The following is a 44,908-nucleotide window of genomic DNA, read 5'->3' as shown; positions in this document are numbered from 1 at the left end:
GTCGTGCGTCTTGGCGCAGCCCATCCGGCAAGCGCTTCCGGCGCCAGCCACAGTGTTAGACGGCCGCGACGGCGAAGGCCTGCTTCATACTCCCGCCAGTTCGTCACCTTGAACTTCATCTTGCTGATGCGATGACGGCGGGCGGCGTTATGCTTATGCGGCATGGTGTGCGGATCAATCACGCTGGTTGCGATCGCAGACCCATAGGCGGAAATCGTTGAAATTCGATCCCTGCACCAATGCTATTCACTCCCGATCCCTAGGAACGGCGAGCACACGCTCGCGACTTTGACGCCGGTTCCGGAATGGTGGCCCGGTTCTAGAAAATTTTCCATAGCTAGACTCGAACAATGTTATGTAAATATTTTCCTTGACATTATGATATATTTCTACCACGTTTGCCAGGCCGGAAAAGGGAACGCCGGTCCAAAGAGAAAAAAGGGTTATGATCATGACATCGCTCAGAAGACGGATGATGAGCACGGGGTTGGCCGCCTCGAGCATAGTGGCTCTCACCATGGCGACTGGTGTCGTGGCGAAAGCGGAAACTCCGGCCGATACTCTGGTGCAAGCATTGCAAATTGACGACATTATTACGCTCGATCCGGCAGAGCTGTTTGAGTTCAGCACCGCTGAGATTGCTGGCAACACTTACGAAAGACTGATTTCTTACGATTATCAGGATGCGTCAAAGATTGCTGGTGAGGTCGCTGAATCGTGGGACGTATCGACAGACGGCAAGACGATTTCGTTCAAGATCCGCCAAGGCAAGAAATTCGCCTCTGGCAATCCTCTCACCGCCGAGGACGTCGTGTTTTCGCTGCAGCGTGCGGTCACTTTGGACAAGTCGCCGGCATTTATCATTGACCAGCTAGGCTTCGATAAATCTAACGTCAAAGACAAAATCAAGCAGACGGGACCCTACACGTTCTCGATGGAACTCGACAAACCCTACGCGCAAAGCTTCGTCCTGTATTGCCTGACATCACCCGTCGCATCGGTTGTCGATAAGACGTTGCTTCTTCAACACGAGAGTGACGGTGATCTTGGCTATAAGTGGCTTAAGACGCACTATGCCGGATCCGGCCCTTTCGTCATCCGTGATTGGAAAGCGAATGACGTCGTCGTCCTTGACCGCAACCCGAACTATGAAAAGCAACCGCCGCTCGCGCGGGTGATCTACCGTCACATCAAGGAGACCACGACACAACGGCTCATGCTGGAGAAGGGTGACATTGATATCGCGCGCAATCTCAATCCAGAAGAACTCGATGCATTGTCGAAGAACCCCGAGATCAAAATTGACGAAGGCGCGAAGAGCACGATTTACTACCTCGGCCTGAATCAGAAAAATCCATACCTCGCCAAACCCGAGGTGCGGGAGGCCTTGAAATGGTTGGTGGACTATGCAGCCATTACCGACACAATCATGAGACATAAAGGAGAAGTTCATCAGACGTTCGTACCGAAGGGCTTTCTCGGTGCGCTTGACGAGGCTCCCTACCATCTAGATGTCGCCAAGGCGAAGGAACTCCTCGCCAAGGCGGGTTTGCCCGATGGCTTCACGGTCACGATGGACACGCGTTCCATACCCGAAATCTCCGGTATCGCCCAAGCGATGCAGACCACCTTTGCAGCTGCAGGGATTAAACTTGAAATCCTGCCCGGCGATCAAAAGCAAGTCTTGACCAAGTATCGTGCTCGACAACACGACATTTTCATCGGCAGCTGGGGATCGGATTATCCCGATCCCAACTCCAACGCCGATGTTTTCGCGGCAAACGAGGACAATTCTGATGGCGCCGCGGCAAAGCCGCTGGCCTGGCGCAATTCCTGGGATCCGGGCGCCCTCACTGCTCAGACCCGAGAAGCAGTCACAGAAAGTGATCCGCAGAAACGGACCGAGAGCTATAGGAAATTGCAAGAAGCCATTTTGAAGGACGGCCCATTCGTGATCTTTCTCCAGCAGACTGAGGTTGCGGCCGAACGCAAGAACGTCAAAGGTTTCATTATAGGCCCATCGTTCGACACCAATAGCGTTGCCCAGACGACGAAGAACTGAGCCGATGGTATATGCATTCGCCAAGGATGGCAGAGGGCATGAAACCCTTTGCCAGTTCGGAAAGGCCGCTCAGTTTGCTCTCGTGTTGGCAACGACCCTGCTTGGTCTCGTTGCTGTGACTTTCGTGATTGGCCGCGTCGTTCCGATTGATCCCGTTCTCGCCATAGTGGGTGATCGTGCAAGCCCTGAGGTTTATACGCGCGTACGCCACGAGCTAGGCCTTGACCTGCCCCTCGCCGAGCAATTCTGGATCTACCTGAAAAAAGCCGTCACAGGAGATTTCGGCAACTCCGTTCTTACCACGAATCCGGTAATGTCAGACATTGCTGCTGCCTTTCCCGCAACATTCGAACTGGCAACGGTTGGGACGCTGATCGGCACCCTTATCGGAATCCCGCTCGGTGTCCTTGCCGCTGTCAAGCGCGGGCGTATCATCGATCATGTCGTGAGGTTCGTGGGGCTCGCCGGCTACTCGCTGCCTATTTTCTGGCTGGGTCTCATGGCCTTATTGTTGTTTTACGCTAAACTCGGATGGGTGGAAGGGCCGGGCCGTATCGACGTAACTTACTCATACCTCTACACGCCGATCACCAACTTCGTTCTGTTCGACACTGCCGTCGAAGGTCAGTGGGAAGCATTCCGAAACGCGGCGTCGCATATCGTCCTTCCGGCTAGCCTCCTAGGCTATTATTCACTTGCCTACATCAGCCGAATGACGCGCTCCTTCATGCTGAATGAACTTGCACAGGAGTACGTCACAACCGCGCGCGTCAAGGGTCTCTCTGAGCTGCGCATCATTTGGCGCCATGCGTTGCGCAACGCAGCTGTTCCACTGGCGACAGTGGTTGCACTTTCTTACGCAAATCTGCTGGAAGGTTCAGTGCTAACCGAAACCGTATTCGCCTGGCCAGGACTGGGGCAATACATAACGAACTCCCTTCAAAATGCGGATATGAATGCAGTGCTGGGCGGAACGATCGTGATTGGCACGGTCTTCGTATTTCTCAACACCGCGTCTGACCTTCTCTACCGCCTTTTGGATCCAAGGACGGGTCGATGACCGGAACATTATCAATTCCAGAGGCTTCAACTCTAAGAACCTGGCTGCTTTCCAACGAGCCACGCTCCCGTTGGCAAGCAAGACTTGGCCGAAGCTATCTCGGCTGGCGGGTCTTTACCAAAAATCCGCTTGCTGTGCTCGGCCTCAGCTTCGTCACCATCGTCGTGCTGGCAGCGATCTTTGCTGATGTGATTGCGCCGTATTCACCTTTGGCTGCTGGTGATTTGCGCACCGAGCGGCTATTACCACCCAACGCGGCCCACTGGCTTGGGACTGATGAGCAGGCGCGAGATATCTTCTCGAGGCTCGTATATGGCTCGCGCATCACGCTTTTCGTGATTGCTCTCGTGTCGCTGATCGCAACACCCATCGGACTTATGGTCGGAACCACTGCCGGGTATCTCGGCGGGTGGATCGATACGGTTCTTATGCGCATGACCGACATCTTCCTGGCGTTTCCGCGCCTGATCTTGGCGTTGGCGTTTGTCGCAGCGCTTGGCCCCGGCATTGAGAACGCGGTCATCGCTATCGCAATCACCTCATGGCCGCCGTATGCGCGTCTGGCACGTGCGGAGACTTTGATGATCAGAAAGAGTGATTTCATCGCAGCGGTGAAGCTCCAAGGGGCTTCAACTTCGCGGATAATTCTCGGGCATGTAATCCCCCTTTGCATGTCGTCCCTGGTCGTTCGGGTGACTCTAGACATGGCCGGCATCATCCTGACAGCCGCGGGTCTTGGATTCCTTGGCCTTGGCGCCCAGCCACCAATGCCGGAATGGGGTGCGATGATCGCAGCAGGCCGGAATTATCTCATCGATCAATGGTGGGTCGCGGCAATGCCCGGCCTTGCCACATTCCTCGTCAGCCTGAGCTTCAACCTTCTGGGCGACGGCCTACGCGATGTCCTCGATCCGAAAGCGTACAGATGATGACCTCACTTCTCGAAGTTGAGGATCTCAACGTTCGCTACAATCTTCCTACAGGGACCGTCGAGGCCGTGCGTGGCGTGTCCTTCCAACTGGGACGCGAACGGCTCGGCATCGTTGGCGAATCCGGCTCCGGCAAGTCGCAGACGGGCCGCGCCATTCTTGGGCTCACACCACCTCCCGGAGAAGTCACCGCCAGGCGTTTGACCTTTGATGGAGTCGATTTGATAAGGGCCTCGGTGCAGCGTTTGCGGCAATTGCGCGGGGGGCGCATCAGCATGGTGATGCAAGATCCGAAATACTCGCTCAACCCCGTCATGACGGTAGGAGAACAAATCGTCGAAGCCTATCGGGCTCACGCCAAGGCCACGCGCGCTGAGGCATGTGATCAAGCTCTTGCCATGCTCGAGTCGGTCAAGATCCGGGATCCGAATCGCGTTTTCTCGCTCTACCCGCATGAGATTTCAGGGGGGATGGGACAAAGAGCGATGATCGCCATGATGCTCGTGACCGGCCCGGATCTCCTCATAGCCGACGAACCGACATCGGCTCTCGACGTCACGGTTGCGATTGAGGTGTTGCGGATACTTGACGAGCTCGTGTCCGAGCGAGGCATGGGTCTCATTTTCATCTCGCACGATTTGAAGCTTGTGTCATCGTTTTGCGACCGCGTTCTCGTCATGTATGCGGGCCGGGTTGTCGAAGAACTGAAGGCGGCGAGCCTCAAGGACGCGCAACATCCTTATACGCAGGGATTGATCCGTTGCATGCCGTCACTGTCGGATGAGGTACGGCCGCTGCCAGTGCTCAACCGAAACCCGGCTTGGGAGCTTTGAAAATGCTGAACGTTGAAAATTTGAATGTTGTTTTTGGATCAGGCCGGCTCGCGGTTACCGCGGTTAAGGATATCAGCTTCGAGGTGCAGCAAGGCGAAGCCTATGGCCTTGTCGGTGAATCAGGCTCCGGAAAGTCAACGGCACTTCGGGCCATCTGTGGTCTTGCGCCGATCAGCAGCGGCAGCGTCAGGTTAAACGACGCCGCAGTTCTTGCTCGCCGCGACAAATCCTTTTACCGGATAGTGCAAATGGTCTTCCAGGATCCCTATGCCTCTCTCCATCCCCGCCACACGGTGGACCGCACGCTTTCGGAACCCTTGAAAGTCCACGGGCAATGGGACATTGAAGGGCGTGTCCTAAAGGCGCTTCGGGAAGTGGGGCTCGGCCCTGCCTTTCGATTTCGATACCCCCATCAACTTTCCGGCGGCCAGCGCCAGCGTATAGCCGTTGCAAGGGCGCTGATCTTGCGTCCAAAGCTTCTCTTGCTGGATGAACCGACCTCTGCGCTGGACGCCTCTATTCAAGCTGAGATTTTGAATCTTCTTGATGACCTCAGGCGCCAAATGGGACTGACCTACGTTCTTGTCAGCCATGATCTTGCTGTCGTCGCGCATCTGTGTGATCGGATGCTCGTCATGCGCAATGGTGAAGCTATAGAGGAAACCTCGTCCCTGACATTGCGATCGGGCATAGCAACGGACGAGTATACCGGCTCGCTGATCAAGGCCAGCGAAGGTTTCACTCGCGCGAATAGGATTGGCAATTTCGCCTTGCCTGCCTCGCCTCGACCCGGTTCTTGAGCCGCGCCAAATGGTCCGGTGCTGCTAGTCCGCGTAACTTCCAAATCTATCCTGTAGTTGCTGGAGCCTTTCGCCCCTTGTTCGCAGCGACTGCCCAAGGCGATGGATGATAGTTCACAAGTAGTCCGAGAAACGCGATCGACGCGCTGAACCAGGGCCTTGTCGCGTTCAAGGACGAGCTCGCGGCCGACAGCCTGGCGATGAAACGTGTCGAGGTCGCCATCGTCACCTTCGGACCGGTCAACATCGTCGCGCCGTTCCAGACCGCTGACCTGTTTACGCCTAGTACGCTGGCGACCAGCGGCGACACCCCAATGGGCGCGGCGATCGAGCAGGGCCTCGAGATGTTGCGACGTCGCAAAGATGAGTACCGCGCGAACGGCATCTCCTACTACCGCCCCTGGTCTTTCTGATGACCGACGGCGCGCCCACGGACAGCATCGTTGCTGCCGAACACGCGGTCAAATCCGGCGAGGCGGCAAAGGCGTTTTCGTTCTTCGCCGTTGGCGTCGAGGGTGCCAACATGGATATCCTCGCCAAGCTCTCCACACGCCAGCCGCTGAAGCTAAGTGGCCTCAAATTCCGCGAGCTGTTCTCCTGGCTCTCCGCATCGCTGTCGGGCGTCTCGCAGTCGCAGGTCGGACAGATCGTGGCGCTCCAATCTCCCGCAGGTTGGGCCGAGGTGTGATGTCTTGGCGCATAGCGTCGGCTACTAGCGCCATCGGCACTTCGCATGTCACGGCCGGCAAGCCCTGTCAGGATAATTCGGTCCATGCCCTGATCGAGGGCAGGGAAGGTCCAATCCTCGCGGCCGCCGTCTGCGACGGCGCTGGCAGTGCGGCGCATTCGGAGGTTGGGTCTTGGCTGGCCGGGCAGAACCTGCTGGAACTCATTTTCGTGCACTTCGCAGAGAACGGTGCGCTCGATCAGATCGATCGGCCCAAAGCGTTGGGCTGGGTGACCGAAATTGCCGAGCGCATCGCCGCCCATGCGCGCGCACTCGGGCACGAGGTGCGCGATTATGCATGCACGCTGCTGGTTGCCATCCTCGGCCCCACGAGCACCGTGTTCTTTCAGGTCGGTGACGGCGCGATGGTTGTCTCGCACGGCAGTGAAGACGGATGGTCCTACGTGTTCTGGCCGCAGCACGGCGAGTTTGCCAACACGACGAACTTCGTCACGTCGTCAAATGTCGCGGATGTCCTCGAATTCGAGTTCGCGCCGCGGCGCATTGACGAGGTCGCGCTGTTCTCGGACGGCATCGAGAACCTTGTCTTGCACCAGGCTTCGCGCAGCGTTCATCAGCCTTTCTTCGATACGATGTTCCCGGCTGTCAGACGATCGGCGGTGGCGGGCGAGGACTCTACGCTGTCGGATGGGCTGAAGGCTTATCTGCTTTCGCCGCAGATCTGCGAGAGGACCGATGATGACAAGTCGTTGATCCTGGCCACGAGATCGCCAGCTGAACCGATGGTGGCCGTAAAATGAATGCCAAGGTCCGCGAGGTGTTCACCCTGCGGGGGGAAGCCCTCAAACTTGGCGAAATCGTCGGCCAGGGCGGCGAGGGGGCCGTCTATGACCTGGCTGCACACAAGAACCATGTCGCCAAGATCTACCACCGGCCGCTCGAGCAGCAAAGGATCGACAAGATCCGTGCGATGGGCAAGATCAAAACCGATTCACTCGAAAAGCTGACGGCCTGGCCGACGGGGCTGGTCTGCTCCAAGGACAGCAAGCCCATCGGGCTGATCATGCCGAAGATCAGCGGTCGCAAGAGCATCCATCAGCTCTACAGCCCCAAAAGCCGCAGAACCGACTTTCAGCGGGTTGATTGGCGATTTCTGACACGTGTGGCGGCAAACACCGCGAGAGCATTTGCGGCCGTTCACGACAACGCCTGCGTCATAGGCGATGTGAACCACGGCGGTGTGCTCGTGGCGCAGGACGCTACCGTGCGCCTGATCGACTGCGACAGCTTCCAGGTCTCCTATCTGGGCCAGCAATATCTTTGCGAGGTCGGCATCGAGACCTTCACACCGCCGGAACTGCAGGGCAGATCGTTTTCGGGCATCGTGAGGACGCCCAATCACGACAATTTCGGTTTGGCCGTGATGGCCTTCCTGTTGCTGTTTATGTGAAAACACCCCTTTGCCGGCCGCTACGCGGGAACCGGCGACATGTCGATTTCGAAGGCGATCGAGGAGTACCGCTTTCCCTACGGGGCGAACGCCGCCGCGGTTGGAATGGCGAGGCCTCCGAGTTCCCCCGAACTCGCCATCGTCGGCCCACGACTTGCAAAGATGTTTGAGGATGCCTTCTCGCAAAATGGAACGTCGGCTGGCAGGCCCGTGGCCCGGGACTGGGTGGCTGCCTTGGCCGAACTTGAGGCGAACCTCAAGCAGTGCTCCGCCAATTCCAGCCACTGGTCACTTGGCTCATCGCCGTGCCCTTGGTGCAAAATGGAAGGCGCCACGGGTGTCCCGCTGTTCTCAACCGTTGTTCCCGCCGGCGGGGGGACGCTTTTCGATATCGCCGGATTCCAGCGGCAGGTGGACGCCATCCCGCATCCCGGGCCGGTGCCGACCGTCCCCGAAAAGAATGTGACACCAGATCCCCAACGCCTTGAAGCTCAAGGGGCACGCGCGCCGCACCAACTTCCGGGCAGGAATAGCGGCCGCAGTGGTCGGCGTCGCTGGCTTGATGATGGCGCAGATCTGGGTGCTGGGCATCGCCTTGGGGGTTTTTCTGGGGTTGAGAGGTTTCTTGAACAGGGACAGTGAGGCTGCGGAATACCGGCACATCGCCGGCGAGGCCGCCACCCAGTGGAAAAACGCGCAAACCACGTGGATGCAGAGGGCCGGCCCGGATGCCTTCGACAGGCAAAAAACGGTGCTCGCCGGGCTCAGGCGAGAATGGGACATCTTACCTTCCAAACGGGTGGCCAGGATCTCGGAGCTCGAGCGCAACCGCCGTCAGGCGCAACTGCACCGGTTCCTGGACAACTTTGAAATCTCATCGGCAAAGATCGAGAGCATCGGACCGGGCAAGAAACAGGTCCTGGAGTCGTATGGCGTCGAAACAGCGCTCGATGTCGAGAGGAACAAGCTCTACAGCGTGCCCGGATTCGGACCCAAAACCGCGCAGAAGTTGTTGAATTGGCGAAGGTCCGTCGAAGCCCGCTTTGTCTTCGATCCCTCACGCGCGATCGATCCACGCGATATCGCGCAGATTGACCAGGATATTCTCGGCGACCGCAAGCGGCTGCAGGGCGCCTTGATTCTCGGTCTTGAGCAACTCAAGCAGACAAGAGCCCAGATTCTTGCGGCCCGTGAACACAGTCGCCCGGAAATGGAGCGATTGCGGTTGGCATTGGATCAGTCGTCGGCAAACGTTGCCGCGATTTCAGGGTAGTCTTGGTAGCGCTGTGGGATCGTCAGTCACTCGAAGGGGCACGCCGGTCTGACGTTGAAGTGACCTGTCACTGAACTGTCATCCAGTGGCGATTAGAGCCCCGGCCGTTTCTGTTACGCCGTATGACGCGGCACTCATGCGGACGAAAAACACCAGCTTCCTGAAAAGCGTCTGCTTCGACCTTTAAGGCCGACTCAGACGCATGTCCCGCAGCTTCTTCGTTAAAATGGAGCTGACTTATAAAAAGCGGTCTTTAAGAAACGCCGCGGGGCCACGGTCTGGCGATGCGTGCAAGCCAGAACCGGCACCCAGAAGGATGCCGACAAGGTGCTGGTCGACAGTCCCCGACGGACTCGGACCTCCTCGTCTACAATGCAACTGTCAGTTTCCCGACGGGGATATGCCAATGGATCCCAGTTTCACCCCAACAGGCTGAAGGGCATTTTCGCAACCAGGAAGCCTTGGGTTCGCTTCGCACAGACACGTCGGCCCCTGGGCGTTAGCGGGGTCCGAGCATGTTATATTCGACGACGACGAACTAGAAAGGTGACGAACCGCGTTAGCGATGAGCCCGCCCGTTACAGCTCCTGTGACGCCTGCCACCGTTGCATCAACGATCACAGTGCCAAGACCCGCACCGGAGCCGGCCCCGTCCGCAGCAAGAACCGCGCCTCCCCGTTCGCCAATCCTGAATGTCTTGACGTGGGTCACTACAGGCGTCGTGCCGGTCTTGTCAGCGCCTATAGTCACAACGTCCTGAAGCCTTGTTCCGTCCGCCAGTCGGTAAGCCGCCAGTACTTGCGTCCCCGATGCTGCGCAACCTGTGAGCACAACGATGCTTGCCACCAATGTGGCTTAATTCTTGCTCGACCGCCGATGAAGGACGAAAAATGAAAAATAAGCGAGTTGGACATAGACCCCCCATGCAACGCCATCTTTGTTGACGAAGTCCACCCGCCAACGACTAGCAGACGGAGGATCGTCCGCCTCCCCCAAACGGGGGATGTTGAGCCGTTAGAAGTGGTAAATGGTGCAGACTTCATCCAAACGCTGGCAACCCATCAACGCTTGTGCCACGTTTGCCGCCGGGTTTCGGAGGGCGATGGTGTTAGCCAGAGGGAGAAGGGAAATTCACATTTCGATTGTTTACGGATCTCCTACCGTGGAGCGTCCATGAGTACTTCAGTTGGCCTCAATGCGAGCGATCATGGCGTCGAATGAAAAGCAGTTGTCGTCTCAGATTGCAGACCTCACGACGGTCATCAACGCTGCAGCCTGTGATGCAAATCGCTGGACTGACGTCGCCGTGGCGATGCAGAGCTTTATCCCTGGATCAAAGATCTTGTTTCAGGTGGTGGAGAAAGAAAGCACCGTTGTGCATCAGGTTGTCTATTCAGGCTTCAACGACAAAACCATTCAGGCATACGGTGATCATTATTGGAAGCTTAATCCATGGACTAGCGGTACGAACGAGATGCATATGTCGTCGTTCAAAAGCTCGTCAGAACTATATCCTGACAAATTGTTGAGGAAGACGGAATTCTTCACGGATCTTGTGGATCCGGAGCGTGAGTGCGATGGAGCCACGGCTCTGAAATTTGCAGCGCATAGCGATCGATATGCGATTCTGGCCGTGCACCATGATTTCCGGCATCATGAGCAGATCCATGCTCGAAGTCGAGCCTTGCTTCAGACCGTTGTTCCTGCCCTGCGAACAGCGCTCGAATTAAACCGTCTCACTAACCCAACGTTTCATCTCCCGGGAGGACGTGGGCTAATCGACCAACTCGTCGACGCGGCAATGGTCGTTGATCAAGATTGTCGACTTCTGGCGTCCAACGTGCCTGCAAACCGGGTTTTAACCGATGCCCGGGTTTTGTTGATGAAGGCGAAGGACACAGTAGAGATCAAGGACTCGGAGGCGAATGCGGCCTTCGCCCGGCTTGTCAGAGATAGCTGTGCTGTTTTTCAGGACCGGGCCAGGCCGAACGATTTGATCGTGAACACCCGATCGGGAGGGTACATCATTACGTGCGTGCCGATGGCGATAGAGCAAACAAGTGCGCTGCCAGCAGGACTCTTGTCGATTTTCGCTCCAAGAACGGTATCCTTGGTCATAGTCCGCCCTCGCGCAAGTCAAGACGCGTCAATAGTAGTTGACGATCTGCGTCGACATTTTGGCCTTACTACCGCGGAAGTCGGCCTCATTCTAGAATTTGGACGCGGCGGCACCCTGTCGGAAATCGCCGATCGGCTTAGGGTTTCGCGGTCGACCGTCCAATCGCACCTCAAGGCGATCTTTGCTAAGACTGGCACCTCCAAACAGAGAGATGTCGTCACGCTCGTCACAAGCCGTGCAGCTACCGGCAGGCAGTTTTCTGTCGATGATTGAATAGGATATTGGTCGACAATGGCCGCATTCTTGCTCGGTTAATCTTCAGAACTGCACTTGGGATCGCCGAAAGCGCATGTCTTGAATTTCGATCGTTCGTCCACGCACTTATCGATGACGGCCTGCACCTCGCGCCTGCAGGTTGAAATGTCCTCGTCGTTGTAGGACGAGGCGCAACCTCGAAGCTCCTCCGCGTACATCTCGTCGCAAATCTGCACCGGAGTGGCTCCGGCGGGATTTGATACAAGTAGGAGTAGAATGGCAGCGAATGAACGAAACATCTCGCGCATCTCCCGACTTATTCCAGTCTCTACTGAGAGCAAGCGCCTGCTTGTTCTTGCCGAGCTTCGTTGAGGTGTTCCCTGAACGAGGCTCGCATTTTCCTGAGGGCGGGGGTGTCTTTATCGCACCTCTCTAGCAGGCCAAGCGATGTCGAGAACAGCAGCACGCCATCATTGGCGCTACCGCAGACACCATTGTTCTCATGGGAGTTTATGGTGTCGACCGTGGGCTGAATGAGGCGCGTAAGTTCATCATCTGTGCATGCCGCATCGGCTCTTGCTGGCTGGGCAAAACTAACGGCAAGAGGCAATACGCCCAATAAAAGCGCCGCATACGTCGAGACTTTTGACATCGTTCAATCTCCGTGCTGTTGTTGCCTGTGTTTCCAAGGATGTTCGGATGCCGTCTGCGTCAGTTAACCTTGTAGTTGTTTCGCATTTTCGTTATGAATGGATCCGGCTCGGAATTGTTTGTTTCGTTGTGCGCGCATTCGACGGCACGAGCTTGCTGCTCTTCAAGAGTCTGGGCAGCGTTCCGCTTTTCAGCCCGGTTCGAACTTGGAACTGAGTCGTAATATTGCTTGAGCTCGAAGACGCGGTTGACCTCGGCACCGCAGCTCCCCGCATAGGCTTGGATTGACATGGCTGCAACGATCGACACGGAAAGCAGCGTCGGGATGAGTAATCTAAGCATGGAATTGATCTCCTTCATGTTTCGATCGGGTAGTGTCTGTCTCAGAACTTGTTTTCAGTCGCTTGGCAAACGCCCGTCACGATCTTACTCGGGTCGCCGTTGTCGATGATCTGTATGCGGCCCGTTCCGCGATCGATCGAAAACAGGCTGTTGGCCCTCGTGAACGTGATCGTCGATTTGGAGATCGCCACGCCTCGTTGCGGCTCTGCGCCCATCAACAGCACTGATCGCGCATCGACGTCGACGGTCATCGTCAGGTTTGGCGGATTCTTCAGGTCGTTGCCGTTGACGTCTTTCATAAGGAGGCAGGACAGTGTCAGCTCGCCCGCGACGGCAGGAACATTCGGAGAGAAGGCTATCGCCAGCCCGGCGCAAACTATGTAAGCAACGGGCTGAGCGTGCCGCCTTGTCGTATGTCCTGAAGTTGCAACATTGCTCTTGGCCATTTTGCCCGCCCCCGATGTGTCAACGAGTTGAGCAGTTCCATAGGGCCGAAACATCCCTCGTTCGGGGGAGAAAGCTTGATGAACTATTTTATTTTCGGCTCATCCCGAGTAGAAAGTGGCTTCGAATTACTGTTTACTTGGTATTCTGGGATTGCGAACTGAACGTGAGGCTGGCGCGGGGCAGATTGAGGACGGTTGCGTAGCAGCCGTGCGTTCAGAGCGTGGAGTCCTTTGCGGTAGCGCAAGCAGGACATCCCGGGCTCGCCTCCCGATCAATCTTGGCGTTTTGCGCCGCTGTCGGTCCCCCGGCTGCTTGAATATTCACCCGGTTGATCGAACAGGAGGCAGCGCTTCTGGGACTGGGTAAATCCGAAAGCGATGCATTGATTCTGTGACGAGCAATCCCGCTCGCACTCGTCGCGGCTGCGGGCAGTAAGCTCCCGGAACCCGTTCCCTGAAAAGGCCTTGCCGTTGAAATATTCGAAATAGGTAGCTGAGCCCGAAGCGGAGGGGGTTTCACTCCCCGACATGACACCGCTGGTGGCGCGGGCATTCATCGAGAGTTGGCCGGGTCGCTCCTTGAGGAAGCACTTCCGGTTCCATGCGTCGTAGGTGAAAGCCTTGCACCAGCCTTGCGAGGCCTGGCACATGGACTCGCACTGTTCCACGCTCTCCGCTTGACGGGTCTCGGCTGCTTCACTCTTGAGGTCCCTGTTGAGGAAACGCCTGAAAGTGACAGGAGGTGGCGTTACGGCCACTGCCTCCTGCTCCGGCGGGCTAGGCTGGGGCGGCGGTTCTGGAGCCTGTGGAAAGGCAGGTGGATTGGTTGGCGGACGGTAGCCAGTGACAAGGCCGCGGGTGGCGGCCGTATGTCCTTGGCTTTGCTCCGCGCCCTCTACGCTCGCGAAGAGCCTGCAGACGCTGCCATCCGACGAATGGTCAAAGCCTGCACATCCCGAGCGCGCGGAACAAAGGGCCCTGCAGGATTCCAGGGGCACGCTGACTGTAGCGCTTACGACCCCGTTCAGGAACGTCCGTGGGTATCGGAAGAGCTCCTCGGTCGACTGCGCGTTCGCTGGCCGAACTCCGGACGATAGAACCACAGCAGCCACAATTGCTTCAACCACTTCCAAAAGAAGTCCAGCGATTCTGGCGTAAGAGCGCTGGCGGCGAATGCGGTTCGCGAACGTCCTCGGACAAGGAGAATGCATGTCGGCTGGTGGCTCGGATACCTGGCACATCTGCCGATTGTTCATCTGTGACATTGGTTGCCTTTCTCCGCCGCTTTCTCGAACAGAATCTCAAAAGCTCCCGGGGCCGCTCACCGGACATTTCCGGGATGCGGGTACCGAGAAGGTCCCGAAATGGTTGTTGCAGATGCGGAACTTGGGCTGCCGTGCCGCCGGAGCTGGCGAGACTGGTGTTGGCTTTGCTGTCGGCCGCGGTTTTGTCGCCTCGCGTTTTTTCTGACGTCTCGGCTTCGCGCGGACGACCGGCGCAGGCTTGCGTGTCTTCTGCGATGTGGCGCTTTCCTGCTTCTTCGCTTCCGACGGCCCTTGGATAAAAGGCTCTGTCGTCTGAGCCGCGATCGGCGGATTGGCTGGCGGATGGTAACCCGTGACCAGACTGCGAGTGCCGGCGATGTAGTGCTGGTTTTGGCTCGCGCCGCCGATGCTCGCGAACAGCCTGCACACTCGGTCCGACGACGAGTAGTCGAAGCCGAGGCAACCTGACCGGGCAGAGCAGAATTCTCTGCAGGACTCCAGCGGCACGCTGACCGTGGCGCTGACGGTCCCGTTCAGGAGAGTCTGCGGGTAACGGAAGAGTTCCTCGGCTGATTGCGCGTTTGCAGCTCCGCCCGACGGAACGACTGCAACGACGATTGCGCCAACCACTCCCAAGAGTAGTCCGGCCATTACGCCGCGAGGACTACCTTTGCGCGGACGAACGGCAACGAGTCTGGCGAGCCATTCGAATTGTCGCAACTTCACTTCGTGGTCCTCCTGAATAAATCGCGCGCCCGCTCGAATTCACATGCCGGGCGAGCAAACCGCGTTCGCGGGCACTTGGAAAACGCCTCTTACAGTCGTGCACATCTTGAATCGACCCTGCTTCACGGCAGGTTTTCTACGCTGCGGCGAAGACGGCGCGGCCGCAGGCGGCTTGGGCGTGACGGAAGGCGGCGCGGATTTGCGAACGCTGTTCTTTCGCGAGCTTTTCGCGGCTTCGGTCGGCTTCGGAGAGGGCGCTTCACGCGGCGCCGGCGCTACCGCCTCTGCTGGCTTGGGCGATGGAGCCCCCATCGGGGGATTGGCAGGCGGACGGTAGCCCGTGACGAGACTCCGGGTGCCGGCGATGTGCGGCTGGCTCCCGTCCGCGCCGCCCACGCTCGCGAACAGCCTGCAAAGTCCGTCGGACGACGAGTGGTCGAAGCCGACGCATCCTGAACGCGCTGAGCAGAGTTTCCTGCAGGTATCAAGCGGAAGGCTGACCGTGGCGCTGACGGTCCCCTTCAGGAGGGTCTGTGGATAATCGAAGAACTCCCCTACCGACTGCGCGTTCGCTGGCCGAACTCCGCCCGACGGAACGACTGCAGCGACGATTGCGACTGCCAAACCCAAAAGAAGCCCCGCTATTCCGTGGCGAAGACCACGCGCCAGCATGTTTCCTCCTTCCTGGGAAGCCTCGCGCTTACCGTTTCCGTACAATGGTCGTTTCCTCGGAAACGGCCGGGGCCAACTTTCTTTTCAGGCGCATGACGTTTTCATAGGATCTCTGTATCCGCTCGAGCATTTCCGGGTCCTTGCGCGCTGCTTCAGACAGGAGGGCGGCAACCTTTTCCGGGACCAGTGGGTCTGGATGTTTGTCGTTGGCGAATATCAGGATGTCGTTCCCTGCCCGAACGGCTCGCAGCACCGAGTCCTCGAAGCTGATGTTGTCGGTGATGGACTGCATCTGCATGTCGTCGCTGATGACCACGCCCTTGAAGTGCATGTTGTCCCGCAGCAGGCCGGTCAACGTCGCGCGGGAAAGCGAAGAGGGGATTTGGTTCGAAAAGGACAGCTTATCATTTATCACATGCGCGGACATGACCATGTCGACATCCCCCGACTCGATCAGGTTCTTGTAGGGGAGAAGTTCCTTGTCGCTCCATGTCTTGGAAACGTCGGCCATGCCCTTGTGGCTGTCCTTGGTGCTGGAACCGTGTCCCGGGAAGTGTTTCAGGGCCGTTAGCACTCCCTTCGCCCGATGCGCTTCGACGAAAACTTTCGCGTATGCCTCGACCGTCTGCGGATCGGCGGAAAAGCTCCTGCCAAGCTTGCCAATGATGGGGTTCGCCGGGTTGACGTTGAGGTCGACGACCGGAGCCAGGTTGAGGTTGAACCCCAGGCCCGAGAGGGCGGAAGCGAGGTTCTGGTAAACCGCGCCGGCCATGGCGGGACTCATTGACTTAGCCACAGTCGCCTCGCTCGGCGTATCCTTGAACCCCATGGCGCCCGTGAGCCTCTGGATGCGGCCGCCCTCCTGGTCGACCGCGATCAGCAGCGGGGTTGCCGCGAAGCGCTGCAGGCCTTCGTTCAGTTGCCGCACTTGCTTCAGGCTGTCGATATTGCGCCCAAGATAGATGACGCCCGTTATCTTTCCTTCTTCCGCCTGCCCGACGACCCTCGCGTAGCCCTCTGCATCCGGCTCGCTGCCGACGAAGCCAACCAGTACCATCTGCCCGATCATCTGTCGCAGCCTGGCGTCGTCGATTATGCTGTGCAGCTTGGCGGTTTGAACGTGAGCTCCCGGTACCGGGTCAGCCTTCAGCGGCGAGGAAAGGCCAAAGAGGGCGCATGCGACAGCGATGAGAGATGCGATCCGCGGCGGCATGTTTCAGTCCCTCGGAGCAACGGGATGCACGAAGTCGGGAGTGACTGTCCGGCTGTTTTTTCGCGCCGAAGTCATGCCTTTTCTTCGCACCGGGTAGAGGTTCGTTCCGTTAACCAGGAAACATCGGTTGGGCCGCGCGGTCACCCATGTGAACCCGCCGCATCCACCGTCCGAATTACATTGCTGCATGCATTCCTGGTACGAGATCGCAACGGACTCCATGCCATTTCCAATGAAGCCGCTTGTGGTGAAAAGCTCCCAATCGGCATTCAAGGTCGGAGGAGGGGCCGATGGCTTGGCCTTGAAATAGAGGCCGGACCGTCCCAACGGGTAGGACTGCACGAAATCGAAGCCGGATTTCAGGAAGCATCGGTTCACTTCCTGGTTGTAGGTGAACGCCCGGCAGGAGTTTCGGCTGTCACACAGAGCCGAACAGCTTTCGGCATTGGGCGCATCCAGGCCTTTCGTCACGAGATCCCCGCCCCAGAGGTCAACGCCGCTGAAAGACGCGTAGTACCACGTCTCGGCGTTGGCGGGATCGCGGTAGCCTGGAATCTCCTGGCGCGTGCCGCCCGTCGAGAGCCGATCGGACTGTGCTGACGCGACTGCTGGAAACAAGCGGCAGAGGTTGGTTATGGAGGAATGATCGAAGCCGGCACAGCCCGAACGCTCCAGGCAGATCTTCCGGCAGTCATCCAAAGGCCGCCGGAACTCGGCGCTGGGGCTTCCCCTCAGCGCGGTCTCTGGATAGTCGAGAAATTCGCCGCCGGACTCCTGTGCTGACGCCCTCGGAGCAATTCCAGGCATCGCAAGCGAAAATGACAGCAGCAGCACGAACGATGCTATCCCCGCCGCGGCCACGAGCAGCCGACGACCCCTCTGCCGCATTCCCGCTTTCCTCTTGGCCCAACCCATGAAGGCGATATGAAGGCGCGGCTGGGTCAAGGACTGATCGATCCTTCGCAGTAGGTAGTGCGAAGGAAATTTTGGTAATCGTTGGCATGGCTCGAACCCGCGTCGCTGGCGTCGAGGCAAAGCGAGCCCAGGAGGGTGTTGGCTTGCGCATTGCCCTCGAGCGCAAGCTCGAAATATGAACGCGCCGCCTTGTTGGAATCGATCGCGTCGACGCGATCCGACGCGAAGGTCCTTGGATCGTACCATTTCGCCATTTCGAGCTTCGCGTCCTGGTTGCCTCTCTGCATTGCGAGATTGATCGCCTGCAGCCCGACGCTCCGATCTCCGCGCTTGAAAGCCTCCTTGCTCAGGGCGAAGAGTTCATGGCCGTCCGTGTCCATCTCCTTGAGCTTCTCCAGCCTGGCCGCAAGCGGGGGATTTGTCGGATCGGTGTAATTCGAAAGCAGGCTTCGCGTTTCCGCGGTCGAACCCACGTTTACGCGTCCGGCTCCTACGCTAGCGAAGAGACGGCACTCGTCCTTTTTCGAATGGTCAAACCCCTGACATCCGGAACGCGCCTCGCAGAGTTTGCGGCATTCTTCCATCGGCTTGGAAAACTGGGCGCTGACGATCCCGTTCAGCAGAGTGTCCGGGTAGTTGAAAAGCTCGTTCGCCGCGGAATTTTCCTGTGCTCCCGCCAACAGGGTCATGCCCAGCAGCATTGCAGCGGCCACAGCCGCCATGTACCCCCTGATGGGGAGGAAATACTTGTCTAAGCTGCTCTTCAGCATGCCACTGTCCCTCTGACGGTTTCATAGGCGGCTAATTGCCGGACCTTGTGATTTTCAATCATTATTCCAGCGTCCCCTCGCAATAAGTGTCCCTCAGGAATCCATGGAACCCAGGGTCTTGAGGAGAACTCGCGCCCTTTGCGCAGAGGGAGCGGAGCAGTTCCTTCGCCCCTGTCTGGCCTTCTACCGACAGCTCGAAATAGGCCCTCGCCGCCCTGTTCGCGTCGGCCCGATCGGCTTTGGCGGGGTCAAAGGAGCTTGGATCGTACCAGCGCGCGATTTCGAGTTTCGCGTCCTTGTTGCCCCGCTCCATTGCAAGGTTGATCGCCTGCAAGCCGATTCCGCCGTCGCCTTCCCGGTATGCCTCGCCGCTCAGGGCGAACAGTTCAACGCCGTTGGTGTCCGTCAGTTTCAGCCTCTCGAAACGCGCGAGCAAAGGCTCGGGCTTAGGGAACCAACCCCTGCTGTCGGCGATGTAGTACCCTCCGCCTGCCACAAGCAGCGCCAGCGGGATCAGAAGGTACGGGAACCGCCACTTCTTCTTCGGCGGCGGGGCCACAGGCTGGGGTTTCGGCTCCGCCGCCCGAGGCAGCTCCACGGCCTGTTCGAGAGCCTCTTCCAACTCCCGCTCGATGGCCTGAGGAACGGGGGCCTTAAAGGGAGTCAGCTCCTGTGACCAAGCTCCCGGGCTAGGCGGGATCGGCGGCCAGAAGGCGCTCCCCTCTATGTCATGGCCTTCGACTTCGATCTTCACCTGCAGGTCAACCGGGATCTGGTCGCAGACCTCGGGTCCGACAACCACCGTGGCTGAATTCGCGCCGCGGCTGACTACGGCCGCATCTACGGTTGAAGGACGCGCCTGCCACCCGGCGCCGCCAAGATAGGGAGCGTCCTTGGACTTTCGCATGATCGACAGGCGCAGCCTCGGAGAGCTGCCCAGTTCCTGCGGGAACGTGATCAGGGCATGCCCGAACAGGCGCGTTTCGTCCTCGCTGACTTTGACCGCAACCTTGTTCATCGAACCGTCCCAACGGGCGTGCCAAGGAGATGCGCCGAATCGTCGAGCGCGTCCAGGATGGCCCTCAGGCGCTCGTTCTCCTCGACGTTGATGGTGATCCCTTCGCCCGAGAGGACGTTGTCGGCAACCGCCTGGTGGAAGGCGTACATCCATTCCGAGAGCGCGAGATAGGAGAAGTTCCGCCGCTCCACGCCAAGCCCGTCGCAGTCGGAGACGCTCGGGCGGCGGGCGAACACCCTGACTTCGCCGTTCTCAGTGCCGTCAGGAGCCAGTGGCCGCTTGTTCTCGGGCATCGCGTCGAAGCCAAGCGTGCTGACGAAACGGTTGATGTGGCTGGTCGCGAGAAAGCCTGCCTTCTCGAGCAGGATGTCGGACCTTTCGACGGAGCTTCCCGAGAGCCTGGCGAGATCCCCGGCTATGCGTTCTTCGAGTCCCGACCGACGGGCCGCGGCAGTCAGCTCGGCTACCAGCTCGCTTGCGGACTCCTGCCCGAGGCCAATGCCCTGCAGCGCATTGTCGTTTCTCGCGAGGGCGAAGAGGCTATCCGTCCAATGCCTGATGGCTGAGCGGGCGAGATAGGTTTCGCGCGGCAGGGCTTTCTGCGAAACCGATTCCCCGGAGGAAACCGCGGCGGCGGCCACCTTCTTCTTGCCGGGCAAAGGAGGAGCCCCGGGTCGCGGAGGCGTCGGGCGCTTTTTCGCCTCGGCGTCGGCCCGCCCTTCGGAACCTTCCTCCGGCGCGTTCTGACGCTTGAGGCGATTCCCATATTCGATGTGAAGATGTTCGGAGATTCCGTTCTGGGATATCTGCAGCATCTTCATGGCGGTCCCGAACTGGTCCCGCTCCCAGACCTCGGTGAGGTTTGCGAGAATCTGGTCGGAAACTTCCCTGCGCTCGGCAATGCGCTTGTTGATGTCGCTTTCGATGAAATATGGAGCGAGCACGCGGCGGATATCGTGGGCAATGTTCCCGACGCGGCCTCGTATCTGTCCATATTTGATCTCTGGACGGCAGATGGCCGCGAGGTTTTCCGCCAGATAGCTTACGCCGCCATCGTTCAGCCTCAGGGCCTCGTCGAAGGCCTTGGCCGGCTCCCGGAAATGCTGCTGGACTTCACTGACCTGAAGATACGCCTCTCGCAGGGCGGCGACCTTCGCGACCTTGTCGGGCAAGATCTCGATCTCGGAGCCGCCCTTGTACTTGATCAGCGACTCTGCCTTGAAATTCGGGTTGCGCAGCCAGTAGGAGTTGTTGAAAGGCCTGTCCGGCATCCATTCGAACGGCCACTTGTGGGCCTTGCCGAAAAAGCGCGTCAGCGAGGCGCCCAGGCGCGCGCTGAAACGATCCGCCAGGCTCTGCCCTTCTTGGCCAGCTGTTTCGCTGAAGTGCATGTCGAACATCGTCAGCACCAGGAACAGCGCGGTCTCGGTCCGGGCGCGGTCGAACGGGCTTTCGCCGTGCGAGGTCCTGATCCAGTCGTCGATCATGTCGGGAAGGGTCGCCACGTCCTGGTTCGAAGGCTTGATGCAGAGGAGCATGCTCGAAAGTTCCTGCTCCGCCACGTAGCGGTCGAAGAGGTAGGCGACCTTGCCCCGGACGAAGAGTTCCTTGAGCGCGTCGGGGTTGCCCTCGATGAAGGCCTGAAGGTCCACCTTCTGCCTGCTGCGGGCGCCCGGGAAGTCCAGGAGGTCAGTGTGCTCGAAGAATGGCCATGGCTGTTCCGATATCGCTATCCGCAGTTCTGCCACCAATGCGGCGATCACGGGTCTCGGCAACGAAACACCCGATCCCTTCATCGGCCTGATCAGCAGCTCGTCCTGGCCGGATTTTCCGAGCCCCCGCAGCGTCTCGACGTCTATGATGCTGCTTTCCCGGGGAACCAGCGCCTCGACGGGGCAGTAGGCGTCCTTGGCGAACCCGAGACTCTCGAGGGCGGTGACGAGTTCAACGTAGAGATCGGTGAACTCCTGCAGCCCGCCCCACAGCACGGAAAAAAGGTCGGCGCGGTCGGCAATGGAAAGTCGGGAGGCAAGGAAGGCCGCTTCCTCCCAGTAGGCCCCCAGCGTTTCGATGTTCGGCAGACCTGCGAACTGCTTCTCGAAATACTCCTGAAGGTCCCACACGTCCTCCTCTGTCAGGCCATCCGTAGCTGCCTGGGGGAGCGTCCGGCTTTTCGCTTTTTCCAGAGCGGACAGGACGGCGTCGGAAGTCAGCGGCGCGCGTTTCTTCGCGTCCCCGTCAAGGAAGAAGCTGTTGCCCAGCACCTTGGCCACGTCTGTTTCGCTCAGCATCCTCAGCACGACGGGCGCGCCCGCCGGACTTGGCTCTTCCCGGACCGAAAAGCGGGTGACAAGCCCGGTCGACTCCCGGTCGCCGCCGGGGTTGATCTCCCGGATGAAATCGACCTCCCGCCCGAGATCGCCGAAACGGGCCATCAAGGGCGCGCTTCCGTTGCGGGCCAGGACCGACACCAGATAGGACTTGCCAGCCTGGCTGGGTCCGAACACCCCGACGCACATGGGGCGGTCGATGGCCAACATCGCCTTTCGGGTGGCAACTACGGACTTCCTGAGCTGCTGCTCGGCGATCGGGCGCGTGCTGCCGACCCGCTCCGCGTTTGCGGCGGCACCTATCCAGGCGAGACCGTCCTGCGCCGATTTCAGCGCCGTGTCGCAGGTCTTCTTCAATTCTTTACGCATGCCTTCAGCTTTCACTGGATGGAGATAATTCCGGTATCGAGCCAGTAGCCGTCGCCCGCCTCGACCGCGAGCGTGTCCAGCTTCAGCTCCATGATGCGCTTGACCGGAGAGCCGTCGGCGTCCTCCGCGTCCTGGATCACGAATTCTTCGCGGGTCGCCTCGCTCGTAAGAAGCGCGATCTCGTTCGCCTCGTCGTCTTCGGGCGCCTGCACGTTGCGCGCGATCGTGACGCGGACCGGCTTTCGCACGCTCCGCGCCGACCGCGTCTGAGCGGTCGTCAGCTTGTAGAGCGGCGTCGCCACCCACCGCTCCAGCGGAAGCTGCCTGAAGCCAATGCGCAGCGGGCTGTGGTAGTCGAACTCGGCCTCGGCTTCCGCCGTGGCGGCATCGAGGTCGATGTCCGAGAAGAGCAGGGTTTCGTCCGGGAGCGCCGAGCTGCCTTGAAGCCGACCGATGTACCGGGCCGTCGACTTCATCCGGAGGTACTGGGAGTAGAGGGTGAAGTTGGTGATCTGCCTCTCCGAGAGCGCGCACAGCATGGCGCCCACGACCGCGGTCGTCTTTGGATCGTCGATGTGCGTGTTGCTGACGCCCCGGAACGGATACCACGTGCCGACGCGATAATCCTTGATCGGGATGACGCGATCAGGCAGCACCGACATCTTGTTCATGAACAGGCTTATCATCTGCGGCAGGCGCATCGGCCGCCCGGTCAGCAGCACCACGTCCGCGTCCAGATGGTTGATCGCTTCCGCGATGTTGTCGAAGACGCCGTCGAAGATCGACAGGACGCACTCTTCGACGGCAAGCGGGTCGACCGCTATGTCGCAGTCGGCGATCGTGAACTCTCCGGCCCCGAGCGCGCCTATGCTGTCCTTGAGGTATCCGAGGATGCGCGCGTCCACCGGAATGTCGCCTCCGGCCGTCGTCCTTCCCCCGGTCTCGAAAAAGCTGCCCGCCTTCCGGATTTCCGTCTTGCGGCTCGTTGCCGGCATGGCTTCGCATTCGGACAGGACCGCGATGGCGATCGGCTGCAGGACCTGCAGCACGAACTGGCGGCGCAGGTGCTTTTCCTGCTCGGACATGTTGGGATTGTCGCCGGCGAAGCGGTCCTTGAGATAGTTCCGCGCGTTGGGAAGGCCCGCTTGGGCGAGCCCTTCCTCGAGCCTCGGTATGACAAGGCGTTCGATGACCACCTTGAGGAGGTCGTCGCCCGCGATGCGGAACCCTTCCCGGAAGTTCTGGTCAGGGAAGAGGGCGACGTTGTCCGTCTGGAAGTAGGTCGTAACCATGAGGTCGGTGGTGCCGCCGCCCACGTCGACGCTGGCGACGCGCAGGGACCGTTCGAGCTTCTCCTTGCCCTTGGAGGACGGGAGCGTTTTCGGCCTCTCCCTGTCCTTGCCGAGCATGTCGAACAACGTCCTGATCGACCCGCCCAGCTTGTGCACGGCCTCGCCGTAGAGATAGACGAGATGAACCGAACTCGCCTCGTCCCAGGAGCAGTGGATTTCCGGGCGCTGGCTGTTTATGCCGCTGTCGCTGTCGCCCCATCCCGACAGAGACCAGAGAAGCTTCACCGCGGCTTCCGCGCGCGAGCGGAGGATGCGCTGCTCCTGGATCGGGGTCGCTGACGGGATCGTCAGGATGATCCTCCGCAGGCGGCGCGGAGAGTCTTTGAGCCTCCTCTCCCGGCGAGTGCCGGGGTTGTTCATCATCGACATCGCCTGCGCGATGATTTCGACGAGCATGAACGTGAAGAAGGACGACCTCGAGAAGCAGAAGCGGCTCGCCGTCTGCAGTTCGCTCTCTTTGACCTTCAGCTTGAATTGGCGCTTGTCGCTCTCGAGCTGCTCGAGGACGTCGCCGCGGTCGTTTATGAAGCGGTACATGGAGCGCTCGATCAGCGGCTCCGTCCCCGCATGGCCCGCCGAAGCCGAACGGAACTTCCACTCCTGGAGAACCGGATCGGAGCTCCACAGGTACCGCTTCGGCGAAGAAAGCCCCGTCGCAGCCTCGGTGCCTTCCGACTCCCCGCGCAGGCGCGAGGCTTCGGGGCCGATGCGGAGCAGGCTTGGCCAGAAGAACGCCCGGGGGCGGCCAGACCGCCTGGCGATGTCTTCCGCGCCGAATTCCCCTGCCACCAGCTCACACTGGCTTTCGAAGGGATCGCGATAGACGAGTTCAGGCTTCGAAAGATCGCGCAGCTCCAGGACGACGGAGTTGTTGAGATCGACGTTCACATCGTCGGGGAACGACTGGATCAGAAGTCCGCACGACCGTGAGTTCCCGATGTCGAGCACCAGGTCGACATCGACCGGATGGACGTTCCTGTTGTCGCTGACCGTATCGATCAGGGTGACGCGAACGGGCTTGATCACGCTGGCGAGAAACTGAACGAAGGTTATGTACCGGGCGAGGTGCTCGAACTGGAAAGGAAAGTCCTCGGGCCTCAGCTCCTTGCCCTTCCTCTGGAGCTTCTTGAATGAATGGAGGATGTCCCTCAGCCAGTCGTCGAGCCACTTCTGCGCGTCCACTGGCCCTTGTCCCGGAACGTCGACCTTGTGGGACAGGAACGAGATGACGTCGGGGAGCTGGCTGACGAACCGGAACGATTCGGTCCGCATCGCGTCTTCCGGACAGGGCGCGAGGTAGGGACGGTTCGTCTTCCGTGGCGCGAGCGAGCTGTCGAATGCGAATATTGCCCTGTGCGTTCCCTTCCGGTCGCCGTGGGCGTTCCGGGTCTCTGTAACCCTCACCCGGACCCAGTCGGTCGGGCCCTGCGCGTATATTTCGTTGCCCAGCGAGTCTTTTCCGGGTTCGATCTTGAAGAACGGTACCGGCACCCAGCGGTCGAGGAAGGTCTCGAGCGCCCTCGATTTCGCGATGTCGTACACCACGTCATCGCCTTTGGGGGGGTAGGGCGGCTGGTCCGAGTCGGGATCGTCATCGTTCCAGTTCGGAAGCAGGCGGATCAGCGTCTTTCCATCCGAACCCGTTTCGCCCGGCGACAGCCGCTCGATAAACGACCTCGATAGGCGCGGAGAAGCGTCGAAGTCGAACCCGAACTCGACGAACTGGATGCCGCTGTCTGGCACCAGCGTGAAGCCATCGCTAAAATCGGCGAGGTTGGTCAACATGCAATCTTCCTGTCAGGCTGGTGTCGGCTTGCTGGGGTCACGGGACGTCGAACTCCATGACTTTTCGCTGCACGGCGCTGGACTCGTCGGCTAGACTGCCCGCGACGGATTTCCTGGAATCACCCCTCTTCAGGATGACGTTGAACTCGACGTCGGGGGATGAATCCCTGCGCCTGTTGAACAATCTCGTGTAAACCTCGTAGTGGCCGGCTGGGGGTTCTGTCGCCCAAGTTATATGTTCGACAGGCGCGTTGCTAAAAGGTCCGTACCCTTCCCAGTTCATGTCGACGTCGGAGACGGCGCCGCACGCAGGATGACGAGCCGACACGGTTCCACCGCCCGAGCATTTCACAAACAGGTCCAGGTCAGCTGGGCCGTTCCAAGTGAGCGTCACTTCCGTCTGGCCCTTCAGTCCTCCCGCGTTGTCAACGCGGTCTTCCGCTTGCTCTACCGTGCCGGGCTGCTCGGCTCTGGGCGGAGGCTGGCATGAATTCAGATGCCGCCGCAGCTGCTCCTCGATCACTGCTTCTTCCGACATCAGTTCCTGCGTTCGCAGGCTGGCCTGATCGACGGTCGGCGGCGGCGCCGCAAGAGCGCAGTAAGCGCCTCCGCCCTTTCCGAAGGCGGTGACGCCGAAAGGAAGGACCAAGCCGCAGGCTGGGAGAAGCAGCCACGCGGTCACCCCCGCGAGAGCGAGGGGCACAAGCCAGAGAACCCTGCGGGCGATCGACCGCCACCAGGAAGGCCCGGTAGCCCGCACGGGTAGCTCAACTGCTGCATCCGGAACAGACACCGTCGGCGGGCGGTCCCGTGCGACTGCAGCGATCTGTCCTCTGCCGCTGGTCTCTGCGTCATGCTTTTCGTAACCCCATGCCGTAAGGACGAGCACTCCGTCGCTCCCGTCGGAGTCGCCGGAGACCCACACGTTCTCGTCATCGGGGAATGTCACCGCGTTGCGCAGCGCGGTAGCCGTCGACCGGGCCGCTGGGTCAGAGCGAGCCTCATGCGCGGCGGCCGCACGAAGGACAGCGCGGACAGATTGGTCCAGGCGCGCCTTGTAAACGGCCGCCGTTTCGGGCGGGAGTTCCGTCAGGCGGACGAGCGGCTCGTCGCGCTCGGTATACCAGTCGATCCCCGAACCGTCCTTGCGCGGCACTGGTTCGGCCAGTTCGAGCCCGATGCCCCCGGGGAATTCCCGTCCGAGCACGGCCTGGAGCCTATGGACCGATCGCTCCGCGGTCGATCCGAGGGAACGCATTAGGCTGAGGGTCGTGGTGGCGACGAACTGGCTCATTGGATAGGGCCTTCCGTTGGCCCTGCGGCCGCGATCCCCGTGGTCGGATTGCACGGCTGATCGGCGGCGGCCACCGTCACCCCGTTGGCTGACAGGAACCGGATGGCGTCGCTCGCGCCGAGGGAGAAGTTCAGCTTCTGAACGTTCTCCCCGTCGAGGACTATGAAGGTGTTCACTCCGACCGCCCGGCCGCAGGCATCTGAAAGGGGACCTCCGCTGTTGCCGGGGGAAATGTTTGCCGAATGGGTGATGACCTTCGCCGCCCCGCCCTGAGGCATGGCCATCACGTTGCCCTGCGTGACGACCATCTCAAGATGGCCGATCCCCGTTGTATCTCCATTGAGGATCGCCCGATAGGTGCTGTCCATGGACATCACGAAGGATGGAAAGCCTCCCGCGATGACACTGTCCAACCTCCCGATCTCCGTCGATAAATGCAGAGGCATTACTGTGCTAGGCGCCTCGTCGACTCGCAGGAGAGCAAAGTCCGGGTTTCCGGTCTCGCCGTTCCCGGATCTCGCGACGACGTGGGCGGGGACCGCGCGCCCGAGCGCCTTGCTGGCGACGAATACCGTCTCCCCGGCGCCTTCGACAACGTGGTTGTTGGTGAGAATTTCCTTCTGGCTCACGAAAAACCCGCTTCCAGTGCTGAGCGAGTCCGCCGAGGGCGCGAGCACGAGGACCGTGGCCGAGTCCAGAGCGGCGAGAAGCGAATGCGGTGATCCGGGTCCAGGCGCCTGTCCGTCGGCGGCCGCCGAGGCGCCGTTTCCCGTTCCGCCACCGGCTTCATGGAGCGGCGGACCGAGAACGGATGAATCTGCTTCGCATGCAGCCTTTGCGAGTTCCGCTTTCATTTTGCCGATCCGATCTTCGAGGCTCCGGTTGACCTCTTCGTTGTTCACGAGCGGAGCTGTCGGCGGCGGCGGGAGCGCCTCCGGATAGACGAGGTTGCCCGGCCAGGCGGCGTAGATCAGGCAGGCGGCGAACACGAACGAAAGGGCAGCTATGGGCCAAAGCCAAGCCTGCCCGTGTCTCACTGAAACCGCTGCCTCAGTCCCTTGAATGGATTCTGCCGCCGCTTCGGGCTCAATCACGCGCCGCGGGGGCGACAGACCGGCTGTGGCGGAGCCTCCGGCGACGGCCCACGTCTGGCCCGGCACCCGGGGCGATATTCCGCTTGGCAGGTAGGGTCCTATCGTCTTCTCGCTGTGCCGCACGAATGCGGCACGAGAGGAACGGGCTTCATCCGGCAGGACCCCCCAATTCGTGAGGACGGCGTTCTCGCCAACGGCAAGGATTGAGTTTTCGTCCGCCACGTTGAGCATCGCGCCAACGGTTTCGCCGATTTCTCGGTCCGCCAGCGCCGGACGGAGCGCCTCGATCCGCGCCGCCAAGATCGATTCGACCCTGGCGCGCTTTCCTCGGTCGAGTTCGCCCAGCCGCTTCGGCTCGTCGTCGAAGCTGCTGAACCACGCCACGACCAGGCGTCCGCCCTCCTGCTCCTTGGCGTTCGGCTCAGCGAACAACCTCGACGCGTTGTCCCCGCACAATTCGTCTATGCGGGCGAACGCCGCTTCGCAGTCGCGCCACAGCGGCTTCCCGGCGACGGCCAACACGTCGTCGGCACGCGCGGACGTTGAACGAACGAAGTGGACATTGCCCCCTCGAGCCATTAGGCACCTTCCCCTTGCCGCAAGAAATCGTTAACTATGCGGCGTCCCCTCCGGCATACTTCGACGGAAAAAAACGCAGTGTCAACGAGCGCTCAAGTAGATTCGACTCAGATGCTTAACCTGTAGCGGACCGCAGCCTATTTCCCATCTTGGCGCCAGTTCCTAGTTTGATTTCCATTTTGGCGTTGCACATCCCCCATTTGGGGCTGGAAATGCAAATTCTGGAGGATTACGGTCGCGCCGGGCCGAATTGCCGATCGCCACAGGGGGCATTGCCGACGGCAAAAGGGAAATGGGGCAACGGGAAAGATCGCGATCTGTCATGAGGCTTCTGGCTGGCCGTCTAACTCGCCCTCCACCTCGCCAGTCATGACGTCAATCAGCGAACTTCGCTGACTTGGCGGTCAAGTCCCGCTTGAAACAGAATACCAGCGACAGGGAAACATGTTTGCGCGTCTTTTTCACTGCAGATTCCGAGAGCTCCTGCTTGGAGCCGCCCGCTCGTCTGAGATGCGTCCGCTCCTTCGTCCTGCCGGAGTGGGAACACGCGCGGACGGTCTATTGCCCATGCAAGGTTCCGATCGCTACCGCATCGACATATGGCTTAGCCACGAGTGAATTTCCCGGCTACTCTATCGGATCGGGCAGAGCAGCAAGGCGTAGAATGCGAGCGTAAGCCTGCCAAGTGGACAGTTCTAGCCGTGCGATCGTATCAGCAGCCGTCGAGCGCCTTAATGCCTTTGATGTAGTGCTTGCCGCCCTTGTTCACTGTCCTCACTTCCGCGCGGCCAGAACATGCCGTTGTACCCTTCCTGAACGCATAGCTGACGAAGAACAAGTCATCTGCCTTCGCTTCGATGCCGAGAAGCTTAAGCGGCTCCTGCATCCCACCGTAGAAGCGACTCAGCTCGACCGCTGAGAGAGGACCCTTGGCGCTCTTTCCGGGAACTACGAACCGCGCCGCCTCCTTGCCGTCCCCGGTGCCGAGAGCCAGATAAAATGCCCGCACGACAGTCGCCGGAGTGCCGTACTGTTCCGTGATGTCCTCTTCAGGCGCGATACTTCCGACAATAGCCATGAGCGGGGCTCGGTGATGCGCATTATCAGTAGCCCATCGATCAACGATACCGACAGTAACGCGGCGTCCGATCAGGGTAGCCATGGCGCTGTCCATGCCGCCGACCGGCACGACGTGAACTTCGCGGAAACTGGACTCGGGATCGGCAAAGTCCTGGCCCTCAAGGCAGATGTCGGCATCCAGCTCCAGTAAGTAAGTCGGCTCGGGCTGATCTCCTGTCTGCACGTCTTTATAGTTCGGCGGCCCGGGAAGTATTCGGCGATGGAGATCGCCGCTCAGCTGCGACGGCTGCCCTTTCGAGATGTCGTAGCAGGCGGCCTGGGCCCCGCTGGCCGCAGCTATGCAGTAGGAAATCAATGCGCAAGCCCCAAGACGTTTCATAGGTCGCTCCCCAAAAAGCCCACTGATGGCATTCATTCATTGAGGCCTTCAACCGGTACTTCACCGGATGTATAAACCCTCCGTCGTCTCCGAGAAAGATCGTCACTAAAATGTTCAATGAGCATTATACTTCTCTGCCTACAGCCAGGTTTGATTGCTGCGGCGTCTTTTGGGGCAGCGCGTCCCGGCGACGCGATCGCCGGCCAGCTGCGCGATGCCGGCATCAAGGTCAAGCGCACGGTGTTGCCGGGTTCGACCTTCTGGAACGACTGGACGAAGTATCCCTATTCCATGACGATCTGGTACATGCGTCCGCTCGGCGTCCAGGTGCTGGCGCTCGGCTATCGCTCGGGCGAGGCCTGGAACGAAACGGCCTATGCCAACCCGGATTTCGACGCCAAGCTCAAGCAGGCGCTTTCGCTGGCCGATCCCGCCAAGCGCAAGGAGGTGATGAAGGACGTCGAGCAGATACTGCAGGATTCCGGCGTCATCATCCAGCCGTTCTGGCAGAAGCTCTACTGCCACATGAACAAGAAGGTAAAGAACTACGGAATGCACCCGACCTACGAAATGGACTTCCAGAACGTCTGGCTCGACGCCTGATGTAACTCCCGAGACTTGCAAGCAACAGCCGCCGGCACCTCTGACAAAAGGTGCCGGCGGCCCGTGAATCACTGACAGCAATTTGCGCAGGCAACAAAATGTCCGACGACGAGATCATCCTTTCCGAACTTTCCGACGACGAGTTGGTGCAGCAGATGCACCGCGATCTCTACGTAGGGCTGAAGGAAGCCATCGAGAAAGGTACCCGCATTCTGCTCGACCGCGGCTGGGCGCCCTACACGGTGCTGACCGAGGCGCTGGTATCGGGCATGCACGTTGTTGGCGAGGATTTCGGCGATGGCGTCCTGTTCGTGCCGGACGTGCTCTGGTCTTCCAATTCGATGAAGGCCGGCATGGCCGTTTTGCGTCCGCTGCTTGTCGGGACCGGCGCGCCAACTCAGGGCAAGATGGTGATCGGCACCGTCAAGGGCGACATCCACGACATTGGCAAGAACCTCGTCGGCATGATGATGGAAGGCGCCGGCTTCGAGGTCATCGACCTCGGCATCAACAACGCGGTCGAGAAGTACATGGCAGCCCTGGAGGAGCACAAGCCCGACATCATCGGCATGTCGGCGCTGCTCAGCACCACCATGCCCTATATGAAGGTCGTCATCGACACGATGAAGGACAAGGGCATCCGTGACGACTATCTCGTGCTGGTCGGCGGTGCGCCACTCACCGAGGAATTAGCCAAGGCTTTGGGTGCCGATGCCTATTGCCGCGATGCAGCGGTGGCAGTGGAGACCGCGAAGGATTTCATGAAGCGCAAGCACAATGTGGGCGTGTCATAGCTCCAAGGCAATCTTCCGTCCTTCGTGGAAGGCGTAGGGCGCCTGGCGCGGAGCGACGGCGTCGCCGACCTCCACGAAAGGCTGCGACGTATTTTCCAACTCTTTCGCCAGCCAATTCGCTGCCACGTTGGTGGTTGCGCGAACAAGGCAATCGCCCGGCACGAAGCTTTCTTCTCGGGTGTTGTGGTCAACGACGGTCGCGCCGTCCCCGTGCCACTCCAGCACACTGACATCCACCAGCCATGTGACGCCAAGCTGACGCAATGTCCGCCGCAGCGGGAAATCGGCAGCCGTGCGCTGCAGTTCCTTGCCGACCAACGGATCAGGCGTGAGAATGGTGACTTGATGGCCTTCCTCGGCAAGTTTCCAGGCTGTGCCACCGCCGCGCCAGCCGCCGCCCTCGTCGAGCAAAAGCACACGCTTACCTGGCCGCGCAACGCGGGCCATAACGGATTCGATCGAGAAGACATTGCCCCTGTCGATGCCGGGCAGGCCCGGCATCGCCGGCAGAGCCTTCTGGAAGCCTGTTTCAGGAGACACCGACCCCGTGGCGAGGATGACGGTATCGGCTTGAAAAGAGGCGATTTCCGACGCCTCGACATAGGTGTTCAGTCGCACGTCGACATTCAGTTTGCTGAGCTGGCGCTCATACCACCCGAGAAGGTCGAGGATTTGGCCGCGGCGCGGTTGCAGTCCGGCGAGCAGAAAGTTCCCGCCCAGTCTGCTGGAGGCTTCGGCCAGCACCACGTCGTGCCCCCGCTCGGCGGCAACCCGTGCCACCTCGAGGCCGGCGGGACCGCCACCGACGACAAGCACGCGTTTTTTGATGGCGGCTGCCGTGAACCGGTCGCCACCCCATTCAAACTCGCGCCCCGCAGAGGGGTTGATGAGGCAGCTGATCCAGTAGTCGCGCGAACGACGACCCCAGCACATCTGGTTGCAGGATATGCATCCCCGCACATCTTCCGACCGGTCCGCAGCGGCTTTGCGGGCCAGATGCGGGTCGGCGATCTGGCCCCGCACGATCGAGACCAGGTCGGCAGCTTTCTCGCCAAGCACCGTTTCGGCGTTTTCCGGCGTTCTGATATGGCTTTCGGCTACCACGAGGGCCGTCTTGACCACACCCTTCAGGACCGTCGCGAGATCGGTGCCAAGCTTCTCCGGATAGAGAAAGGTCGGCATTATCTTGTAGAAATCGAGGTAGCTGCCGGTGCCGCAGGTCACGTAGTCGATCAGTCCCTGTTCATCATGCAGCTGAATGATCTCCGCCAGTTCCTGGCGACTGAGCGCGACTGTGTAGTCGGGCTCATCGCTGACCGACAGCCCGACGATAAAATCGCGGCCGCATGTTTCGCGGATGCGGGTCAGGATCTCGCGGGACATCCGCGTGCGGTTTTCGAGCGAGCCTCCCCATTGGTCCTCGCGTTGGTTTGTCCAGGGTGTCCAGAACTGATCGACCAGTCCGAGATAGGCCGCCCAGACTTCGACGCCATCGAAACCAGCTTCCTGGCAGCGGCGCGCGGCCTGAACAAAGCCGTCGATAGTCTCCCAAATCTCATCCTCGGACATGGCGTGGGAACCATCGCTGTCATGATAGCTTGGAAGGCCCGAGGGCGACCAATGAGCATGAAACGAGTTGTCCGAATCGCCATGCGCACCGATGTGATAGAGCTGCTGGATGGCGATCGCCCCGTGTTCCTTGATCGCGCGCGTGACCTGCTGGAAATGAGGAATGACGCTATCATCGCCAGGTCGAAAATTGCCGCGTGTCAGGACGGCGGCCGGATGGACAGGCATGGGTTCGACGACAATCATGCCAGCCCCGCCGATGGCTCGCTCGGCATAGTAGGCTACGTGTCGTTCGGTCGGCACGCCATTCTCGGCCATGTTGGCGGTATGTGCCCCGAACACGATCCGGTTTCGCAGCGTGCGGCTGCCCAACTTTGCTGGCGAGAACAGATGCGGAAAGAGTTTTGACATGATTTCTCACCTGCGGGTCGGAGGACGGCAACCGCCTCGTGTGGCAATCAGGAGGCTTGTCCCATGCTCACGGATTTCTGAAGCGCTGCGGCAAGGCCGTCTGCCACGGCAGTTTCAAACCCGGCTGCACGCATGGCCTCGATTGCAGCCGCGGTAGTGCCGCGGTAGTCGATGAAGGTCTGGACGATATCCTTCGGACAATCCGCGCGAGCCTCGAGGAGCTTCCCCGTTCCAACCAGCACCGCGCTGACGCTCCTTCGGGCAATGTCCGGGCTTATTCCTCGCCTGACGGCATCGTCGATCATCGCCGCCGCCAAAAGCGCCGGAAACGCCGGGCCGGATCCGGTAAGGCCGGTCATGTAGTCGATATCTGCTTCGGTTTTGACCTCGTCGGCGGCGCCGCAGGCTTCCAGAATCCGGCGAACGACATTGCGGTCATCGTCGGTGACACCCCGAGTGCCGATCCAGGGCGTGTAGGAATTGCGCACTTCTGCGGATGCATTCGGAAGCGTGCGGACGACGCGGTCGGTCTTGAGACGTCGAGCCAATTGGTCGAGGGGGATTGCGGCCATGACCGACATCACGAGCTTGCCGTGCGCAGCGAACTCGATGGCGGGCCAATCCTGGGGTCGGACCGAAACGATGATGACGTCAGATCGATCCACCAGTTCCTGATTGTCCCTGATCCAGATAGCGTTTGGCAGAAAGCCCGGTTGACCGCTTCTGTAAGAGAGCGTGAGCTGCCCGGCGGCAACTATTTGTGCATCGACAATTGCCTCGGCGAAGGCGCGTCCAAGCCAGCCCCCTCCACCAATTATCCCGATGCTCATGGGCTTGCTCATTGTCGCAACTCTTCCTCAGTCCGCCAAATAGTCATGTCTGGCGAAGAACCGATCCAGTTCGCGCTGCTGCGGGGCCTCGCCTGTAAAAATCTCCACGTACCCGGGAATGCGCTTCATGCGGGCCGCGAGATCTTCCTTGGTCTGCATTGAGATGTAGCCGATCTGCACCAGGTAGACGGTGCGCGCTCGAACATCGGCCAAGCTTTCCTTGTAACCGAAGCGGACGAACATCTGGCTCATGGCGTCGAGACGCGTCTGGTCGGCTTTCTGGACCTCCGCCAGAATGTCAGGGGATTGAATCGCCCAGCTTCTGACTGCGAATTCGAACTGGGCATCGAACAAGGATTTGTCGAGCCAGCAGTCGAAAACGTTCAGCATCGCTTCGGCAACCGTCTCGGCATAGGCCTCGGCCTGCTTGACGAGGCTGCCGGTGTTCTTGTCGCGCCAACGCGCCACGAGGGCAGCCAGCAGTTCTTCTCTATCCCTGAAGAACCAATAGAAGCTGGTGCGCGACAGGCCCAGCTTCTTGGCCAATGGCGAAATTCTCACCGTGTCGACGCCGGATTCCAGAAGCAAGTCGTAGGCGGCTTCTAGCCATCCCTCCGGCGATCCACGCCATCCGCTATCGTTCGAAATCTGCTCCATGAGCGGCCAGCCTAACAAAACGCCAAACTGAAAACCAGCAAAATGTACACCTATGTCGACTCTGTCGACTTCTCAGAAGCTAAACTTGACATATATGTACATTTTCGCATAGCGTTCGCGCTTGCCGTCCCAGCCCGGAGTCCGTCAGATGTCGAGCGATCCTCTTCTGCAACCTTACAAACTCAAGCATTTGACCCTGCGCAATCGCATCATCGTGACCTCCCACGAGCCAGCCTATCCAGAGGACGGGATGCCGAAGCAGCGCTACCTTGCCTATACGGTGGAAAGGGCCAAGGGCGGTGTGGCGATGACGATGACGGCCGGGTCCGCGGCGGTCTCGAAGGACAGTCCCCCGGTTTTCAACAACCTGCTCGCCTACAAGGACGAGATCGTGCCGTGGATCCGGCAGATGACAGATGCGGTGCACGCAGAGGGCGCCGCCATCATGATCCAGCTCACCCACCTTGGACGGCGTACACGCTGGGACAAGGGCGACTGGCTTCCCGTGGTGGCGCCATCCCATCATCGGGAAGCCTCACACCGCGCATTTCCCAAGAAAATTGAGGACTGGGATATCGAGCGCATCATCAAGGACTTCGCGGACGCCGCCGAGCGGATGAAGGCGGGCGGGATGGATGGCGTCGAGCTCGAGGCCTACGGCCACCTGCTCGAACAGTTCACGTCGCCTCTCACGAACGACCTTGACGGTCCCTATGGTGGTTCCCTTGATAATCGCATGCGCTTCTGCATGGACGTCTTGAAGGCGATCCGCTCACGCGTCGGCGAGGACTTCATCCTGGGCGTGCGCTATACGGCAGATGAATGTCTCCCCGGCGGCACCGGCAGGTCGGAGGGCATTGAGATCTCCAAGCGCCTTAAGCAAAGCGGCCTTATCGATTACCTCAACGTGATCCGCGGCCACATCGACACCGATGCGGGGCTGACCGACGTCATTCCGATCCAGGGGATGGCGAATGCGCCGCATCTTGATTTTGCCGGCGAGATTCGTGCCGCGACCAACTTCCCAACCTTCCATGCCGCGAAAATACCGGACGTGGCGACTGCGCGCCACGCGATTGCATCGGGTAAGGTCGACATGATCGGCATGACACGCGCCCACATGACCGACCCACACATCGTGCGCAAGATCATCGAAAAACGCGAAGACGAAATCAGGCCCTGCGTGGGTGCCAACTATTGCCTTGACCGCATCTATCAGGGCGGGGCGGCATACTGCATTCACAACGCCGCGACCGGTCGCGAACTGACCATGCCGCACATCGTCCCCAAGGCCGAGACCCGCAAGAAAATTGTCATCGTCGGCGCAGGTCCGGCCGGCCTCGAGGCGGCCCGCGTGGCGGGCGAGCGGGGACACGAGGTCGTGGTCTTCGAGGCCGCCAGCGACCCTGGCGGACAGATCCGCCTGACAGCTCTGAGCCCGCGCCGCAAGGAGATGATGAGCATTATCGACTGGCGCATTGCCCAGTGCGAAAAATACGGGGTGACCGTCAAGTTCAATAGCTGGGCGGAAGCAGAAACCATCGAGGCGGAAAATCCTGATGTCGTCATCATTGCGACGGGCGGGGTGGCGCACACCGACGTCCTTTCCAAGGGCAACGAGTTGGTGGTGTCCTCATGGGACATCATCTCCGGAGACGTAAAGCCAGGAAGCAATGTTCTGATCTTCGATGACGCTGGCGACCACGCCGCACTTCAGGCCGCGGAATTCCTCGCGGGAGCCGGAGCGAAGGTCGAGATCATGACGCCGGACCGGTCGTTCTCACCCGAGGTCATGGCGATGAACCTTGTGCCCTACATGCGGTCTCTTCAAAAACTTGATGTCACCTTCACGGTCACCTATCGACTTGAGTCTGTTGAGAAGAACGGCAACCAGCTCATTGCAAACGTCGGCAGCGACTACGGCGGTATATCCAAGCAGCGCATCGTGGATCAGGTTGTCGTCAATCACGGCACCCTTCCGCTCGACGACATCTATTTCGAACTGAAACCGAAGTCGACCAATCACGGCGAGATTTCGCAAGATGAGCTCATCGCCGGACAACCGCAGTCGGTGATGCGGAATCCGCAGGGCCAGTTCCAGCTCTTTCGTATCGGCGACGCCGTTTCGGCCCGCAACACCCACGCCGCGATCTACGACGCACTGCGACTGGCGAAAGACATCTGACGTCTGACAACGGACGCCAACAACAAGGGCTGCGAGATGAACAGAAGTGAGGCCCTGCAATATTTTGTAGACACGGCGTTCGTGGCCTTCGACCAGTTCGCACACGATCTGCGATCGCGCAGATCGATCATCCAGCTCTTCGCCCAATCGGAAGTTCCCGGGCTGGAGCGGACCAATGCAGGGAGCCGTTTGCCGGTCTGTTCCTATCTCGGCCCGGCGTTGGCGGAAGAAGCGATCCCGTCTTCGCTCCGCAACCTGATTGAGCGCTTCAAGGCGATCGAGCCGCTGCTCGAATGGCGGCCGAAATCAAATCCCGCCCCCTCGGCCAGCAGCAATTTCCGTGACGGTCACGCCAACGCGATGATCCTTGGCCCAGGCGGCATCGAGGACAGAAGCGATCTGTGGCTCGGCGTCACTTTGATGGCTCCTCACGTCCGGTATCCCGACCACGATCATCAGCCGGAAGAAACCTACCTCGTGCTTTCGCATGGCGAGTTCAAGCAGGCTGACAAGGATTGGTTTTCGCCGGGCATCGGTGGTTCATTCTACAATCCGCCAGGCATCAAACACGCGATGAGATCGCTGGATGCGCCGCTGTTCGCTTTCTGGGCACTGTTGGTGGATGAGACGCATCACTGAGCTTGCCCGGGTGAAGCGCTTGATTCATCAATTCGCTTCATCCACGACTCGGTTGACAGCTGCCGGTCAAGGTGCTGCCGATTTCGAAGAAACCCCTTGATCAAAGATCGCGAAATGGTTGCTATATCTCGATCTTCACCCGGCCAACCGGATTGGAACAGCAAGCAAGGATATAGCCGTCGGCAATTTCTTCCTCGGTGATGCCGCCATTGTGGACCATGTGCACATCGCCGTCGATTTTGCGAACCTTGCATGTCCCGCATATTCCCATGCTGCAACCCGATCGGATCACCAGACCGGCAGCCCGTGCCGCAGCCAGGATCGTATCCGTCTCGACGCATTTCGCCGAGACGCCGGATAGGACAAATTCGATCTCGGCCTCGTTCTTCTCGGTGGGAACGAAGTCATCCGGGACTTTTTCGGCCTCAGGAAGAGGCGCGCGGAAACTTTCCTGATGGTAATGCGCCATGTCGAAACCGAGACCGGCCAGTGCCTCGCGCACGGCTTGCATGAAGGGCTCGGGTCCGCAGCAGAACACCTTGCGATCAAGATAATCCTGCGCCATGAGTCCGAGCATAAGTTGGTTGAACATGCCTCTGTAACCCGTCCACGGCTTGTATGGATCGGTCTGTTCAACCACCCATTTCAGGTCGATGCCAGTTACGCGCGACGCCATATGCTCAAGCCGTTCGCGGAAGATGATCTCAGAAGGGCGGCGCGCGCAGTGGACAAAGACGATGTCCGGATCAACTCCGGAATCATACAGATGTGTAGTCATGGACATCATCGGTGTGATGCCCGAGCCGGCTGAGATGAAAAGATACTTTTCGGCTGGCTGATGCGCCACCGAGAAGGTGCCCCCGGGACCGATTGCCCGCAGGCGCATGCCCGGCCGGAGGTTGTCAAACATCCACTGCGTTGCGACAGAGTCCGGCTGCGCCTTTACGGTAATGGTCAGCGAGGTCGGCCGCGACGGAGATGAGGATATCGTGTAGGTCCGGTAGATCGGTCCGCCGGGCATAGGCAATTCCAAAGTCAGGAACTGCCCTGGATCAAAGTTGAACAGCGCTCCGGACGGCGACCGGAAACAAAAGGTCAGGACGTTCGGCGCCTCCGGAAGAAAGGAGGCACACTCGAGCTCCTCCGCGTCAGTCCAGAAAACCAGCCTGGGTTTCATGACCACGTTCATTGGTTCACTCCGCGGCCAATTGCACCGAGGTCTGAGAGCGCTCAAGCCAGTTCGCATACCAATCAACGAATTGGGTCACACCGCCTTCCTGAACCAGCGAATACGGTCCGGGAACATAGGCGGGCGAGCAGATTCCTCGCTGGTTGGTTTCAATGATCTCGCGGTCTTCATCATTGGTAGAAATCCAGACCTCGGTCAGGCGCTTGAAGTCGTAGTCAACCCCCTCGACGGCTTCCTTGTTCACGAGCCAGGTGGTGGTGACCTCCGTTTCCATGGCGCTGATCGGCGTGACTCGGAAGGTCAAGGAGTGATCCGGCAGGAAGTGGTTCCAGGTCGTTGGATAATGGAACATCAACAGCGAGCCTGCTTCGGGCAGAGCCACCCGACCAAGATTCTTATGAACGGCGGCCTTGCCGTCGAGCGTGTAACTCACGGCCTTTTCCTGTAGCGGCATCCGCGCCAGGCGAAACTGGCCGCTGCCACCAAGGCGAAACTGCGCAGGCGCGCCTGAGGCTTCGCATCGGTCAAAATGCGCCTGAAGCGTCGCCGAGACCGATCCGTCGGCAGACACGCCCGCCACTTCCGGGTCGAGCGAGAAGGAGCGGCAGAGCGACGGGTGGTTGCTGCTGCAGTGGTAGCATTCGCGGTTGTTCTCCCAAACGAGCTTCCAGTTGGCCTTCTCGATGATGGTCGACGTATGCGCGACCTTTGCATTGTTGAGGTCATGGACCTCAAGGTAGGGAAGGGACAGGTCGGCAAACGGTTCGAAGTCTGGGGGTGTATCGGACAGACAGACGTAGATCAGGCCGGCTAGATTGCGCAGATGGACCGGCTTCAGGCCGTGTCTGGACATGTCGAAGCCGGGTCCCATGTCATTGGCCCAGATCAGCTTGCCGTCAAGTTCATAGGTCCACTGGTGATAGGGGCAGACGAGTTTGGCCACCTGGCCTTCGCGCGCCTTGCAAATCATCGAGCCGCGATGGCGGCAGGAATTGTGGAAGGCCCGGATTTCACCATCGCGGGCGCGCACGATGACCACCTCATAGGCACCCACGCGCATCGTCACGTAGCTGCCAGTTTTCGCAAGTTGGCACGCCGGGGCCGCGTAGAGCCATTCCTGGTAGAAGATGTGCTCGAGATCGAGCTGGTAAATCGCCGGCGATGTGTAAAACGGCTGCTCAAGGGCATAGCCCGAGACGCGGCGGGCTAGCAGCTCTTGGATGGAGGGCGAGGCGGCGTTCATGCGGAAATTCCATAGGTGACGTGCATTTTGAGTTGAAATTTTCTTATCTCAAAATCTTTTATGCAACGGCATTTATTTTCATCACGATTTACTTCAGCTAACCTCTTGCGTGCCGCGGGCGCTCACATAAAACGGAAAGCATCTCCGAAAAGCCGCGTGATGCCAAGACCATATGGTCACCTTCCTGGCAACCGCTCATCTGCTTTGAGGTGGCGCCTGAAATGCGGGTTTACAAAATGCCGCTGAGGACCTGAACGTGGTGTCCACGGTTTTCAGCCGCCAGATCAAGGCCGCTATCGCGAATGGAACCAAGTCGACTGCGAGCTTCCGTGAGCCGATATTGACCCTCAGTTCGGTTTCTCGGGTCCCCTGGACTTGTGAATTGTCGCGCCTGAGCCGCGCGGCGCGTCTTCAGGCACGCCTTCATGCGCGGCGTGCTCCTTGTCGAACTTGATCACCGGCTCCATCTTGGCCAGCACGTCGTCGGCCAGCCAGCACAGGCTCATATGGCCATCGCCGAGATGCTTCACCGGCGGCACCTTGGTCTCGCACAAATTGTCGGGCACCAGTTTCTTGTAGCCGCAGCGCGTCTGGAACGGACAGCCCGATGGCGGGTTCATCGCCGACGGGATATCGCCCTCGAGCACGATGTGCCGTTTGACCACGCTGGTATCGGCGATCGGGATCGCCGACAGCAGCGCCTCGGTATAGGGGTGGTAGGGCGGCGCGAAGATCTGGTCGGTCGTGCCCTGCTCGACGATATAGCCGAGATACATGACGACGACGCGGTCGGCGATGTAGCGCACCACCGACAGATCGTGGCTGATGAACAGCATCGTCGTCTTGTTCTTGCGCTGGATGTCCATCAGCAGTTCGGTCACCGCCGCCTGCACCGACACATCGAGCGCCGATACCGGCTCGTCGGCCACCACCACCTTGGCGTCGCCGGCAAAGGCGCGCGCCACGCCGATGCGTTGCTTCTGGCCGCCCGAGAGCTGGCGCGGCTTGCGGGTCTCGAAGGCGCGGGGCAGCTTCACCAGGTCGAGCAGTTCCAGCATCCGCTTGCGCCGCTCGGCGACATTGTTGCCGACATTGAATTTTTCCAGCGTGCGGATGATCTGGGAGCCGACGGAATGGCTGGGATTGAGCGTGTCGAACGGGTTCTGGAACACCATCTGGATCGACGACACCGTATCGACGCTGCGCTTCTCGATGCCGGTTGACTGGATCTCCTTGTTGCCGAGCGTCACGGTGCCGGAACTTGCCGTCTCCAGCCCGAGCAGCACCTTGGCCAGCGTTGATTTTCCGCAACCGGACTCGCCCACGATGGCGACGGTCTCGGATTCGCGCGCCATGAACGAGATCGTCTCATTGGCCTTGACGACGCGGCCCTCGCTGGAGCCGAAGACTTCGCTGCCGCCGACCTTGTAGTATTTCCTGAGGTCTTCGATCTTGAGCACCGGCGCGCCGGGCACGACCCGCTCGTTGACCTTCTTGGCACCGGGCGGCAGCGCTTCCCAATCGATCTCGTTGAAGCGCACGCAGCGCGAAAAATGGCCTTCATGTCCCGCGACTTCGATCATCGGGATTTCGGCGGCGTTGCAGACCCCCTCGACGAAATGGTGGCAGCGCGGACCGAAATTGCAGCCCTTGGGCCGCTCATGCGGCAGCGGCAATTGCCCGGGAATGGAGATCAGCGGCCGTGAGTTCTTGTCGGCGCCCGGCAGCGGGATCGAGCGGAACAAGCCCTGCGTATAGGGATGGCGCATCCGGTCGAAGACGTCCTTGATCTTGCCGGTCTCCACCGCTTCGCCCGAATACATCACCGTGATGCGGTCGCAGGTCTCCAGGATCAGGCCGAGATTGTGCGACACGAAGATCATCGACGTGCCGAACTTCTCGCCGAGCCCCTTGACCAGGTCGACGATGCCGGCCTCCACCGTCACGTCCAGCGCCGTCGTCGGCTCGTCGAGCAAAAGCAGCGCCGGCTTCGACAGCAGTGCCATGGCGATGACGATGCGCTGCTGCTGGCCGCCGGAAAGCTGATGCGGGTAGGAACGCATCATGCGCTCGGGATCGGGCAGCTTGACCGAGCGCACCATGTCCAGCGCGCGTTTGTACGCCTCTTCCTTCGACACCTTGTCGTGGATCAGCGGCACTTCCATCAATTGCTGGCCGACCTTCATCGCCGGATTGAGGCTCGCCATCGGCTCCTGGTAGATCATGGCGATCTTGTTGCCGCGGATGGCGCGCAGCTCCTCATCGGAAAGCTCGCCCATGTCCTTGCCCTGGAACTTGATCTTGCCGCCGACGATCTTTCCGATGTTGGAGAGGTCGCGCATGATGCCGAGCGACACGGTCGACTTGCCGCAACCGGATTCACCGACAATGCCCATAGCCTCGCCCGGCATGACCGTGCAGGAAAAATCCATGACCGCCGGTATCTCGCCCTTGCGGGTGAAGAAGGAGATCGACAGGTTTTCGATCTCGATGATCGGCGCAGCGGTTGGCCCAGGGGTCGGCTTGCCGGGATTTCGAACTGCCTCATTCATGGGTCGCTCCAATCCAATTTCTTTCAGGCGCGTCGGGCCGAAACCCGCGGATCAGTCTTTCATCGATTGTTCGCGCAACGAGTCGGCGAGCAGGTTCAAGCCGAGCACGAACGACATCAGCGCGATCGTCGGCGGCAGCGCCGGATGGATGAAGGAGCGCAGCAGCCGGCTGGCGTCCTTGATCGCGGTGCCCCAGTCCGGGCTCTCCGGCGCCAGCCCCAGTCCGAAATAGCCGAGCGTGCCGAGCAGGATGGTGGTGTAGCCGATGCGCAGGCAGGCATCGACGATCAGCGGTCCGCGCGCATTGGGCAGGATTTCCCACAGCATGATGTACCAGGGCGATTCACCGCGCGTCTGCGCCGCCGCCACATAGTCGCGGGTCTTGATGTCCATGACCAGGCCACGCACGATGCGGAACACGCCGGGGCTGGAGGCAAACACCACCGCGACGAAGATGTTGAGCTGGTTGGGATCGATGTGGATGATCTTGAACGGATCGGCATCGAAGACCAGGCCGAGGTAGACCCAGCCGCCGATGATCAGCGTCAGCCCGAGAAGGATGTAGAGCCGGTCGGGCCGGTTCTTGTAGCGCGTCCAGAACAGCACGCTGAAGAAGATGATCGGGAACATGAAGAACAGCCCGGCCATGCCGTAGGGGATCGGCGTGTCCATGATACCCGGCGTCACCAGCAGGTAGAACAGCAGGATCACCGGGAAGGCCAGCACCAGGTTGGCGAGGAACGACAGCACGGTGTCGATCTTGCCGCCATAGTAGCCGGCCGGCAGGCCGAGCGTGATGCCAACCATCAGCGCAAACCCCGTCGCCGCCGGCGCGATGATCAGCACGATCTGGCTGCCATAGACCATGCGCGAAAACACGTCACGCGCCAGCTTGTCGCCGCCGAACAGATAGGTCAGTCCCGATTGCGGTTCGACGGCGCCCGGCAGCACGTCCTTCATGATGGGGACCTGGGCCAGCGGATCGAAGGGCGAGATGGTCGCGGCGAAGATCGCCGTGAACAGCCAGAACAGGCAGATGCCGACGCCGACGATGCCGACACCGCTGTCGAACAGCTGGCCGTAGAGCGCCAGCTTCTTCTTGTAGACGAAGCTCGCCCCCATGACGATGAGAAGCGCGATCCAGACCGGCCAGAAGCGCGACAGCACTTCGAGGACGACGGTGAAGCCACTGATATATTGAACCGGCATCCGCTTCGCCCCCTACTGAACTCTGATACGCGGATTGAGAAACGCGTAGCCAACATCGGAAATGAGCTGCGTGATCAAGACGATGAACACCGAGACCAGCGAGCAGCCGAGCAAAAGGTCGATGTCGTTGTTGCCGGCCGCCTCGACCAGCGTGTAGCCAAAGCCCTGGTAGCGGAACATCACCTCGACGATGACGACGCCGGTGAGCAGCCAGGGGAATTGCAGCATGATGACGGTGAAGGGCGCGATCAGCGCATTGCGCAAAGCATGTTTGACCACCACGCTGCCGAAGGAGAGGCCCTTCAGGCGGGCGGTGCGGATATATTGCTGCGTCATCACCTCGACCATCGAGGCACGCGTCATGCGGGCGATGTAGCCGATGCCGTAGATCGCCAGCGTCATCACCGGCAGCGTGAAATTGTAGAAGGTGATGCCCTGGCTTGCCGAGGCAGCCGAGCCGTTCAGCCAACCGAGCCACGAGGCGAAGATGACCGTGAAGATGACGCCCGACACATATTCAGGCGTCGCCGTCGAGGCGATCGAGGCAACGGATAGCGTCCGGTCCGTTCGCGAGCCCTCGCGCATGCCGGCAAGGATGCCGATCAAGAGCGAGATCGGGACCATGACCAGCAGCACGCAGAGCATCAGGATGCCGGTGGCGCCGAGTGCGGGAAACAGCTTCGACGCAACGTTGGTCTTGAACTTGGTCGAGCAGCCGAAATCACCTTCCAGGATGCCGGAAAATTTCGGCTCCAGCGGGTCATTGCAGAAGGAAAAACGCTGCGTCGGCTTGCCGGTCGCCGGATCGGTCACCGGCTGCTTGGGCAGGACGCCCAGCCACTGGCCATAGCGGACGAAGAAGTTCTGCCGGTAGCCATGGTTGACCAGCCAGCTTTCGAGCTGGTCGGCGGAGGTATGCATCTCGGTCTGGCTGATCGCCAGCTTCTTCAAATTCGGTTCGAGATTGATTAGGAAGAAGACGATCATCGTCAGGCACAGCATCGTCAATGCCATGGTGCCAAGACGCCTGATAACGAAGGAAAGCATGGCGGCCCCCTGCCGACGGGTTGGGGTTGAAGCCTGCTGGAAACCGCCTCCGCAACAACGGCAAGGCTAGCTGTCAAGAAGACCTTCGGATGCGATCATCGAGTAACTCGCTTGCTCAAAGGATCGTTCTTCTCGCCCGGACCAAGCAGAAGTTCGCTAACATGGAACCGCGATAGTAGGCATCGCAAAAAAGTAACCTGCCGATTGACTTTTTTTCGAGCAAACTTTTGC

At 60.0% G+C, this 44,908-nt stretch carries 37 protein-coding genes and 2 pseudogenes; 15 read left to right on the top strand and 24 right to left on the bottom strand.

Annotated elements, in window-relative coordinates:
* Positions 1–164 (bottom strand): annotated as a pseudogene (locus AC1D05_RS24975) (IS5/IS1182 family transposase); the annotation flags it as partial.
* A gap of 281 nt (positions 165–445) precedes the next feature.
* Here AC1D05_RS24975 and AC1D05_RS24970 point away from each other — a divergent pair.
* The 11 genes from AC1D05_RS24970 (at position 446) to AC1D05_RS24920 (ending at position 11,487) form a co-directional block, all read left to right on the top strand.
* A complete protein-coding gene (locus tag AC1D05_RS24970; RefSeq protein WP_477444382.1) occupies positions 446–2,062 on the top strand; it encodes an ABC transporter substrate-binding protein in 1,617 nt (538 codons plus the stop codon).
* Between the two features lie 4 nt (positions 2,063–2,066).
* On the top strand, positions 2,067–3,122 hold the full coding sequence (locus tag AC1D05_RS24965) for an ABC transporter permease (protein ID WP_477444381.1): 1,056 nt from the start codon (positions 2,067–2,069) through the stop codon (positions 3,120–3,122).
* A complete protein-coding gene (locus AC1D05_RS24960) occupies positions 3,119–4,051 on the top strand; it encodes an ABC transporter permease (RefSeq protein ID WP_477444380.1) in 933 nt (310 codons plus the stop codon). The genes AC1D05_RS24965 and AC1D05_RS24960 overlap by 4 nt, the downstream gene beginning before the upstream one ends.
* A complete protein-coding gene (locus AC1D05_RS24955) occupies positions 4,051–4,884 on the top strand; it encodes an ABC transporter ATP-binding protein (protein ID WP_477444398.1) in 834 nt (277 codons plus the stop codon). Before AC1D05_RS24960 ends, AC1D05_RS24955 begins: the two co-directional genes overlap by 1 nt.
* A gap of 2 nt (positions 4,885–4,886) precedes the next feature.
* A complete protein-coding gene (locus tag AC1D05_RS24950; protein WP_477444379.1) occupies positions 4,887–5,684 on the top strand; it encodes an ABC transporter ATP-binding protein in 798 nt (265 codons plus the stop codon).
* Between the two features lie 200 nt (positions 5,685–5,884).
* Positions 5,885–6,097 carry a vWA domain-containing protein gene (locus tag AC1D05_RS24945; protein WP_477444378.1) on the top strand — a complete coding sequence of 71 codons (213 nt, stop codon included), beginning with the start codon at positions 5,885–5,887 and terminating at the stop codon, positions 6,095–6,097.
* Entirely contained in the window at positions 6,097–6,372 is a 276-nt protein-coding gene (locus AC1D05_RS24940) for a vWA domain-containing protein (protein ID WP_477444377.1), read from the top strand. The genes AC1D05_RS24945 and AC1D05_RS24940 overlap by 1 nt, the downstream gene beginning before the upstream one ends.
* Positions 6,372–7,172 (top strand): PP2C family serine/threonine-protein phosphatase, encoded by an 801-nt coding sequence (locus tag AC1D05_RS24935; protein WP_477444376.1) that lies wholly within the window; start codon positions 6,372–6,374, stop codon positions 7,170–7,172. Before AC1D05_RS24940 ends, AC1D05_RS24935 begins: the two co-directional genes overlap by 1 nt.
* Positions 7,169–7,822, top strand: coding sequence for a hypothetical protein (locus AC1D05_RS24930; protein ID WP_477444375.1), 654 nt, complete (start codon positions 7,169–7,171; stop codon positions 7,820–7,822). The genes AC1D05_RS24935 and AC1D05_RS24930 overlap by 4 nt, the downstream gene beginning before the upstream one ends.
* A gap of 484 nt (positions 7,823–8,306) precedes the next feature.
* Entirely contained in the window at positions 8,307–9,095 is a 789-nt protein-coding gene (locus AC1D05_RS24925; protein ID WP_477444374.1) for a helix-hairpin-helix domain-containing protein, read from the top strand.
* Between the two features lie 1,207 nt (positions 9,096–10,302).
* The gene (locus AC1D05_RS24920; protein ID WP_477444373.1) at positions 10,303–11,487 is read left to right on the top strand and encodes a helix-turn-helix transcriptional regulator; all 1,185 of its coding nucleotides are present in this window, start codon (positions 10,303–10,305) and stop codon (positions 11,485–11,487) included.
* Between the two features lie 310 nt (positions 11,488–11,797).
* Here the strand turns inward: AC1D05_RS24920 and AC1D05_RS24915 are convergent, their stop codons facing one another.
* The 15 genes from AC1D05_RS24915 to AC1D05_RS24845 form a co-directional block, all read right to left on the bottom strand.
* On the bottom strand, positions 11,798–12,121 hold the full coding sequence (locus AC1D05_RS24915) for a hypothetical protein (RefSeq protein ID WP_477444372.1): 324 nt from the start codon (positions 12,119–12,121) through the stop codon (positions 11,798–11,800).
* A gap of 59 nt (positions 12,122–12,180) precedes the next feature.
* Positions 12,181–12,462 carry a hypothetical protein gene (locus AC1D05_RS24910; RefSeq protein ID WP_477444371.1) on the bottom strand — a complete coding sequence of 94 codons (282 nt, stop codon included), beginning with the start codon at positions 12,460–12,462 and terminating at the stop codon, positions 12,181–12,183.
* A gap of 41 nt (positions 12,463–12,503) precedes the next feature.
* Complete coding sequence (locus AC1D05_RS24905; RefSeq protein WP_477444370.1) at positions 12,504–12,908, bottom strand: hypothetical protein; 405 nt, start codon at positions 12,906–12,908, stop codon at positions 12,504–12,506.
* Positions 12,909–13,180: 272 nt separating this feature from the next.
* Positions 13,181–14,119 (bottom strand): PAN domain-containing protein, encoded by a 939-nt coding sequence (locus tag AC1D05_RS24900; protein ID WP_477444397.1) that lies wholly within the window; start codon positions 14,117–14,119, stop codon positions 13,181–13,183.
* A gap of 90 nt (positions 14,120–14,209) precedes the next feature.
* The gene (locus tag AC1D05_RS24895; RefSeq protein ID WP_477444369.1) at positions 14,210–14,899 is read right to left on the bottom strand and encodes a PAN domain-containing protein; all 690 of its coding nucleotides are present in this window, start codon (positions 14,897–14,899) and stop codon (positions 14,210–14,212) included.
* A 39-nt stretch (positions 14,900–14,938) separates the two neighbouring features.
* Complete coding sequence (locus tag AC1D05_RS24890) at positions 14,939–15,571, bottom strand: PAN domain-containing protein (protein ID WP_477444368.1); 633 nt, start codon at positions 15,569–15,571, stop codon at positions 14,939–14,941.
* A gap of 28 nt (positions 15,572–15,599) precedes the next feature.
* A complete protein-coding gene (locus tag AC1D05_RS24885) occupies positions 15,600–16,784 on the bottom strand; it encodes a glycoside hydrolase family 3 protein (RefSeq protein WP_477444367.1) in 1,185 nt (394 codons plus the stop codon).
* A gap of 3 nt (positions 16,785–16,787) precedes the next feature.
* Positions 16,788–17,729, bottom strand: a complete 942-nt coding sequence (locus AC1D05_RS24880; protein ID WP_477444366.1) for a PAN domain-containing protein — start codon at positions 17,727–17,729, stop codon at positions 16,788–16,790.
* Entirely contained in the window at positions 17,726–18,469 is a 744-nt protein-coding gene (locus AC1D05_RS24875) for a PAN domain-containing protein (RefSeq protein ID WP_477444365.1), read from the bottom strand. Before AC1D05_RS24875 ends, AC1D05_RS24880 begins: the two co-directional genes overlap by 4 nt.
* A gap of 61 nt (positions 18,470–18,530) precedes the next feature.
* Positions 18,531–19,487, bottom strand: coding sequence for a hypothetical protein (locus AC1D05_RS24870; protein WP_477444364.1), 957 nt, complete (start codon positions 19,485–19,487; stop codon positions 18,531–18,533).
* Positions 19,484–22,186: a virulence factor SrfC family protein gene (locus AC1D05_RS24865; RefSeq protein ID WP_477444363.1), complete on the bottom strand. Its 2,703-nt coding sequence runs from the start codon at positions 22,184–22,186 to the stop codon at positions 19,484–19,486. Before AC1D05_RS24865 ends, AC1D05_RS24870 begins: the two co-directional genes overlap by 4 nt.
* An 11-nt stretch (positions 22,187–22,197) precedes the next feature.
* A complete protein-coding gene (locus AC1D05_RS24860) occupies positions 22,198–25,323 on the bottom strand; it encodes a virulence factor SrfB (RefSeq protein WP_477444362.1) in 3,126 nt (1,041 codons plus the stop codon).
* Between the two features lie 37 nt (positions 25,324–25,360).
* A complete protein-coding gene (locus tag AC1D05_RS24855; protein WP_477444361.1) occupies positions 25,361–26,617 on the bottom strand; it encodes a hypothetical protein in 1,257 nt (418 codons plus the stop codon).
* The gene (locus AC1D05_RS24850) at positions 26,614–28,290 is read right to left on the bottom strand and encodes a S1C family serine protease (RefSeq protein ID WP_477444360.1); all 1,677 of its coding nucleotides are present in this window, start codon (positions 28,288–28,290) and stop codon (positions 26,614–26,616) included. The genes AC1D05_RS24855 and AC1D05_RS24850 overlap by 4 nt, the downstream gene beginning before the upstream one ends.
* Positions 28,291–29,002: 712 nt before the next feature.
* A complete protein-coding gene (locus AC1D05_RS24845) occupies positions 29,003–29,749 on the bottom strand; it encodes a hypothetical protein (RefSeq protein ID WP_477444359.1) in 747 nt (248 codons plus the stop codon).
* A 186-nt stretch (positions 29,750–29,935) separates the two neighbouring features.
* Between AC1D05_RS24845 and AC1D05_RS24840 the strand changes: the two are divergent.
* Positions 29,936–30,352 (top strand): annotated as a pseudogene (locus tag AC1D05_RS24840) (ABC transporter substrate-binding protein); the annotation flags it as partial.
* A gap of 98 nt (positions 30,353–30,450) precedes the next feature.
* A complete protein-coding gene (locus AC1D05_RS24835; RefSeq protein ID WP_477444358.1) occupies positions 30,451–31,146 on the top strand; it encodes a corrinoid protein in 696 nt (231 codons plus the stop codon).
* Here AC1D05_RS24835 and AC1D05_RS24830 read toward each other — a convergent pair.
* The 3 genes from AC1D05_RS24830 to AC1D05_RS24820 are packed head-to-tail and all read right to left on the bottom strand — an operon-like array spanning position 31,141 to position 34,613.
* Positions 31,141–33,126, bottom strand: a complete 1,986-nt coding sequence (locus AC1D05_RS24830; RefSeq protein WP_477444357.1) for an oxidoreductase — start codon at positions 33,124–33,126, stop codon at positions 31,141–31,143. The two genes, AC1D05_RS24835 and AC1D05_RS24830, sit on opposite strands and share 6 nt — an antisense overlap.
* A gap of 47 nt (positions 33,127–33,173) precedes the next feature.
* The gene (locus tag AC1D05_RS24825; RefSeq protein WP_477444356.1) at positions 33,174–33,968 is read right to left on the bottom strand and encodes a pyrroline-5-carboxylate reductase family protein; all 795 of its coding nucleotides are present in this window, start codon (positions 33,966–33,968) and stop codon (positions 33,174–33,176) included.
* 15 nt (positions 33,969–33,983) lie between these two features.
* On the bottom strand, positions 33,984–34,613 hold the full coding sequence (locus AC1D05_RS24820) for a TetR/AcrR family transcriptional regulator (protein WP_477444355.1): 630 nt from the start codon (positions 34,611–34,613) through the stop codon (positions 33,984–33,986).
* A gap of 148 nt (positions 34,614–34,761) precedes the next feature.
* Here AC1D05_RS24820 and AC1D05_RS24815 point away from each other — a divergent pair, with 148 nt between their 5' ends.
* Entirely contained in the window at positions 34,762–36,798 is a 2,037-nt protein-coding gene (locus tag AC1D05_RS24815; RefSeq protein WP_477444354.1) for an oxidoreductase, read from the top strand.
* A 36-nt stretch (positions 36,799–36,834) separates the two neighbouring features.
* Positions 36,835–37,437, top strand: a complete 603-nt coding sequence (locus AC1D05_RS24810) for a dimethylsulfoniopropionate lyase (RefSeq protein ID WP_477444353.1) — start codon at positions 36,835–36,837, stop codon at positions 37,435–37,437.
* Positions 37,438–37,558: 121 nt separating this feature from the next.
* Here the strand turns inward: AC1D05_RS24810 and AC1D05_RS24805 are convergent, their stop codons facing one another.
* From AC1D05_RS24805 to AC1D05_RS24785, 5 genes are all read right to left on the bottom strand, one after another.
* Positions 37,559–38,626 carry an FAD-binding oxidoreductase gene (locus tag AC1D05_RS24805; RefSeq protein WP_477444352.1) on the bottom strand — a complete coding sequence of 356 codons (1,068 nt, stop codon included), beginning with the start codon at positions 38,624–38,626 and terminating at the stop codon, positions 37,559–37,561.
* A gap of 4 nt (positions 38,627–38,630) precedes the next feature.
* Positions 38,631–39,869 (bottom strand): aromatic ring-hydroxylating oxygenase subunit alpha, encoded by a 1,239-nt coding sequence (locus AC1D05_RS24800; protein ID WP_477444351.1) that lies wholly within the window; start codon positions 39,867–39,869, stop codon positions 38,631–38,633.
* A gap of 347 nt (positions 39,870–40,216) precedes the next feature.
* Entirely contained in the window at positions 40,217–42,421 is a 2,205-nt protein-coding gene (locus AC1D05_RS24795; protein WP_477444350.1) for a dipeptide ABC transporter ATP-binding protein, read from the bottom strand.
* Between the two features lie 51 nt (positions 42,422–42,472).
* The gene (locus AC1D05_RS24790; protein WP_477444349.1) at positions 42,473–43,630 is read right to left on the bottom strand and encodes an ABC transporter permease; all 1,158 of its coding nucleotides are present in this window, start codon (positions 43,628–43,630) and stop codon (positions 42,473–42,475) included.
* Positions 43,631–43,642: 12 nt separating this feature from the next.
* Positions 43,643–44,677, bottom strand: a complete 1,035-nt coding sequence (locus AC1D05_RS24785) for an ABC transporter permease (RefSeq protein ID WP_477444348.1) — start codon at positions 44,675–44,677, stop codon at positions 43,643–43,645.
* Positions 44,678–44,908 lie beyond the last annotated feature (231 nt).

Source organism: Mesorhizobium sp. P2_E9 (assembly GCF_056403815.1).
This window is presented reverse-complemented; position numbering and strand designations above follow the sequence as displayed.

Bases quoted from the DNA above. Each gene is read 5' to 3' on its own strand.
- AC1D05_RS24965 (WP_477444381.1), top strand. From the start codon at position 2,067: ATGGTATATGCATTCGCCAAGGATGGCAGAGGGCATGAAACCCTTTGC.
- AC1D05_RS24820 (WP_477444355.1), bottom strand. From the start codon at position 34,613: ATGGAGCAGATTTCGAACGATAGCGGATGGCGTGGATCGCCGGAGGGA.
- AC1D05_RS24855 (WP_477444361.1), bottom strand. From the start codon at position 26,617: ATGAGCCAGTTCGTCGCCACCACGACCCTCAGCCTAATGCGTTCCCTC.
- AC1D05_RS24960 (WP_477444380.1), top strand. From the start codon at position 3,119: ATGACCGGAACATTATCAATTCCAGAGGCTTCAACTCTAAGAACCTGG.
- AC1D05_RS24865 (WP_477444363.1), bottom strand. From the start codon at position 22,186: ATGCGTAAAGAATTGAAGAAGACCTGCGACACGGCGCTGAAATCGGCG.
- AC1D05_RS24805 (WP_477444352.1), bottom strand. From the start codon at position 38,626: ATGAACGTGGTCATGAAACCCAGGCTGGTTTTCTGGACTGACGCGGAG.
- AC1D05_RS24815 (WP_477444354.1), top strand. From the start codon at position 34,762: ATGTCGAGCGATCCTCTTCTGCAACCTTACAAACTCAAGCATTTGACC.
- AC1D05_RS24945 (WP_477444378.1), top strand. From the start codon at position 5,885: ATGAAACGTGTCGAGGTCGCCATCGTCACCTTCGGACCGGTCAACATC.
- AC1D05_RS24790 (WP_477444349.1), bottom strand. From the start codon at position 43,630: ATGCCGGTTCAATATATCAGTGGCTTCACCGTCGTCCTCGAAGTGCTG.
- AC1D05_RS24970 (WP_477444382.1), top strand. From the start codon at position 446: ATGATCATGACATCGCTCAGAAGACGGATGATGAGCACGGGGTTGGCC.
- AC1D05_RS24905 (WP_477444370.1), bottom strand. From the start codon at position 12,908: ATGGCCAAGAGCAATGTTGCAACTTCAGGACATACGACAAGGCGGCAC.
- AC1D05_RS24955 (WP_477444398.1), top strand. From the start codon at position 4,051: ATGACCTCACTTCTCGAAGTTGAGGATCTCAACGTTCGCTACAATCTT.
- AC1D05_RS24860 (WP_477444362.1), bottom strand. From the start codon at position 25,323: ATGTTGACCAACCTCGCCGATTTTAGCGATGGCTTCACGCTGGTGCCA.
- AC1D05_RS24910 (WP_477444371.1), bottom strand. From the start codon at position 12,462: ATGCTTAGATTACTCATCCCGACGCTGCTTTCCGTGTCGATCGTTGCA.
- AC1D05_RS24940 (WP_477444377.1), top strand. From the start codon at position 6,097: ATGACCGACGGCGCGCCCACGGACAGCATCGTTGCTGCCGAACACGCG.
- AC1D05_RS24915 (WP_477444372.1), bottom strand. From the start codon at position 12,121: ATGTCAAAAGTCTCGACGTATGCGGCGCTTTTATTGGGCGTATTGCCT.
- AC1D05_RS24885 (WP_477444367.1), bottom strand. From the start codon at position 16,784: ATGCCGCCGCGGATCGCATCTCTCATCGCTGTCGCATGCGCCCTCTTT.
- AC1D05_RS24830 (WP_477444357.1), bottom strand. From the start codon at position 33,126: ATGTCAAAACTCTTTCCGCATCTGTTCTCGCCAGCAAAGTTGGGCAGC.
- AC1D05_RS24800 (WP_477444351.1), bottom strand. From the start codon at position 39,869: ATGAACGCCGCCTCGCCCTCCATCCAAGAGCTGCTAGCCCGCCGCGTC.
- AC1D05_RS24890 (WP_477444368.1), bottom strand. From the start codon at position 15,571: ATGCTGGCGCGTGGTCTTCGCCACGGAATAGCGGGGCTTCTTTTGGGT.
- AC1D05_RS24930 (WP_477444375.1), top strand. From the start codon at position 7,169: ATGAATGCCAAGGTCCGCGAGGTGTTCACCCTGCGGGGGGAAGCCCTC.
- AC1D05_RS24835 (WP_477444358.1), top strand. From the start codon at position 30,451: ATGTCCGACGACGAGATCATCCTTTCCGAACTTTCCGACGACGAGTTG.
- AC1D05_RS24795 (WP_477444350.1), bottom strand. From the start codon at position 42,421: ATGAATGAGGCAGTTCGAAATCCCGGCAAGCCGACCCCTGGGCCAACC.
- AC1D05_RS24935 (WP_477444376.1), top strand. From the start codon at position 6,372: ATGTCTTGGCGCATAGCGTCGGCTACTAGCGCCATCGGCACTTCGCAT.
- AC1D05_RS24785 (WP_477444348.1), bottom strand. From the start codon at position 44,677: ATGCTTTCCTTCGTTATCAGGCGTCTTGGCACCATGGCATTGACGATG.
- AC1D05_RS24825 (WP_477444356.1), bottom strand. From the start codon at position 33,968: ATGAGCAAGCCCATGAGCATCGGGATAATTGGTGGAGGGGGCTGGCTT.
- AC1D05_RS24850 (WP_477444360.1), bottom strand. From the start codon at position 28,290: ATGGCTCGAGGGGGCAATGTCCACTTCGTTCGTTCAACGTCCGCGCGT.
- AC1D05_RS24870 (WP_477444364.1), bottom strand. From the start codon at position 19,487: ATGAACAAGGTTGCGGTCAAAGTCAGCGAGGACGAAACGCGCCTGTTC.
- AC1D05_RS24900 (WP_477444397.1), bottom strand. From the start codon at position 14,119: ATGCATTCTCCTTGTCCGAGGACGTTCGCGAACCGCATTCGCCGCCAG.
- AC1D05_RS24810 (WP_477444353.1), top strand. From the start codon at position 36,835: ATGAACAGAAGTGAGGCCCTGCAATATTTTGTAGACACGGCGTTCGTG.
- AC1D05_RS24845 (WP_477444359.1), bottom strand. From the start codon at position 29,749: ATGAAACGTCTTGGGGCTTGCGCATTGATTTCCTACTGCATAGCTGCG.
- AC1D05_RS24875 (WP_477444365.1), bottom strand. From the start codon at position 18,469: ATGCTGAAGAGCAGCTTAGACAAGTATTTCCTCCCCATCAGGGGGTAC.
- AC1D05_RS24920 (WP_477444373.1), top strand. From the start codon at position 10,303: ATGGCGTCGAATGAAAAGCAGTTGTCGTCTCAGATTGCAGACCTCACG.
- AC1D05_RS24950 (WP_477444379.1), top strand. From the start codon at position 4,887: ATGCTGAACGTTGAAAATTTGAATGTTGTTTTTGGATCAGGCCGGCTC.